This window comes from Rhodococcus sp. NPDC057014, assembly GCF_042673295.1.
Classification (GTDB): Bacteria; Actinomycetota; Actinomycetes; order Mycobacteriales; family Mycobacteriaceae; genus Rhodococcus_F.
The window spans coordinates 1-55,694 of record NZ_JBHUSF010000014.1; the positions used below are offsets into that span (position 1 = coordinate 1).

At 67.1% G+C, this 55,694-nt stretch carries 55 protein-coding genes (1 of these 55 running past the window's edge); 38 read left to right on the forward strand and 17 right to left on the reverse strand.

What is annotated here, in order from left to right:
* Window positions 1-91: 91 nt before the first annotated feature.
* The gene (locus tag ACFTZB_RS04830) at window positions 92-964 is read right to left on the reverse strand and encodes a MetQ/NlpA family ABC transporter substrate-binding protein (RefSeq protein WP_378430352.1); all 873 of its coding nucleotides are present in this window, start codon (window positions 962-964) and stop codon (window positions 92-94) included.
* 199 nt (window positions 965-1,163) lie between these two features.
* On the opposite strand from ACFTZB_RS04830, the gene ACFTZB_RS04835 reads away from it, so the two are divergent.
* From ACFTZB_RS04835 to ACFTZB_RS04845, 3 genes are read left to right on the forward strand one after another with little or no spacing between them, the layout of a single operon-like run.
* Entirely contained in the window at window positions 1,164-1,673 is a 510-nt protein-coding gene (locus ACFTZB_RS04835) for an NADPH-dependent FMN reductase (protein ID WP_378430353.1), read from the forward strand.
* Window positions 1,670-2,170 (forward strand): flavin reductase family protein, encoded by a 501-nt coding sequence (locus ACFTZB_RS04840; RefSeq protein WP_072944120.1) that lies wholly within the window; start codon window positions 1,670-1,672, stop codon window positions 2,168-2,170. The genes ACFTZB_RS04835 and ACFTZB_RS04840 overlap by 4 nt, the downstream gene beginning before the upstream one ends.
* A gap of 9 nt (window positions 2,171-2,179) precedes the next feature.
* A complete protein-coding gene (locus tag ACFTZB_RS04845) occupies window positions 2,180-2,890 on the forward strand; it encodes a GNAT family N-acetyltransferase (protein WP_378430354.1) in 711 nt (236 codons plus the stop codon).
* Between the two features lie 23 nt (window positions 2,891-2,913).
* Here ACFTZB_RS04845 and ACFTZB_RS04850 read toward each other — a convergent pair whose 3' ends face one another.
* From ACFTZB_RS04850 to ACFTZB_RS04875, 6 genes are all read right to left on the reverse strand, one after another.
* Window positions 2,914-4,197 carry an LLM class flavin-dependent oxidoreductase gene (locus ACFTZB_RS04850; protein WP_378430355.1) on the reverse strand — a complete coding sequence of 428 codons (1,284 nt, stop codon included), beginning with the start codon at window positions 4,195-4,197 and terminating at the stop codon, window positions 2,914-2,916.
* Window positions 4,197-5,123 (reverse strand): MetQ/NlpA family ABC transporter substrate-binding protein, encoded by a 927-nt coding sequence (locus ACFTZB_RS04855; protein ID WP_378430356.1) that lies wholly within the window; start codon window positions 5,121-5,123, stop codon window positions 4,197-4,199. Before ACFTZB_RS04855 ends, ACFTZB_RS04850 begins: the two co-directional genes overlap by 1 nt.
* Before the next feature lie 36 nt (window positions 5,124-5,159).
* A complete protein-coding gene (locus ACFTZB_RS04860; RefSeq protein WP_276135988.1) occupies window positions 5,160-5,849 on the reverse strand; it encodes a methionine ABC transporter permease in 690 nt (229 codons plus the stop codon).
* Complete coding sequence (locus ACFTZB_RS04865; protein WP_378430357.1) at window positions 5,846-6,862, reverse strand: methionine ABC transporter ATP-binding protein; 1,017 nt, start codon at window positions 6,860-6,862, stop codon at window positions 5,846-5,848. The genes ACFTZB_RS04860 and ACFTZB_RS04865 overlap by 4 nt, the downstream gene beginning before the upstream one ends.
* A 150-nt stretch (window positions 6,863-7,012) precedes the next feature.
* A complete protein-coding gene (locus ACFTZB_RS04870; RefSeq protein ID WP_378430358.1) occupies window positions 7,013-7,930 on the reverse strand; it encodes an LLM class flavin-dependent oxidoreductase in 918 nt (305 codons plus the stop codon).
* 58 nt (window positions 7,931-7,988) lie between these two features.
* On the reverse strand, window positions 7,989-8,381 hold the full coding sequence (locus tag ACFTZB_RS04875; protein ID WP_378430359.1) for a DUF3592 domain-containing protein: 393 nt from the start codon (window positions 8,379-8,381) through the stop codon (window positions 7,989-7,991).
* Between the two features lie 247 nt (window positions 8,382-8,628).
* On the opposite strand from ACFTZB_RS04875, the gene ACFTZB_RS04880 reads away from it, so the two are divergent.
* The 11 genes from ACFTZB_RS04880 to ACFTZB_RS04930 all read left to right on the forward strand — a co-directional run bounded on the left by ACFTZB_RS04880 (window position 8,629) and on the right by ACFTZB_RS04930 (window position 21,314).
* Window positions 8,629-9,594, forward strand: coding sequence for an ABC transporter permease (locus tag ACFTZB_RS04880; RefSeq protein ID WP_378430360.1), 966 nt, complete (start codon window positions 8,629-8,631; stop codon window positions 9,592-9,594).
* Window positions 9,591-10,460 (forward strand): ABC transporter permease, encoded by an 870-nt coding sequence (locus ACFTZB_RS04885; RefSeq protein WP_378430361.1) that lies wholly within the window; start codon window positions 9,591-9,593, stop codon window positions 10,458-10,460. The genes ACFTZB_RS04880 and ACFTZB_RS04885 overlap by 4 nt, the downstream gene beginning before the upstream one ends.
* Complete coding sequence (locus tag ACFTZB_RS04890) at window positions 10,460-12,139, forward strand: dipeptide ABC transporter ATP-binding protein (protein ID WP_378430362.1); 1,680 nt, start codon at window positions 10,460-10,462, stop codon at window positions 12,137-12,139. The genes ACFTZB_RS04885 and ACFTZB_RS04890 overlap by 1 nt, the downstream gene beginning before the upstream one ends.
* Before the next feature lie 51 nt (window positions 12,140-12,190).
* Entirely contained in the window at window positions 12,191-13,816 is a 1,626-nt protein-coding gene (locus tag ACFTZB_RS04895; protein ID WP_378430363.1) for an ABC transporter substrate-binding protein, read from the forward strand.
* A 121-nt stretch (window positions 13,817-13,937) separates the two neighbouring features.
* Complete coding sequence (locus ACFTZB_RS04900) at window positions 13,938-14,825, forward strand: LLM class flavin-dependent oxidoreductase (protein ID WP_378430364.1); 888 nt, start codon at window positions 13,938-13,940, stop codon at window positions 14,823-14,825.
* Between the two features lie 28 nt (window positions 14,826-14,853).
* A complete protein-coding gene (locus tag ACFTZB_RS04905; RefSeq protein ID WP_378430365.1) occupies window positions 14,854-16,083 on the forward strand; it encodes an acyl-CoA dehydrogenase family protein in 1,230 nt (409 codons plus the stop codon).
* A 16-nt stretch (window positions 16,084-16,099) separates the two neighbouring features.
* Window positions 16,100-17,395: an LLM class flavin-dependent oxidoreductase gene (locus ACFTZB_RS04910; protein WP_378430366.1), complete on the forward strand. Its 1,296-nt coding sequence runs from the start codon at window positions 16,100-16,102 to the stop codon at window positions 17,393-17,395.
* A gap of 26 nt (window positions 17,396-17,421) precedes the next feature.
* Entirely contained in the window at window positions 17,422-18,153 is a 732-nt protein-coding gene (locus tag ACFTZB_RS04915; protein WP_378430367.1) for an IclR family transcriptional regulator, read from the forward strand.
* A gap of 114 nt (window positions 18,154-18,267) precedes the next feature.
* A complete protein-coding gene (locus ACFTZB_RS04920) occupies window positions 18,268-19,224 on the forward strand; it encodes a TauD/TfdA dioxygenase family protein (RefSeq protein ID WP_378430368.1) in 957 nt (318 codons plus the stop codon).
* A gap of 73 nt (window positions 19,225-19,297) precedes the next feature.
* The gene (locus tag ACFTZB_RS04925; protein WP_378430369.1) at window positions 19,298-20,239 is read left to right on the forward strand and encodes a TauD/TfdA dioxygenase family protein; all 942 of its coding nucleotides are present in this window, start codon (window positions 19,298-19,300) and stop codon (window positions 20,237-20,239) included.
* A 16-nt stretch (window positions 20,240-20,255) separates the two neighbouring features.
* The gene (locus ACFTZB_RS04930) at window positions 20,256-21,314 is read left to right on the forward strand and encodes an ABC transporter substrate-binding protein (RefSeq protein ID WP_378430370.1); all 1,059 of its coding nucleotides are present in this window, start codon (window positions 20,256-20,258) and stop codon (window positions 21,312-21,314) included.
* A gap of 51 nt (window positions 21,315-21,365) precedes the next feature.
* Here the strand turns inward: ACFTZB_RS04930 and ACFTZB_RS04935 are convergent, their stop codons facing one another.
* On the reverse strand, window positions 21,366-22,193 hold the full coding sequence (locus ACFTZB_RS04935) for an alpha/beta fold hydrolase (RefSeq protein ID WP_378430371.1): 828 nt from the start codon (window positions 22,191-22,193) through the stop codon (window positions 21,366-21,368).
* 243 nt (window positions 22,194-22,436) lie between these two features.
* On the opposite strand from ACFTZB_RS04935, the gene ACFTZB_RS04940 reads away from it, so the two are divergent.
* Window positions 22,437-23,030, forward strand: coding sequence for a C40 family peptidase (locus ACFTZB_RS04940; protein WP_378430372.1), 594 nt, complete (start codon window positions 22,437-22,439; stop codon window positions 23,028-23,030).
* 70 nt (window positions 23,031-23,100) lie between these two features.
* On the opposite strand, the gene ACFTZB_RS04945 is transcribed toward ACFTZB_RS04940, so the two are convergent.
* Both ACFTZB_RS04945 and ACFTZB_RS04950 read right to left on the reverse strand, forming a co-directional pair.
* Window positions 23,101-24,690 (reverse strand): GMC family oxidoreductase, encoded by a 1,590-nt coding sequence (locus ACFTZB_RS04945; protein WP_378430373.1) that lies wholly within the window; start codon window positions 24,688-24,690, stop codon window positions 23,101-23,103.
* Window positions 24,691-24,738: 48 nt separating this feature from the next.
* A complete protein-coding gene (locus ACFTZB_RS04950) occupies window positions 24,739-26,463 on the reverse strand; it encodes an aldehyde dehydrogenase family protein (protein WP_378430374.1) in 1,725 nt (574 codons plus the stop codon).
* Window positions 26,464-26,661: 198 nt separating this feature from the next.
* Here ACFTZB_RS04950 and ACFTZB_RS04955 point away from each other — a divergent pair, with 198 nt between their 5' ends.
* Together ACFTZB_RS04955 and ACFTZB_RS04960 are read left to right on the forward strand one after the other, a co-directional pair.
* The gene (locus ACFTZB_RS04955) at window positions 26,662-27,843 is read left to right on the forward strand and encodes a PucR family transcriptional regulator (protein ID WP_378430375.1); all 1,182 of its coding nucleotides are present in this window, start codon (window positions 26,662-26,664) and stop codon (window positions 27,841-27,843) included.
* Between the two features lie 22 nt (window positions 27,844-27,865).
* The gene (locus ACFTZB_RS04960; protein WP_378430376.1) at window positions 27,866-29,167 is read left to right on the forward strand and encodes a glutamine synthetase; all 1,302 of its coding nucleotides are present in this window, start codon (window positions 27,866-27,868) and stop codon (window positions 29,165-29,167) included.
* Here the strand turns inward: ACFTZB_RS04960 and ACFTZB_RS04965 are convergent, their stop codons facing one another.
* A complete protein-coding gene (locus tag ACFTZB_RS04965) occupies window positions 29,168-30,388 on the reverse strand; it encodes a fatty acid desaturase family protein (protein WP_378430377.1) in 1,221 nt (406 codons plus the stop codon).
* A gap of 195 nt (window positions 30,389-30,583) precedes the next feature.
* On the opposite strand from ACFTZB_RS04965, the gene ACFTZB_RS04970 reads away from it, so the two are divergent.
* A complete protein-coding gene (locus ACFTZB_RS04970; protein WP_378430412.1) occupies window positions 30,584-30,988 on the forward strand; it encodes a hypothetical protein in 405 nt (134 codons plus the stop codon).
* Between the two features lie 47 nt (window positions 30,989-31,035).
* Here the strand turns inward: ACFTZB_RS04970 and ACFTZB_RS04975 are convergent, their stop codons facing one another.
* Entirely contained in the window at window positions 31,036-31,260 is a 225-nt protein-coding gene (locus ACFTZB_RS04975) for a hypothetical protein (protein ID WP_378430378.1), read from the reverse strand.
* 21 nt (window positions 31,261-31,281) lie between these two features.
* Here ACFTZB_RS04975 and ACFTZB_RS04980 point away from each other — a divergent pair, with 21 nt between their 5' ends.
* The 5 genes from ACFTZB_RS04980 (at window position 31,282) to ACFTZB_RS05000 (ending at window position 35,586) form a co-directional block, all read left to right on the forward strand.
* On the forward strand, window positions 31,282-33,336 hold the full coding sequence (locus ACFTZB_RS04980; protein ID WP_378430379.1) for a hypothetical protein: 2,055 nt from the start codon (window positions 31,282-31,284) through the stop codon (window positions 33,334-33,336).
* An 80-nt stretch (window positions 33,337-33,416) separates the two neighbouring features.
* On the forward strand, window positions 33,417-34,088 hold the full coding sequence (locus tag ACFTZB_RS04985; RefSeq protein ID WP_378430380.1) for a hypothetical protein: 672 nt from the start codon (window positions 33,417-33,419) through the stop codon (window positions 34,086-34,088).
* Between the two features lie 99 nt (window positions 34,089-34,187).
* Window positions 34,188-34,667 (forward strand): MaoC/PaaZ C-terminal domain-containing protein, encoded by a 480-nt coding sequence (locus ACFTZB_RS04990; RefSeq protein ID WP_378430381.1) that lies wholly within the window; start codon window positions 34,188-34,190, stop codon window positions 34,665-34,667.
* A 97-nt stretch (window positions 34,668-34,764) separates the two neighbouring features.
* On the forward strand, window positions 34,765-35,088 hold the full coding sequence (locus ACFTZB_RS04995; protein ID WP_378430382.1) for a hypothetical protein: 324 nt from the start codon (window positions 34,765-34,767) through the stop codon (window positions 35,086-35,088).
* A gap of 165 nt (window positions 35,089-35,253) precedes the next feature.
* Complete coding sequence (locus tag ACFTZB_RS05000) at window positions 35,254-35,586, forward strand: hypothetical protein (RefSeq protein WP_378430383.1); 333 nt, start codon at window positions 35,254-35,256, stop codon at window positions 35,584-35,586.
* A gap of 52 nt (window positions 35,587-35,638) precedes the next feature.
* Here the strand turns inward: ACFTZB_RS05000 and ACFTZB_RS05005 are convergent, their stop codons facing one another.
* The gene (locus ACFTZB_RS05005; RefSeq protein WP_378430384.1) at window positions 35,639-36,001 is read right to left on the reverse strand and encodes a VOC family protein; all 363 of its coding nucleotides are present in this window, start codon (window positions 35,999-36,001) and stop codon (window positions 35,639-35,641) included.
* 120 nt (window positions 36,002-36,121) lie between these two features.
* Here ACFTZB_RS05005 and ACFTZB_RS05010 point away from each other — a divergent pair, with 120 nt between their 5' ends.
* The 3 genes from ACFTZB_RS05010 to ACFTZB_RS05020 all read left to right on the forward strand — a co-directional run bounded on the left by ACFTZB_RS05010 (window position 36,122) and on the right by ACFTZB_RS05020 (window position 38,655).
* Window positions 36,122-37,078 carry an ADP-ribosylglycohydrolase family protein gene (locus ACFTZB_RS05010; RefSeq protein ID WP_378430385.1) on the forward strand — a complete coding sequence of 319 codons (957 nt, stop codon included), beginning with the start codon at window positions 36,122-36,124 and terminating at the stop codon, window positions 37,076-37,078.
* Window positions 37,079-37,434: 356 nt separating this feature from the next.
* Window positions 37,435-38,136 (forward strand): alpha/beta fold hydrolase, encoded by a 702-nt coding sequence (locus tag ACFTZB_RS05015; RefSeq protein ID WP_378430386.1) that lies wholly within the window; start codon window positions 37,435-37,437, stop codon window positions 38,134-38,136.
* A 78-nt stretch (window positions 38,137-38,214) separates the two neighbouring features.
* Window positions 38,215-38,655, forward strand: coding sequence for an SRPBCC family protein (locus ACFTZB_RS05020; protein WP_072944185.1), 441 nt, complete (start codon window positions 38,215-38,217; stop codon window positions 38,653-38,655).
* 44 nt (window positions 38,656-38,699) lie between these two features.
* On the opposite strand, the gene ACFTZB_RS05025 is transcribed toward ACFTZB_RS05020, so the two are convergent.
* Window positions 38,700-40,124, reverse strand: a complete 1,425-nt coding sequence (locus tag ACFTZB_RS05025; RefSeq protein WP_378430387.1) for a plasmid pRiA4b ORF-3 family protein — start codon at window positions 40,122-40,124, stop codon at window positions 38,700-38,702.
* A 437-nt stretch (window positions 40,125-40,561) separates the two neighbouring features.
* Here ACFTZB_RS05025 and nhaA point away from each other — a divergent pair, with 437 nt between their 5' ends.
* On the forward strand, window positions 40,562-42,430 hold the full coding sequence (gene nhaA, locus ACFTZB_RS05030; RefSeq protein ID WP_378430388.1) for a Na+/H+ antiporter NhaA: 1,869 nt from the start codon (window positions 40,562-40,564) through the stop codon (window positions 42,428-42,430).
* Here the strand turns inward: nhaA and ACFTZB_RS05035 are convergent, their stop codons facing one another.
* Window positions 42,431-42,778 carry a GNAT family N-acetyltransferase gene (locus tag ACFTZB_RS05035; protein WP_378430389.1) on the reverse strand — a complete coding sequence of 116 codons (348 nt, stop codon included), beginning with the start codon at window positions 42,776-42,778 and terminating at the stop codon, window positions 42,431-42,433.
* Between the two features lie 96 nt (window positions 42,779-42,874).
* Here ACFTZB_RS05035 and ACFTZB_RS05040 point away from each other — a divergent pair, with 96 nt between their 5' ends.
* Window positions 42,875-43,771 carry an LLM class flavin-dependent oxidoreductase gene (locus tag ACFTZB_RS05040; protein ID WP_378430390.1) on the forward strand — a complete coding sequence of 299 codons (897 nt, stop codon included), beginning with the start codon at window positions 42,875-42,877 and terminating at the stop codon, window positions 43,769-43,771.
* Between the two features lie 33 nt (window positions 43,772-43,804).
* Here ACFTZB_RS05040 and ACFTZB_RS05045 read toward each other — a convergent pair whose 3' ends face one another.
* Complete coding sequence (locus ACFTZB_RS05045; protein ID WP_378430391.1) at window positions 43,805-44,971, reverse strand: serine/threonine-protein kinase; 1,167 nt, start codon at window positions 44,969-44,971, stop codon at window positions 43,805-43,807.
* Window positions 44,972-45,032: 61 nt separating this feature from the next.
* Here ACFTZB_RS05045 and ACFTZB_RS05050 point away from each other — a divergent pair, with 61 nt between their 5' ends.
* The 4 genes from ACFTZB_RS05050 to ACFTZB_RS05065 all read left to right on the forward strand — a co-directional run bounded on the left by ACFTZB_RS05050 (window position 45,033) and on the right by ACFTZB_RS05065 (window position 48,433).
* Complete coding sequence (locus ACFTZB_RS05050) at window positions 45,033-46,430, forward strand: plasmid pRiA4b ORF-3 family protein (protein ID WP_378430392.1); 1,398 nt, start codon at window positions 45,033-45,035, stop codon at window positions 46,428-46,430.
* 211 nt (window positions 46,431-46,641) lie between these two features.
* Window positions 46,642-47,094, forward strand: coding sequence for a hypothetical protein (locus tag ACFTZB_RS05055; RefSeq protein ID WP_378430393.1), 453 nt, complete (start codon window positions 46,642-46,644; stop codon window positions 47,092-47,094).
* Window positions 47,095-47,131: 37 nt separating this feature from the next.
* Window positions 47,132-47,320 carry a hypothetical protein gene (locus ACFTZB_RS05060; protein ID WP_219459044.1) on the forward strand — a complete coding sequence of 63 codons (189 nt, stop codon included), beginning with the start codon at window positions 47,132-47,134 and terminating at the stop codon, window positions 47,318-47,320.
* A gap of 69 nt (window positions 47,321-47,389) precedes the next feature.
* A complete protein-coding gene (locus ACFTZB_RS05065; protein WP_378430394.1) occupies window positions 47,390-48,433 on the forward strand; it encodes a DNA polymerase IV in 1,044 nt (347 codons plus the stop codon).
* A gap of 647 nt (window positions 48,434-49,080) precedes the next feature.
* Here ACFTZB_RS05065 and ACFTZB_RS05070 read toward each other — a convergent pair.
* A complete protein-coding gene (locus tag ACFTZB_RS05070; RefSeq protein WP_378430395.1) occupies window positions 49,081-50,319 on the reverse strand; it encodes a cytochrome P450 in 1,239 nt (412 codons plus the stop codon).
* 554 nt (window positions 50,320-50,873) lie between these two features.
* On the opposite strand from ACFTZB_RS05070, the gene ACFTZB_RS05075 reads away from it, so the two are divergent.
* The 6 genes from ACFTZB_RS05075 to ACFTZB_RS05100 form a co-directional block, all read left to right on the forward strand.
* Complete coding sequence (locus ACFTZB_RS05075) at window positions 50,874-51,350, forward strand: cupin domain-containing protein (protein ID WP_378430396.1); 477 nt, start codon at window positions 50,874-50,876, stop codon at window positions 51,348-51,350.
* Window positions 51,351-52,556 carry an LLM class flavin-dependent oxidoreductase gene (locus ACFTZB_RS05080; protein WP_378430397.1) on the forward strand — a complete coding sequence of 402 codons (1,206 nt, stop codon included), beginning with the start codon at window positions 51,351-51,353 and terminating at the stop codon, window positions 52,554-52,556.
* 52 nt (window positions 52,557-52,608) lie between these two features.
* Window positions 52,609-53,421, forward strand: a complete 813-nt coding sequence (locus ACFTZB_RS05085; RefSeq protein WP_378430398.1) for a mycofactocin-coupled SDR family oxidoreductase — start codon at window positions 52,609-52,611, stop codon at window positions 53,419-53,421.
* Between the two features lie 74 nt (window positions 53,422-53,495).
* On the forward strand, window positions 53,496-53,978 hold the full coding sequence (locus ACFTZB_RS05090) for a Zn-ribbon domain-containing OB-fold protein (protein ID WP_378430399.1): 483 nt from the start codon (window positions 53,496-53,498) through the stop codon (window positions 53,976-53,978).
* Window positions 53,975-55,150, forward strand: coding sequence for a transporter (locus ACFTZB_RS05095; RefSeq protein WP_378430400.1), 1,176 nt, complete (start codon window positions 53,975-53,977; stop codon window positions 55,148-55,150). Before ACFTZB_RS05090 ends, ACFTZB_RS05095 begins: the two co-directional genes overlap by 4 nt.
* A gap of 56 nt (window positions 55,151-55,206) precedes the next feature.
* Window positions 55,207-55,694, forward strand: partial view of a lipocalin-like domain-containing protein gene (locus ACFTZB_RS05100; RefSeq protein ID WP_378430401.1) — the 5' portion only. Its footprint extends 31 nt past the window's final position; the window shows 488 of its 519 coding nt (coding positions 1-488); it begins with the start codon at window positions 55,207-55,209; its stop codon lies beyond the right edge, outside the window.

Here is a 55,694-nt window from a genome sequence, read left to right on the forward strand (position 1 = left end):
TGGCGAGATCGACGGCGTCGACGGCGGTGAGTGTCTTCTTTCCGGTTTGGAAGGTTTTGGTGACGGATTCGAATCGGACGATCGGTGTCATCTACTTGGCCGAACGAATTCCCTCTTCGACCCGCGACAGGATCTGCTGGAGCTGGGCACCATCCCGTTCGACCTCGACGGACGTTCCCTTCGACTCCTCGCGCACGGCGGCCTGGATTTCGGGGTCGTGCCAGATCTTCACGAGTTCGAGGTACGTCGCGTTGTCCTTGTCCTCGGCGCGGGTGACGAACGTGTTGATGTACGGCTCGGCGGCGGGGCTCGACGGGTCGTCCTTGTAGAGGGCCGATGCGGGGTCGATGCCCGAACGCTCGAGGAACGTGTTGTTGACGATCGCACCGTCCACGGAGGCGAGGGACAGCGCGGTCTGCGCGGCGTCGACCGGCGTCACCTTCACCTTGGACGCCCCCGCGTCGATGTCGGCGGGCGTGGGGGACGGGTTGTCGCCGGTCAGGGTGAGCAGGCCGGCGCCCTTCAGCACGAACAGGGCACGGGCCTGGTTGCTGGGATCGTTGGGGATCGCGATCTCCCCGCCCTGCGGAATGTCGGCGACACTCTGGTGCTTCTGCGAGTACAGGCCGAGCGGCACGATCTGGGTGGCGCCGATCGGGGTGAGGTCGTCGTCGGCGCCGGTGTTGTACTCGCCGAGGAACTGCAGGTGCTGGAAGAGGTTGGCGTCGATCTGCCCCTGCGACAGGGCGATGTTCGGCTGGGAGTAGTCGGAGAAATTCACGACGTCGAGCGTGATGCCCGCATCCTTCGCCTTCTCTTCGAAGATCTCCCACGAGCGGTCACTGGCCTCGGTGGTTCCGATCCGCACCGTGTCGCCGTCGGCGCTGCCGGATCCACCGGAGCACGCTGTCAGTACCGCCAGCAGTGGAACGGCGGCAATGGCGAGAGAACGGCTGAACTTCACGGAAAATCCCCACGATCGATCGGCTGACCACGGAGTGTGGCCGCTGACAAATTAGCCCGTCCGAGCGCGGTGCGGAATGGTTTCGATCGACGTGATTCGAAAGGAGCCGGCTCGACTTCCGTTCCTGCCCAGCACTATTCGACCGGACCGGCCGCGTGCTCTAGGGTGGCAGCGTAGACATGTGGAAGGTGATGAAGCAATGAAGGTAACGGTAGTGGCCGGCAATCCCAAGCCCGGTTCACGGACGCTGGACGCGGCCGGTCTGGTCGCGGCCGCGATCACGGGGGCGGCCGCCAGTTCCACGGTCGACGTGATCGAGCTCGGCCCGGGACTGCTCGGTTGGGGCGACGAGAAGGTCGCGGCGGCGGTGGACACGGTCGCGTCGTCGGATCTGGTGGTGTTCGCCAGCCCCACGTTCAAGGCGTCGTACACGGGTGTGCTGAAACTGTTCCTCGACCAGTTCGCGACCGGCGACGGCCTGAAGGACGTCGTGGTGGTGCCGCTGATGCTCGGAGCCGGCCCGGCACACGCCATGGCGCCGGACCTGCTGCTCAAACCGGTGCTCGTCGAACTGGGCGCCACCGCCCCCGCGCCGGGCCTCTACCTCATCGACACCACCTACACCACCGACACACGCATCGCCGACTACACCGAGCGGTGGGGTTCGATCCTCACCGCGGCGGCCCGGACCCGGACGGAACTCTCATGACACAGGCAGACGGCACACTGGACAAGACGTCGCTCCGGGAGGCGTTCGGACATTTCCCGAGCGGTGTCGTCGCCGTCTGCGCCGAAGTCGACGGTGAACGGGTCGGGATGGCGGCGAGCACGTTCGTGCCCGTGTCGCTGGAGCCGCCGCTCGTCGCGTTCTGCGTGCAGAACACGTCCACGACGTGGCCGAAGCTCGCGGACCTCGAGCACGTCGGGATCAGCGTGCTCGGCGAGGCGCACGACGCGGCCGCCCGGGTCCTCGCCGCGAAGACGGGTGACCGGTTCGCGGGCCTCGACACCGAGACCACCGACGGCGGTGCGTTGTTCATCGACGGCGCGTCGGTGTGGCTCGACACCACCGTCACCCAGCAGGTGCCCGCGGGCGATCACGCGATCGTGGTCCTGCGGATCAACGAGCTGCGGGTGCAGTCGGAGATCGAGCCGATCGTGTTCCACCGCAGCCGGTTCCGCTGGCTCCGCACCGTCGCGTCGTAACCGAGCGCGATGACCACGGAACTGACGGCCCCGGCCGAGACGGACGTCCATCCTCTGGACGATGCGATTCGCGAATCCCTGCGCGGCGAGCACGCGCATTTCGCCCGGTGGTCGGGCAGGGTGGCGCGGTATCACCCGGATGTCGCGCCGCACGTCGGCCACCCGGACACCCTGGTGGACGAGGACTGGGCGGATCTGGCAGCATTGCTCGGCCCGTCCGCGACGGCTGCGCTCCGCGGATTCGGGCACACGCCGCCGCCGGGCTGGGAGGTTCTGAACTCCTTCGGCCTGGTCCAGATGGACGGCACCGCGCTGGACGTCGCACCGGACCCGGACGCCGAGGTCCTCGGCGCGGACGATGTTCCGGAAATCCTGGACCTGATCGGCCGCACCCGGCCCGGGCCGTACCTTCCGCGGACCATCGAGATGGGGACCTACCTCGGGTTTCGGGTCGACGGCGAGCTCGTCGCCATGGCGGGAGAGCGGCTGCACCCGCCCGGCTGGACCGAGATCAGCGCGGTCTGCACCGACGAGCGTTTCCGGGGCCGCGGATTCGGTGCCCGTCTCGTCCGCGCCGTCGGAGCCGGTATCCGCGCTCGCGGGGAGACGCCGTTCCTGCACGCGGCGCAATCGAACACGACGGCGATCCGGCTGTACGAGAGCCTGGGTTTCACCCTCCGCAGGCAGTCTGCCCTCACCGTCGTCCGGACACCCGCGTAGGCGGCTCCGCCGCCCGTGCGTGGTTAACGAGTCCCTGCACTCGTCAACCACTCACGGGGAGCGAAGCGCCCTCGCAGCGTGGACTCCGCGTACTCGTGCCGGAAGATCCCCTTCTCGCGCAGGAGCGGTACGACGTGATCGACGAAATCGGTGAGGCCTGAGGGGAATCCGTCCGGCATCAGGTTGAAACCGTCCGCCGCCCCTGCCACGAACCATTCCTCGATGGTGTCGGCGATCTGTTCGGGGGAGCCCACGACGAGCCGGTGCCCGAAACCGCCTGCCTTGCGCAGAAGTTCGGACACCGAGTACCGGCTCTCCAATGCCAGCCGCACGACTGCTTCCCGGAACCCGAGGGAACCGGAGAACGACGGGTCGACCGGCGCCAGCAGCAGGTCCTCCGGGATCGGCCGGTCCGGGTCGAGTGAGCTGAGGTCGACGCCGAGCATCCCGCCGAGCCGCTCGGCGGAGAAGCCGTCGGCGGCCTTGGACTCCCAGTCCTCGTACCGGGCGATCGCCTCGGCCTCCGTGCTGCCGACCACCGTGACGAGGCCGGGCAGGATCTTCACCGACCCGGGGTCGCGACCGGCCGCGCGCGCGACGTCCTTGACCTCCCGGTAGTGCTGCCGGCCGGCGTCGAGTGTGAGCTCGGCCGAGAACACCGCGTCGGCGCTGCGTCCGGCCAGCGCGCGGCCCTGCGGCGAACCGCCGGCCTGCACGAGCAGGGGATGCCCCTGCGGCGACGGCGGCACGGGCAGCACGCCGTGCACGTGGAAGAATTCCCCGTCCTGGTGGACCGGTACCCGGGTGGCCGCCGATTCCCACAGCGCCGTGACGACGTCCACGAACTCCGAGGCGCGGCGGTACCGCGCCTCGCGGTCGGGGATCCGGGAGAGACCGAAGTTGTGGGCCGTCCCGGCGTGGAACGTGGTCACCACATTCCACGCCACTCGCCCGCCGGACACGACGTCGAGGGATAGGAACCGGTCCGCCAGGTCGAACGGGTCGTTGAACGTCGTCGACGCCGTGCCGATCAGCCCGAGGTGCTCCGTCGCGCTCGCCACCACCCCGAGAACGGTGGTGGGTTCGAGCGCCCGGGTCGGTTTGACGGCGGGATCCTCGCGGAGCGCGGGACCGTCCGCGAGGAACAGTGCGTCCAGCGTGCCTCGCTCCGCGATTCTCGCGACTTCGGCGTAGTAGTCGGGGTCGATGAACGACGTCGGGTGCAGATCGGGGGCCCGCCACGCGGACGGGTGGAAACCCACGTCCAGCACGTTGACGTTGAGGATGACCTCTCGTTGCGCGGGCATCAGCCGGCGGGCTTCGCGGCGGCGCCGTCGACGTTGGTCTGGCTGCGGTCGGTGGCCCGCGCCGATTCGATGCTCTGCGCCACCCGGGAGAAGAACGGGTCGCTGTCGATCAGCTGCCCGATCCGCGGGTCGTGGTAGGTGTCGAGCAGCGGCGCGAAGTCGGGGTTGTCCTTGTTCTTCTCGTTGATGACGACCTCGATCCAATACAGCTCGTAGGCGGGGGCGTTGAAGACGATCTTGTCGTCGGACACGTCGGCGAGATCGAAGTTGGAACGCCAGCCCAGCGCCAGATCGACGTCGGGGAGCGTGCGCGGCAACTGCGCCAGCGCGGCCTCGGTGAACTCGAACGACTTCGGGTTGTCCTTCACGTCGCGGATGGTCACGCGGGACGGGTCGACTCCGTCCTTCAGCGTCAGCTGGCCGAGGTCCTGCAGGGTCTGCAGGGCCTGCGCCTGGTTCGACGGGTCGTCGGGAATGGCGACCTTCGCGCCCTTGGGGAGATCCTCGAGCTTGTCGAACTTCTCGGAATAGCCCGAGAATTTCAGGACGTACCAGTCGCCGGCCGCATACAGTCCGAGGTTGCCGTCCTCGTTCTGCACGCGCATCCACTCCTGATGCTGGCTGTGGTTGGCGTCGATGTCGCCCTGGGAGACCGCCAGATTCTTCAGCTTCGAATCCTCGATCTGCACCGGTTCGACGGTGATGCCGTGGTCGGGGGCGAGTTTCGCGACCTCCTTGGCGAGCTTCTCGTCGAGGATCGATCCGGCGGTGTACCCGATCTTGAACGTGGTCTGCGGGCCGTCGCCCTCGGTGCGGTCGTTGCCCCCGCCTGCGCCGCACGCGGTCAGGAGGAGCAGCAGTGTGGCCGTCAGTCCGCCTGCCGCGACAGCGCGGGCGCGCGTCACCGAGCGGGGTCGAGTCGTCATGGGTGTAGTCCTCTGATCTGAGTGGGAGTGAAAGGCTCAGCGCCGGTTGGTGAGGCGGGCGGCCAGATCGCCGACGAGTTGGATGACCTGGACCAGCACCACGAGCGCGATGACCGTCGTGATCATCACGGTGTTGTCGAATCGGTTGTAGCCGTACGCGATGGCGAGGTTGCCGATGCCGCCGGCTCCCACGGCGCCTGCGATCGCCGACATGTCGAGGATGCCGATCAACGCGATCGTCAGGGCGCCGATGATGGTCGGGACCGCTTCGTGGAGTTGCACTTTTCGGATGATCTGAAAGTTCGAGCCGGCCGACGCGCGGCCCACTTCCACGACCTCGGGGGGAACGTCCCGCAGCGAATTCTCGATCAGGCGCGCGACGTACGGGGTTGCGGCCAGCGTCATCGGAACGGCTGCCGCCTGCACCCCGAGCGACGTGCCGACGACGAAGCGGGTGAACGGGATGATGGCGGCCATCAGCACCAGGAACGGCAGCGATCGGCCGAGATTGACGACCCACCCGGCGACCGCGTTGACCGCGGGGTTGGGAAACAGTCCGCGGGGAGCGGTGTTGTGCAGCACGACCGCCAGCGGAGTGCCCAGCAGGATCGCCAGGATCACCGTGATCCCGACCATCTGCACGGTCTGTTGCAGGGCGGGCAGGAACAATTCGGGAAGTTCCTCGACGGGCGTCGAGATGGCCAGGACGACGCTGTCGGCGCTCATGCCGCCTCCTCCTCGGTGGCGGGGGCGGGCGCGTTGTCGTCGACCCGTGTCCCGTGCAGACCCCACGAGGACAGAAGCTCCCCGACCGACGGATGGTCACCGGCAACCGAGATGGTGACCCGGCCTGCGGGGCGTCCGCCGACCGACTCCACGGTCCCGGACAGCACCCCGATCGATCGGCCGGTGGCAGTGCCGAGACGCTCGATCCAGTTGGTGGGGACGGTGTCGGAGCCGTAGGTGACGTGCCACAGCACATCCCGGTCGTCCGCGGTGATGTGGGAACGGTCGGGGAGCAGCCCGACGCCGAGTTCGGAGCGCGGGTCGCGCAGGAGGTCGATCACCGGGCCCGATTCCACGACCCGTCCCGCGTCGAGGACGGTGACCACGTCGGCGACCTGGCGGACGACGTCCATCTCGTGGGTGATCAGCACGATCGTGAGCCCGAGGTCGTCGCGCAGTTCGCGGAGCAACGCGAGGATGGATCGGGTGGTGGCGGGGTCCAGTCCGGACGTCGCCTCGTCGGACACCAAGACCTTGGGGGCCAGTGCCAGCGAGCGGGCGATCCCCACACGTTGCCGCTGCCCGCCCGACAGTTGCCGGGGGTAGAGGTCGGCCTTGTCGGACAGTCCCACCCGCTCGAGCAGTTCCGCCACCCGCGCCCGTCGCTCGGCGCGGCCGACGCCGGCGAATTCCAGCGGCAGAGCCACGTTCTCGGCGGCGGTCCGCCGGGCGAGGAGGCTCGACGCCTGGAAGATCGTCCCGATCGCGCGGCGTTGTTCCCGCAGTCGCCGCTCGGACAGCCCGGAGACGTCCGTTCCGTCGAGGAGGATGCGGCCCTCGGACGGACGCTCGAGCAGGCTGATGATGCGCGACAGTGTGGTCTTGCCTGCTCCGCTCTGGCCGATCACCGCGGCGATCTGGCCGGTGCCGACGGTGAAGTCGATGTCGTGGAGCACCTCGACGGAGCGGGCTCTCTTCCCGAATCGTTTCGTGACGGACCGAACTTCGATCATGCTGCACCACCTGTATCGGATGACGGCACCGCGGGTCGGCCGCCGGGAGGGAGTCCTGGCCTGTGGGTGGGCCAGTGGGCTCCCGAAACGATAGGCGCGGGTAAACGGAAAGTCATGTGTAAGAATCGACTTGATCAGAAGGTGCGCTCGCTACCCGGGATACACCGGGCGGCGGCCGGTCGGGGCAGGCGCCGGATCGGGTAGCCGCAGCGTCGCCCGGAGCGACCGCTGCCGGTACCCGCGGGGCCGAGGCGGCTTCGCCCACGCGGAGAAGCCGGCGTCGAGGTCGGTGACGGTCGCGATGTGACCGTCCACGCCGGTGGCGTCGGGATCGTCGACGACGAACAGCAGGGCGCGCTCACGCACGGTCGGGCCGTGCCGGTCGACGTCGCCGCCGGCCAGCACGACGATGTCGGAAACCTCTGCTGCGGAGACGATGTCGTCGCCCTCCTGCGCCCACCACGCCACGGGGATCTTCTGCTGCGGCGGTGCCGGTACGTTGAGGGGGCCGGCGATGTCGAAGATCCCCTGGTGGTCGGCATAGACGATGCGGCCGGAATCGGCGAAGCGCACGTCGTCCGGGCGTCCACGGATCGTGTCGGCCGGCCAGCTCTCCCACAGGGTGCGGGAGGCGTGGATCGCGTCCGTCGTCACCGCGGGACTCGGCCCGGCCTCGATCCACACCCCCGCCGAGGCCAGGTTGCCCGGCGCCGACCGGTCCTCCACGCCGGTGAGCCAGCCGACGCGGCCGCGGCTGGTGTGATCGAGTGAGGCCAGCCGGCGAGCCAGGTTGTACGGGTGGTCGAGGTGGGGGACGGCGGTGACGAACACACCGACGTCGGCGGTGGCGGCGATCAGCGCCGCGGCGGACACGCTGGGCGACAGGGCCGCGGTGGGCCGCGGAGCGGTCCGTGACACCCGTTCGACGCCGACGAGGACGAAGTCCGCCCCGGTTCGGTCGACGAACGCGGCGAGTTCGTCGACCCGGCCGCGGCGGATGGCGTCGACGAGCACGTGCTCACCGAGCGCGAGTCCGTAGAAGGTCCTGCTCCGCTGGATCACACTCATCCGAGGTCTCCCGGTGTCGGTTCGAGGGTCTGCTGTCGTGATGTCATCGCTAGTGGTGTCAAGGGGCATCTCCTGAGAAGAGGGCGACGATCGCGAGGGTGAAGGATGTGAGTCCCAGCGCGACCAGGAGCATCGATACGGACGCACTGCGCCGAAGGACGCTGGCCCGCGGATCCTGCGGGTCGTACCACAGCCAGAGGACCTGTCCGGAAACGAATTCGTTCCTGCCGGCGTCGGACACGGCGGCGCCGAGTCCCGGACCGGGATCGAATGTCTTTCGCCGGCCGGTGAACTCGTCGCCCCCGACCCGGTAGGCGTAGGTGACCGGGGGTCGTACATCGACGACCGCGCATTCGGACCCGGTCCACGACCGCGACCGCCACAGCGCGAGGACGCCCGGAACCCCACGGAACAGGAGGAACGCACCCGCGACGATCCAGACGGTGACCACACGGGCGACGTTACGGCGGCGACGGTGGGGTCGTACAGCCTTCCCCGCAGCGTGAGCGGAACACCGTTTCCGCACGTGCACGCGCCGGCGGTCGCATGAATGGTGTTGGACACCAGACATTTAGGCCGTGTGTTGAAATCAGGACGAGTGGAAGACTCGGATAATCGGTGGCCCTGAGCCTACGGTGGCCGTGCGAGAAACTTCGCAGAATTCCCACATCCGGCAGCATGTCCCGAAGGTGCGCGCAATGAGACCGAACTACTGGTACTTGGCGCGAAGGGTGGGGCAGGCGTTCGTCGTGATCGCCCTGTCTTACACCCTCGTGTTCTTCGTACTCAACGTTCTTCCCGGTAACCCGATCGAATCGCAGATCAACAGTCCCGAGAACCCGATTTCGGCGGAGGACGCCGAAGTGCTGATCGCCTATTACAACCTCGACAAGTCGGCGTTCGAGCAGTTCGCGCTCTCCGTGCAACGACTGGTCGTGCACGGCGACCTCGGCTATTCGCTGACGTCGGGCAAGTCTGTCGAACACCTGCTGTTCTCGGCGCTTCCCTCGACGCTGAAGCTGGCGTCCACGGCGTTGCTGCTCGCCATCGTGTTCGCCTTCGTCATCGCGCTGACAGCGGTGTTCGCGAAGGCCGCACGCGTCCGGGAGGCCGCGCGGGCCGTACCGGCGGCGTTTCTGTCGACGCCCTCGTTCATCGTCGGCCTGTTGCTGCTGCAGTTCTTCGCGTTCGAACTCGGGCTGGTCTCCGCCATCCGGGACGAGGGGGTGCGCTCGGTGATTCTGCCGGCCATCGCGCTGGCCATCCCCGTGTCCGCGCCCATCGCGCAGGTGCTCATCCAGGGGCTGCACAACGCGTCGGGTCAACCGTATGTCGACGTACTGCGGTCGAAGGGGCTGACGGAGAACCGGATCATCTTCCGGCACGTGCTCAAGAACGGGTCGATCCCGACGATCACGATCGTCGCCATCACGGTGGGGGAGCTGCTCGCGGGATCCGTCATCACCGAAACGGTGTTCTCCCGCACCGGAATCGGATATCTCACCGAACAAGCAGTCCGCAATCAGGACACCCCTGTCATCCAGGCGGTGGTGATTCTGGTGTCGGTCATCTTCGTGGTCGCGAACCTGCTCGCAGATCTCGCGTATCCGCTGATCGACACGAGGATCTCCTTCGCGCCGGACAAGAAAGTGGTCACAGCATGAGTGTCGACGCGCCTGTGCGGCGCGCACCGGTCGGCCCCGCCGCGACGCCGCGCGTGCCATGGGCACGCAGGCACGGGCTGAGCGCCGGCGACGTCCTGTCCGTGGTGTTCCTGCTCCTGGTGCTGCTGTGCATTCTGCTGCCGGGGGTGCTGGCGCCGTTCGATCCGCTCGCCGAGTCGCCGGAGCATCCGCTGGAGGGGCCGAGCCTCGGCCACCCGTTCGGTACCGACTACATCGGCCGCGACGTGCTCAGCCGCGTCATCCACGGTGCGGCGACCACCATCAGCGGTTCGGTCATCGCGGTGATCCTCGGACTGGTCGTCGGCAGTGTGCTCGGTCTGACGTCGGCGTACTTCGGCCGGGCCTACGACACCGCCGTCAGCCGCGTCGTCGACGTCCTGCTGTCCATTCCGGCACTGCTGCTGGCGATCACCATCATCGTCGCGCTGGGCTTCGGAACCGTCAACGCCGCAATCGCTGTCGGGGTCTCCTCCGTCGCGGTCTTCTGCCGGTTGATGCGTTCGGAGGTCCTCACGATCAAACACCAGCCGTTCGTCGAGGCCAGTGAGCATCTCGGCGCCGGTAAGATCTGGCTGCTGGGACGCCACATCCTCCCCAACGCGTACTCCTCGGTGCTGTCCCTGGCGGCGCTGCAGTTCGGCTCCGCGATCCTCTCCATCGCGGCACTGAGTTTCCTCGGGTACGGCGCCCAGCCGCCGAATCCGGAATGGGGCCTCCTCATCGCGGAGGGCCGCAACTACATCGCCACCGCGCCGTGGCTGGTGGCGTTCCCGAGCGTGGTCATCATCCTGACCGTGCTCAGCGTCGGCAAGTTGAGTCAGATCGTCCGGAAGCAGGTGGGTTGATGACAACGGTCGCGGAAGCACCGGTCACGAGTTCTGCCGGGCAGCGGGACGGCGGTCCGTTGATCGTCGCCCGGTCCCTGCACATCGAGTACGCGCCCGACTCCCCGCACCTGCCTGCCGCACAGGTGGTGAACGACGTGAGCTTTCACCTCGAGCGGGGGCAGACGCTCGCCGTGGTCGGGCAGTCGGGGTCGGGGAAGACGACCATCGCGCGGGCCGCCATCGGACTCCTGCCGGGCAACGGCCGGATCTCGTCCGGGAGTGTGCACATCCTGGGCCGGGACGTGACCGGGTACGGGCAGAAGCAGTGGCGCGACCTGCGGGGCGGCACCATCGGGTTCGTGCCGCAGGATCCGCTCGGTTCCCTCGACCCCCTGCAACGCGTTGGCGACCAGGTGGCGGAGACCCTCCTCGTGCACGGGCGGGCCACCCGCCGGGACGTCCGGTCGAAGGTGACGCGCCTGCTCGACCGCGTGGGGATCCGCAATCCCGCCGAGCGCGCACGCGCGTACCCGCACCAGCTGTCCGGCGGCCAGCTGCAGCGGGTGCTCATCGCCATCGCGATCGCGGTCGAGCCTGCGGTGCTCGTCGCGGACGAGCCGACGTCGGCGCTCGACGTCACCGTGCAGAAGCGCATTCTCGACCTCCTCGCCGACCTGCAGGACGAACTCGGACTCGGCATCCTGTTCATCACCCACGACCTGGCACTGGTACGCGACCACAGCGATTCGGTTCTGGTCCTCAACGAGGGCCGCGTCCGCGAGGCCGGACCCGCCGGCGACGTCCTGGATCACCCGAAGGACCCGTACACCGTGCAGCTCATGAGCGACGCGCCCGCACTCTCGCCCGGCAAGTACGCCGGCCGGAACACCGGGGCGGGCGTGGCGACACCACTGCTCGAGGTCCGGAACCTGACGAAGACGTTCGCGACCGGCAGGCGCGGCAAGGGCGGGCAGGCGACGGTGGCCGCACTCGACTCGGTGTCGTTCTCCGTCGCCCGTGGCAGTACCCACGCACTGGTCGGCGAATCGGGCTCCGGCAAGACCACCACCGCGCGAATCGTCGCCGGACTCAGCACGTTCGACTCCGGTGAGGTGTTGGTCGACGGCCGGCCACTGAAGACCGATCCGCGGTCGTACCGCCAGAATTCCCGGGTGCTGCAGACGGTGCAGCAGAATCCGCTGGCCGCGATGGACCCGCGCTACACCATCGCCGACGTGATCGAGGAGCCGCTGCGCATCGCCGGATCGGGTGACCGGGCGAGCAGGCACTCCGCGGTGCGTGACGTGCTGGACAAGGTCGCGCTGCCGGCCGAGGTGCTCGGGCGCAGGCCCCTGGAGATCTCCGGCGGTCAACGTCAGCGAGTGGTGCTGGCACGGGCGCTCGTCCTCGCCCCGAAGATCCTGGTGCTCGACGAGCCGACGTCGGCGCTGGACGTCACCGTGCAGGCGCAGATCGTCGACCTTCTCGTGGATCTGCAGGCCCAACTCGGTTTGACGTACCTGTTCATCTCCCACGACCTGAGCCTGGTCCGTCAGATCTCGGACACGGTGACCGTGCTCGAACACGGACGCCTCGTCGAGTCCGGTTCGGTCGCCGAGGTTTTCGGCAACCCGGCCGACCCGTACACGGCGCGCCTGATCGATGCGGTCCCCGGCCGGATTCCGCTCGCCGTCTGAATGCTTTCCAGTTTTCGACGCCACTTCACACAACCCGGAGGTTCACGGTTCATGGCACGCAGGTTCGGACGCTTCCGCCTGGCGGCGTGCATCGCGGCGACGGCGGTGGTGGTGGCGTCGTGCACTCAGGCGCACGGTGCCACCGAGACGGCTTCGCAGGTCAAGCCGGGGGGAGACCTCGTGTACCTCGACGCCGAGGTGACGGCGTCGATGCAGATCCAGGTGTCGTACTGGCAGAACAGTCTCGTCAAGGATCAGCTTCTCGACCGACTGGTGTACCAGGATCCGGAGACGTTCGAATTCGAGCCGTGGATCGCGCAGAGCTGGACGGTCGACGACCCGGGAACCACCTACCAGTTCGTCATCCGCGACGGCGTCACCTACAGTGACGGCACCCCGTTGGACGTCGCCAGCGTGAAACGCAACATCGAATGGCTGGCCGAGGGTGACAAGCCGAAGGGGATTCCCCGCAACGCGTGGTTCCCAAAGGTGACGGCGGTCGACACGGACGCGGCCGCCCGCACGGTCACCGTGCACCTGGCGGAACCGAACGCCCCCTTCCTGGCGGCGTTGTCGATGAACACGGCCGGGCTCGTCGCGGACGCGACCATCGACGCGAGCAAGGAAGACCAGTCGGTGGTGACCAATCTGATCGGCAGCGGACCGTTCGTCGCGGAGTCGGAGATCCCGAACAAGGAGATCCGACTCGTCAAGCGTCGCGGGTACGACTGGGCGCCCGCCACCGCGAAGCATCAGGGCGAGGCGTACCTGGACTCGGTGACGGTGGTGCCGATCGAGGAGGACAGCATCCGCGTGGGTGCGTTGCGTTCCGGGGAGGGCGACGCCCTGCGGTACACCCAGCCGCCGGACGAGGCCCTGCTGCGGAAGGAGGGATTCACCGTTCTGGGACTGCGCACCCCGGGTCTGGCCAACGTCCTGGACGTGCGGCAGACCGCCGATTTCGTCGACGACGTCAACGTGCGCAAGGCGCTGATGTACGGAATCGATCGCGACCAGATCGTGTCCACCCTGTACTCGGACAACTGGAAACCCGCGAACAGCATCATCACCGAGGGTGCGCTGGGGTGGAAGGACCGCTCCGACGAGGTGCGGTTCGACCCGGACGAAGCGAACCGCCGGCTCGACGCGTCGGGCTGGACCGCGCGGGATGCCGACGGGATCCGGCAGAAGGACGGCAGGCCACTCGAGCTCAGCCTGTACATCGACGTCTACGACCACACGTCGAAACCGTTGTACGAACTCGTCCAGCGACAGCTCCGTGCGGTGGGAATCTCGCTGCAGCTGAGGCAGACCGACTTCGCGAACTACCCGAAGGCGACCGCCGATCCGAAACTGAGCCTGCGCCGCAACGGGTGGCCCACGGCCGACACCTTCCGGCTGACCCAGAACTACGACAGCGACCAGGGGGATCTGTTCCAGCTCGAAGGCAACGACCCGTATCTCGACGGCCTGCTGCGGTCGCAGGTCACCGAGACGGACCGGAACAAGCGGATCGCGCTGATCGAACAGATCCAGGATCACGTGATCGACAACGCCTACACGATCCCGCTTCTGCTCGACACCCAGATCTTCGCCGTGGCCCCGCACATCCACGATTTCCGCAATGCAGCCAACTCCGTGCCCTGGTTCTACGACACGTGGACCGAGCGTAAGTGAGTACCGCTGTGGAACACAATGTTTCATCCGGCGCCGCGTCCACAATCACACTGAGCGCAATGCTCGTCCGGGGCGTGACGCTCTGGGAAGGTGAGAGGCAATCGCGGAGAGGGGAACCGTCATGAGCCGCCATACCGTCGTCGGACTGCAGCTCGACGCCGCCGTCGTCACCCACGTGCTCGACCCGAGGCAGCAGGCGCGGCGAGAGGAATTCGGGCGCAGCATCGACGAGTCGGGAATCGACTTCCTCGTTCTCGGTGGTGACCACACGAACGAGGTGGAGCCGAGGATCGATGCGACGGTGGCCGCCACCGTCCTGGCCCGGCACACGAGTTCGGTGGGAGTGGTGGTGACCGGCGCCGTGGTTCGCGATCACCCGTTCAATCTCGCGCGCCGGCTCGGCTCGCTCGACCACGGATCCCGCGGCAGGGCCGGCTGGCTGATCGGGTCGGGCCCGGTGGACGCGGCCGTCGATGCCGTGTCGGTCGTCCGGAAGTTGTGGGAGAGCTGGCCCGGCGACAGCATCGTCGACGACGCCGAGCGCGGCATCTTCGCGGACTCCGAACGGATCGTCCACATCGATCACACGGGCATCTTCGCCGTGTCGGGCCCGCTCAATGTTCCCGAACCGCCGCAACGCAAGCCGCCCGTCTTCTGGCGCCCCGCGACCGACGCCGAACAGATCGCCGCGCGGCGCACCGCCGACGCGGTGATCCTTCCGGACGAGGACTCGGTGCGCCGATACCGCGCGCACTTCGACCCGGACGCCGCCCGGGACCAGGTGCTGCTCATCGACCGGCAATGGACACCAGGCAGCACCCCGCCTGCGACGGAAGCCGACGGCGTGATCGTCGGAGGGTTCACCGCCGCCGATCTGCCCGCCCTGCTCGCCGCGGTTCGGCGGGCGCCGATTCCCCAGGACCCGCGGCGCACCCTGCGTGACCGTCTGGGTCTGCAGACGGCGGAGACCGTGCTGTCCGGCGGCCGCAGCGCGTTCCCGGCCAGCTGACCATTTCACCGAAGACAGGAGATTCACCATGACAGCGGTATCCGAGGCCCCCGCACCGGAGGCAGGGCGTCCGCCCGCACGCGGCTCCGCCGAACTGGCCGCCGTGATCGCCGAGATCGCCGACGACGCCGCGCGACGGCGTGCCGGTGGCGGGACCGAAGGGCCGCACCGGGCCGTCGAGCTGATCCGCGAGCACCGCCTCGGGGCCGTGCGCGTGCCCCGCGAGCAGGGCGGCGGCGGGTACACCCTGCAGGATCTGTTCGACCTGGTGATCGACCTCGCCGAGGCCGATCCCGACGTTCCGCACATCATCCGGGTCCACTACGCGTTCGTCGAGGAACTGCTGCGGGTCCCGCGCACCGAGCGCAAGGAGGCATGGTTGCCGGACGTCGTGTCGGGCAAGCTGTTCGGCGGCGCGTCCTCGGAGCTGAGCACCCGCGCCGTCGGCTCGTACAGTTTCGAATCTACGCTGACACCGGTCGACGGCGGGTACCGCCTCGACGGGGTCAAGTTCTACAGCACGGGCTCGCTGTACTCCGATTTCATCCGGGTCTCCGCCAACGTCCCGGACGGAAAGGCACTGAGCGCCATTGTGCCCGCCGACCGCGCGGGGATCGTCCACGAGGACGACTGGGACGGAATCGGCCAGCGGCACACCGGCAGCGGGACGACCGTGTTCGAGAACGTCGCAGTGGCCGAGTCCGAGACCCTTCCGTTCCGGGGCGGCGACGAGGAGACCCGGCCGCGTCAGGCGCTTCCTCAGCTGTACCTGCACGCGATCGCGGCGGGCATCCTCCGCACCGTCACGGCCGAGTCCGCCGCGCTGATCCGTGGCCGCAAGCGCAGTTTCGTGTTCGCTGCCGCCGAGGAACCGCGGCACGACCCGCAATTGCTCGAGGTCGTCGGAACACTGTCGGCGGCGGCCTTCGCGGCGGAGTCGGTGGTCCGCGTGGCCGCCGCAGCCCAGGATGTGGCCGCGGACGCCGCCCGCACGTCCGGCGTCGACGCCCGGCTCGAGCAGGACGCCGCGGTCCTGGCCGCGAAGGTGAAGGTGTCCATCGAGGACGTCGCGCTCCGGGCCGCGACCCGGTTGTTCGAGGTGGGCGGCGCCTCGGCCACCCGGGAGTCCGCGCACCTGGACCGGCACTGGCGGAACCTGCGAACCCTGTTCTCCCACAACCCGACGGTGTACAAGGCGCGGGTGATCGGCGACCTCGTGGTCAACGAGACACCGCTCCCCGACACCGGATTCTTCTGATTCGGAAGGCAAAGCAGTGAGTAGCTCCCGACGCCAACTGGTGCTCAACGTGAACGTGCTCGACGTGGGTATCGCCCCCGGGGCGTGGACGCTCGACGACGTGCACGCCCACTCGTTCGTCGATCTCGACCACGTCACCAGGGTCGCGCAGATCGCCGAGCGCGGCACGCTCGACGCGTTCTTCCTCGCCGACGGTCCCGGCTTCTGGGAGAACCCCCGGGTCAAGCCGACCCGGGCGCTGGAACCGTCGGTGATCCTGGCGGCCGTCGCGACAGCCACCGAGAATCTGGGTCTGATCGGGACCGCCTCCACCACGTTCAACGACCCGCGCGATCTCGCCGCACGCTTCCTCTCCCTCGACTACCTCAGCGGGGGCCGGGTGGGGTGGAACGTGGTCACCACGTATTCGCCGACGGCGGCAGCCAATTTCGGCTTCGACCAGATCCCGGACCGTGACTACCGCTACCGCCGCGCCGAAGCATTCGTCGGCGTCGTCACCGCACTGTGGGAGAGCGCCCGCAGCGGTGTCCCGGTGTCGCACCACAGCGAGTTCTTCGACGTCGACGGCGTGCTGCGGGCGCCGGCGTCGGAGCAGGGGCAGCCGCCGCTCGTGCAGGCGGGCGGATCACCCGCCGGGCGTGAGCTCGCCGGACGCACCGCTCACGGCGTGTTCTCCGCAGAGCTGACACTCGACTCCGCGCGCAGGCACTACAAGCACGTCAAGGACGTGGCGCGGGCGGCAGGCCGCAACCCGGACGACGTGAAGATCCTGCCTGGGCTCATCACCGTCATCGGCTCGACGGAAGCGGAGGCCGTCGCTCGACACGAGCAGCTCCGCGAGCACATCCCCGCCCGGTTCGGCTGGGACCGGCTGAGTCTGACGCTCGGCGTGCCGCTCGCGGAACTCGACCTCGACCAGCCGATCCCGCCGCCGCTGCTGGACGGGCCGCCCGACCCCGCGACGTTCTCGGGTTCCCTCGGATTCCGCGAATCGGTGGTCGGGCTGGCGCGGGAGCGGAACCTGACCGTCGCCCAGCTGCTGCGCGAGTTGAACGGCGGCGGCGGGCACCGCGCCGTCATCGGCACCCCGGAACAGGTGGCCGACACCATCGAGGCGTGGTTCCGCGCCGAGGCGGCCGACGGATTCAACCTCATGCCCGACGCGTTCCCGTCCGGTCTCGATGCCTTCGTCGACGAAGTGGTGCCCCTGCTGCGCAAGCGGAGACTGTTCCGCCACGAATACGCGGAGAAGACCCTGCGCGACCGCTTCGCGGTTCCGCTTCCCGAGTATCGCGCCGCGCGGTCGGCCTGACTGCGTCCGGACAGTAAGGAGGCCTTGTGAATTCACCGCGGTCGGGGTCGCAGGCGGTGGAACGGGCAATCGCGGTCCTCGCCTGCTTCGAGAGCGGCGCCACCGACCTGACGGTCAGCGCGCTCGCCGCCCGCACCGGATTGGCGGTCAGCACCGCGTATCGCATCGTGCAGGCCCTCGTCCGCGGCGGATTGCTCGAACGCGACGAGCACACCGACTGCTACCGGGTGGGGCCGCATCTGATCTCCCTCGCCGTGCCGTCGCTGGGGCGGCACGACGCCGAAGCGTTCGCCCCGCACCTGTATTCGCTCGCCGCGCGGGTGAAACTGACCGCCAGCCTCGGCGTCGCCAAGGACGATGTCGCGGTCACCGTCTTCTCCGCACGCCCACCCGAGCGGTTCTGCACGCATCAGCTGCCCGGTGCGCGTCAGCCACTGCAGACCAGCGCGATGGGCATGGCGATCCTGGCGTTCGGCACGGCGTCCGCCCGGCGAGGCAGTTCGGTGCAGGCGTCCCCGGACCTCGAGCGGGTCCGGCGGCGGGGGTACGCTGCAGCCTTCTCCTCCGAGAACCGGGACGTGCTCGCCGTCGCGGTTCCCGTTCTCGACGCCGACGGACGGTCCCGCGGCGCGCTCGGGGTCCAGGCGCTCCGCCGGCGACTCACCGACGATCTGGTGCGGGAGATCGTGCCGCCGATGCGGGGCGTCGCGGCGCGGATCGGTGCGGGCGCCGGAACCGCATTTCCCGCGTTCCGGTAGGGAAAAACTCAGGGTGAACCTTTTTCGCATTGTGAAAATACTATTGTAGCAACGTGGTTCGGGATTCGATGATGATCGCGACGTATCGATTCAGCCCGAAACTCAGGAGTATCCATGACCCTCACCACCGCCGCGCCCACCGACTCCGATCGGTCCGCCGACACCGCGATCGAGGTCCGTCCCGTCGCCGGGCACATCGGCGCCGAGATCTCCGGGCTCGACCTTCGGAAAGAACTGGCCGACACCGAGGTAGCGCAGGTCCGCGACGCCCTGCATCGCTACAAGGTGCTGTTCTTCCGCGACCAGGAGATCGGGCACGCCGAACAGATCGCGTTCTCCCGCAAGTTCGGTGACGTGACGCCGTCGCACCCGTACGACGACGAAGCACCCGAGGGCTTCCCGCAGATCCTCGCCGTCGACAGCCGCAAGTACGAGAAGCGGTTCGGGCGCAAGAAGTACAGCTACGACAACAAGTGGCACACCGACGTCACCGCGCTGATCAACCCGCCTGCCGGCACGATCCTGCGCGCGCACCTCGTCCCCGAGCAGGGTGGCGACACCCAGTGGACCAACCTCGTCGCCGCCTACGAGGGTCTGCCGGCCTCGCTGAAGGGACTCGTCGACGGCCTCCGCGCCGAGCACCGATTCGGCGGACGGCACCCGCAGTGGGCCGAGGACAGCAGCTACGCCCAGAAGACGCGGGAGAACCCGCTGGTCACCGAACACCCGGTGGTCCGGGTACACCCGGAGACGGGGGAGCGGGCCCTGTTCGTGACGCCCGGGTTCACCGCCCGGATCGTCGGGGTGTCGCCGTCGCAGAGCGACCGCCTGCTGGACCTCCTGTTCGCCGAGGTGACGAACCCCGCCTACACGGTGCGCTTCCGCTGGGCGCCGGGCAGTCTCGCGTTCTGGGACAACCGTGCCACCGCCCACCTCGCGCCCACCGACCTCGACCACCTCGACGTCACCCGGGTCCTGTACCGCACCACCCTCGAGGGTGACGTTCCCGTCGGTCCCGACGGCAAGGAATCCACGTCCATCGCCGGTGCGGCGTTCCGCGGCGAGAAGTAGGCGGCTTCGCCGCCCGTGCGTGGTTAGCGAGTCTCTGGACTCGTCAGCCGCGCACAGAACCAAGGAGACGACAATGACAGTTATCGACGACCGTCCCGGTGTCGCCACCGAACTCCGGATCGCACCCATCGCCGGCTATATCGGCGCCGAGGTCGGCGGTGTGGATCTCGCGGGTGACCTGGACGAGGCCACCGCCGCACGACTGCGGCAGGCGTTGCTCGACCACAAGGTGCTGTTCTTCCGCGACCAGCCCCTCGACCACGCGGCGCAGATCCGGTTCTCCCGGCACTTCGGGAAGGTGACACCCGCCCATCCCTACGACTACAACGCCCCCGAGGGCTACCCGGAGATCCTGGAGGTGGACAGCCGCAAGTACGCGGCCCGCGGCGGTGCCCGCAAGTACAGCTACGCGAACTTCTGGCACACCGACGTCTCGGCGCTGGTGAACCCGCCGGCGATCACGTTCCTGCGATCGGAACTGGTCCCCGACGTCGGGGGCGACACCACCTGGACCAATCTCGCGGCGGCGTACGCGAATCTGCCGGAATCGTTGAAGTCGTTCGTGGACGGCCTGCGCGCCGAACACCGGTTCGGGGGACGGCAGAAGCGCTGGGAGGCGGGCAGTGACGCCGAGCAGAACGTCACGACCAAGCCGATCGTGACGGAGCATCCGGTGGTCCGCCTGCATCCGGAGACCGGTGAGCGGGGGCTGTTCGTCACTCCCGGCTTCACGAGCCGCATCCTCGGGGTCTCCCCGGCGCAGAGCGACCGGATCCTCGACCTGCTGTTCGAGGAGGTCACGAACCCGGCGTACACGGTTCGAGTTCGCTGGCAGAACAACAGCATCGGGGTGTGGGACAACCGCATCACCGCGCACCTCGCGCCGGCCGACCTCGATCATCTCGACGTCGTGCGGGTGCTGTACCGCACCACCGTCGAAGGTGATGTTCCGGTCGGCGTCGACGGTCAGCCGTCGCGGTCGGTGGCCGGCACCGCGTTCCACGGCTCCGACTGAGCCAGAGGACGTCGACATGAGGGCTGAGTCGCCGATCGGGTTGCGCCGTAACAGATCGTTCGCCGCCGCGGTGCTGGTCACGGCCGTGGCGCTGGTGGTCGCGGCATGTGGTGGGTCGTCCTCGGGCGGCGGGACGACGGCGGACGGCAAGACGGTGCTGCGGTACGAGGGCAGCCCGGCCAGTGTCACCTTCCCCGAGCTCGCGGAGGATCTCGGGTTCTTCGAGAAGGTGCACCTGGAGTGGTTGGGGGACACGACGAGTGGGCCGCAGAGCATCCAGTCCGCGGCCACCGGGGAGACCGACTTCGGGGCGGCCTTCAACGGTGCCATCGCCAAACTCGTCGACGCCGGGGCACCGCTGACCGGAGTCGTGTCGGTATACGGTTCGGACGGCGACACCGAGGCCGACAGCTTCAACGGCTATTACGTCCTCGACGGCAGCCCCCTCCGGACGGCCCGCGATCTGATCGGGAAGAAGGTGGGCATCAACACCCTCGGCGCCTACCACGAGTACGTCATCAAGGAATGGCTGTTCCGCGCCGGCCTGACCAACGACGAGATCAACCAGGTGGAGCTGACCGTGGTGCCGCCGAACAACACGGAACAGGCACTGCGGTCGGGGCAGATCGACGTGGGGAATCTCGGGGGGATCGTCAAGGATGCCGCGCTCGGCCGGGGCGGGCTGACGCCGCTGTTCACGGATGTCGATCTCACCGGCCCGCTGGGGATCGGGTCGGTGGTGTTCCGGAACGACTTCATCTCGAAGAACGAGGACGCCGTCCGCGACTTCGTGCAGGGCGTCGCGCGCGCCGTGCGGTGGACGCAGACGGTGCCGAAGGAGGAGGTGGTCGATCGTTTCGTGAAGATTGTCGAAGGTCGTGGGCGGAACGAGTCGACGGAGTTCGTCCGGCAGTGGAAGAGTGCCGGCGTGCCTGCGGCCGGGGGAGTGATCGATCCCGGGGAGTTCCAGATCTGGATCGACCAGGGCGTGCGGTTGGGGGTGCTGAAACCGGGCGGAACGACGGCGGAGGGCCTGTTCACCAACGACTACAACCCGTACGCGAACGGCAAGTAGGCAGCTCCGCTGCCCGTGCGTGGTTTGCGAGTCCCTACACTCGCAGGCCACTCACGGGCTGTGGAGTGCCCGGCGGACGGCGTCGGCGAAAGAGGTGGGGTCGTGGATCAGCCAGCCGTGGTTGCCTGTCACGGTAATGACGCGTGGATTGCGTAGCGCGTTCCTCATGGACTCGAAGCTGGCGAGGGGAATTGTCCGGTCCCCGCGACCCCACAGGAGGGACACCGGTAGGCCCCGCTCGGCGAGGACGCCGAGTTCGTGGCGCAGATCCGCCCGTCTGGCCAGGTGTGCCGTTCGCCAGACCGCACCCGGATCCCGTAGCGCGTTGGGCAGAAAACCGTTGACGAGCGACGCCGTCGTGTGCGCGATGGTCCGGATCGACAGCGCCTCACCCAGGGCCGAGGCGCCCCAGTCCCACAGTGGTCGCTCGTCGATGGGCCGGGTGTGCCAGCCGTCGGACGACCAGGCGCCGCCGCCGACGGAATTGACCAGTACCAGGCGCGTGACCCGCTCCGGAAGGTCGTGGGCGGCCTGGATGGCGACGCCGCCGCCGAACGAGTGGCCGACCAGGGTGACCGGTTCACTGATTCCCGCGTCGTCGAGAAACCGTCCGAGCCAGGCCGCGTAACCGGCGAAGGTGCGGTCCTCGGGCGCGTGATCGGGAGTGCCGCCGAAGCCGGGGAGTGTCGGCGTGACGACGCGATGCCCCTGCTGAGCGAGCATCGCGAGGCTGCGGTCGTACACCCGCGGGGTGAGTCCCCATCCGTGCAGGAAGACGACGGGCGCGCCTGCACCCACGACCGTGAGGGTCGTGGCGTCCGCACCTGCGGGTTCCCCGAAGATCTCGGGTTCTGAGTTCTGGGTCAGTGACACGCACACAGCGTGGACGACGGGGATGCCGTCGGTAACGGGCCGATTTACCCGAAGGCATACCTGTTTCCGGTGTTTCGTGCCGGACCGGTCGGTTCGATATCGAATCGTTATCTACCTGTATTGCAAAAACAGGTATGTGTATGGGCCGTTCGGCCGTTGTCCGCTGAGTTCGTGACCGGGATGTTATCTAACGTCTCGTCCGAACGGCACGGATGCCGCCGGACCCACAAGATTGAAGGACTCAGCTCAATGGCCAAGCATAGATTGCGTCGGGGCAATCGTCTGCAGTTTTCGACCGGCGGTCTTCTGATCGCCGCCGGTGTGGGAGTGGGAGCGTTCCTGCTTCCCGTCGCTCCCGCTGCAGCGGAGCCGATCACCATCCCAGGAATCGGGACATTCGAGGTACCGGGTGTACCGCCAGTGCCCCCGGTTCCATCCGCTCCGGCTCCGAACCCCGGGCCACTGCCGGGACCGATCCCGGCCCCGCCGGCGATGCCGGCCACCCACGGCGCCCAGGCCCTCGCCGCCGCCGAGTCGAAGATCGGCTCGCCGTACGTCTGGGGCGCCACCGGGCCGAACTCCTTCGACTGCTCGGGCCTCGTGCAGTGGGCGTACAAGCAGGTGGGCATCTCGGTGCCCCGTACCACCTACGACCAGTTGAACGGGGGATCGCCCGTCGACAAGGGCAGCCTGCAACCGGGTGACCTGGTCCTGTTCAACGGGGCGCAGCACGTCGGGCTCTACGCCGGGAACGGCACGGTCGTCCACGCGCCCACCGCCGGGCAGCCCGTCAAGCAGTCGCCGCTCGATTCGATGCCGTTCTACGCGGCGCGTCGCTACTAGGCGGCTCCGCCGCCCGTGCGTGGTTAACGAGTCTCTGCACTCGCTAACCACGCACGGGGCGCGAAGCGCCCTACGAGTTCCGGATCAGATCCGACGCCCGCTCACCGATGAGGACCGACGGTGCGTGGGTGTGCCCGCGGATGATGGCGGGCATGATCGACGCGTCCGCGACCCGCAGTTTGTCGACTCCACGAACCCGCAGGTCGGGTGTGACGACACTCGCGTCGTCGTTGCCCATGCGGCACGTCCCGACCGGGTGGTAGAGCGTGTGCGCGTTCTCCTGCAGTGCCCGCTCGAGGATCTCGTCGATCGGCGTGCTCGGCTCCACGGCCGGGCGGATCAGATTGCCGAGCCGCGACTTCAGCGCGGGCGCGGACGCGAGGGCGTCACACAGGCGCAGTCCCTCGAGCATCGCCCGCCGGTCGACTCCGCCGCTGTCGCTGAGATAGCGGGGATCGATGATCGGCTTGGAGAGCGGATCCGCCGACCGCAGCGAGATCTCGCCGCGGCTCTCGGGTTTGACGAGGATGGTGCCGATCACCGCGGCGTGCCCGGTCGCCGGGATGAGGCCCTCGTCGAAGAACGGTGCCGGCCCGAAGATCATCTCGAGATCGGGCAGCGCCAGATCGTCCCGACTGCGCGTGAAGCCGTACGCCTCGCCCACATTCGACGTCAGCATGCCGCGGCGACGGGTCAGGTAGTTGAGCAGTTCCGGGATCTTCTCCGCGGCGAACAGCGAGTCCGAATCGACGCGGTAGCCGAGGAACGACACCAGGTGGTCGAGCAGATTCTTCCCGACCTCCGGCAGGTGCTGCTGCACCGCGATGCCGTGCGCCCGCAACTGGGTCTCGTCGCCGATGCCCGACAGCATGAGGAGTTGCGGGGAGTTGATCGCCCCGCCGGCGAGGACCACTTCCTTCGCGGCGCGGACGGTGCGTCGCACCCCGTCCTTCTCGTACTCGACGCCGACGGCGGCGGAGCCCTCGAACAGCACCCGCGTGGCCTGGGCGCCGGTGTGGACGGTCAGGTTCTTCCGCTTCAGTGCCGGCCGCAGGTAGGCGTCGGCCGTGCTCCACCGTGCGCCCCGTTTCTGCGTGACCATGGTCTGCGAGAAACCCTCGGGCCGAGTGGTGTTCGCCCGTTCGACGGGGTACCCGGTCTCCTCGGCGGCCGCGAGGAACGATGAGGTGAGGGCGCGGGGGCTCCGCTGGTGCGAGACGACGATCGGTCCGCCCGTGCCGGTGTCGGCGTCCGACGCGTCCTGCACGTTCTCGATGCGGCGGAAGTATTTGACCACTTCCCGGAACGACCACGTGTCGTCGGAGAGTGCGGCCCACTCGTCGTAGTCGGCGGCGAATCCGCGCACCCACATCATCGCGTTCATCGACGACGAGCCACCGAGCATCTTGCCGCGCGGCCAGTAGATCGTGCGCCCGCCGAGCCCGGTTTGCGGCTCCGTCAGGTAGTCCCAATCCAGCTCACTGCGAAACAGTTTCGAGAAGGCGGCGGGGATGTGCGCGAACTTGTCCTTGTCCTCACCGCCGGCCTCGAGGACCACGACCTCGGTGCCGGAGTCGGCGCTGAGCCGGTCGGCGAGGACCGCACCTGCCGAACCCGACCCCACTATCACGTAGTCGGCCACAGACAGTTCCTGATTCATCGTTCATCTCCACTTCGACGGGGGTGACGGGACGAGGACTCGCAGCCCTCACCCGCGCAGCGCGGACGCGAAGATCGCCGGCAGCCGGGTCCATGAGGGTGCACCGGCAAATCCTGTCAGCAATCGGCCCGTCGTGGCGGCGGTTCGGTTGGTGACGAACCACGGGGGTTTGGGCGAGATGGACATCTCGCGGTTCAGGATCGACCGCGGCGACGGACCGAACGGGCCGCGGACGACGGTGCGTTCGGGCCGGTCGATGAGGAGCGCGTTGTGCACCACGCCGATGCCGCTCTGCACGTCGTTCAGGGTGTGGCCGGGGAACGCTCCCCAGGTGGCGGTGGCGGTCAGGTAGCCGACGCCGGTCCACGCGTTGACGGCGATGGTCCCGTAGCGGAGGCTCTCGAGCAGCGAGTCGAACTCCGCACCCATCTCGCGGATGGTCTGCGGCGCCGCGACGATGTTGATCCCGAGTGTGCCGACGAAGTCCGCGTTGACGAGGTCGGCGGCGTGGGCCGCGAACTCGGCGCCGCCGTGGGGAAGGTCGATCACGCCGAGCACCGGTGCGAAGTACTCGGTCTGCAGCAGTGGGGCGTAGGCGCCGGGCTCGAGATCGGTGACCAGGACGCGTCCACCGTTCTCGCCCAGGCGGGCCGCGGTGGGGAACGACGCGACGGCGCCGGCGATCCGGGCGTCGCTGCCGGGGTAGTACGCGGTGCGTTCCGGTGCCTTGTCGAGCGCCTCCTTCAGGGCGGCCACGAACTCGTCGCGCTGCTTCCACTCGGACGACACGACCACGGCCTGCGCCGCGACGCAGTTGTAGCCGCCGTTGTGCAGTCGTTGCGTCGCAATGTGTTCGGCCTGGAACTCGATGTCGGCGCGGCTCCACTCGCCGGGCAGCACGATGGTGGGGGACACGCCGCCGAGTTCGCTGGAGATGGCCTTGCCGAGGAGGGGTTCGTTCGCCGCCTTGCGCCGCGCGCCCTCCTCGCCGGTGCCGAACACGATCGCGTCGTGGGTGAGCGCGCTGCCCGTCATGTGCACGTGGTCGACCCGGTCGTGGTGCACCAGATACGTCCCGACCTCCGCGCCGCCGGTCAGCAACCGGACCGCGCCGATCGAGATGAGCGGTTCGAGGACCCGCGTCAGCACGGGCAGCAGGCGGTCGGTGACCGGGTTGAGCTTGAGGGCGACGACGCGGTTGTGCGCGATCAGTTCGTACAGGGTGTCGAGCGGGGCGATCGAGGTGATGTTGCCGGCGCCCAGGACCACGCCGACGCCCTGCGTCCGCGACGGGTCCCGCTGGGCGAGTCCGGCGTCGCGCTGTGCCGTCGCACGATCAATTCCCGGCTGCAGCCACACGTCCGCGCTGAATCCGCTGAGCAGCAGCCTGTCGAAGATGTTCAGCGGCAACGCCTTGACGGTGGTGCGGCCGCCCGGCGCGGTGCCGAACGTGGCGCCGTCCAGTGGGCTGGTGCCGGCGTCGAGCTTCGCCAGGCTCGCGGACAGTGCCGCGGTGCCGGTGGCCAGCGGGTACGGTCCGGACATCCATTCCTCGCCGACCAGCGGCGACTTCGGGTCCAGGCCCTTGATCGCGACCGCGGCGTCCACCCAGTCGGCGGCGTGCTGCACGGTGAGGTCGTGCACCTTGTCGAGGAGTGTTCGGCGGTCGGTGAGGGTGAGGTCGGCCCAGGTCTTCTCGCCCTCGGCGAGGTCGGCGAGGGCCGCATCGACCTCCGGGTGGGGGGAGGTGGCCTCGGGTTCTGAAGTGCTCACGGTGGACAGCTCCGCTCGGGTCGAGTACATGGTGGACCGCGCCACGGATGGGAAGATTTCTGTGGCGTAGAACACCGATTCTCGTCCCCGTTGCGGGCGCTGCGCCATAGGCCGCGGCTGTCAATGTGACCACCGGGGCTATGCCGTCGCACAAAAAGGGGGATGGCGTGGACTTCGTCGGGTCGATAGTCTTGCCGGATGACTGTCAGCCCGGATGTCGCGCCGTCGCCCACCGAGCTTCTGGGCTCGATGCTGGAGTCGGTCGACCAGTTGTCCGAGGAACTCGTCTCGCGCATCCTGTCGGCCGAGCACGGCTACGTGGAGGCGACCCTCCTCACCCCGGAGCAGTTGTACGCGGCGTGCGTCGACAACTTGACGGCGATGCTGGGCAACCTCGCGGGCAGTGCGCCGATCCGGCTGGAGGCGGCGCGTGCGGCCGGGCAGCTGAAGGCGGAACAGGGGGTGCCGCTCGCGGCGCTGCTCCACGCGTTCCGGCTCGGTGGCCGCCTGATCTGGGACGAACTGATGAACCGCTCGGAGGGACGCGCCACCAATGCGCTGCTCGACATGGCCGCTCAGGTGTGGGCGCTGGTGGACGTCTACTCGGACAGCGCCGCGGAGGCCTACCGGGAGACCGCCGACCTGCGGGCCCGCGAGGACGCCGAGTCGCGGGGCCGGCTGATCCGCACCCTGTTCGGCGACCATGCCGCCAACCCGGCCGGCGCCGCCGACGCCCTCCGCACGTTCCGGATTCCGGAGAACAGCACATTCCTCGTCGTGTCCGTCGAGGCGGCGGCGTCCCCGTCCGCAGCGGACGTCGTCCAGTCGGACCTTCGCGGTGCAGGGGTCGACTCGGTGTGGGACACGGAGGTCGACGGCCGGGTCGGGCTGCTGTGGGCCGCCACCGCCGAGGTCCTCGATTCGGCACTGGACGTCCTGGGCCGCACCGGTCACGGACGGATCGGGGTCAGCTCGGCGTTCGGACGTCCGGGCGGGACGAGCCGGGCAGTCGAGCAGGCGCGGATCGCCCGCCGCTGCGCGGGGCACAGCGGAGGTACCGTCACCCGTTACGAGTCGGTGCCGGTGTCGCTGCTCCTGGTCAGTGTTCCCGACGCCGGGAAGCTCGCGTCGAACCAGATCCTCGGACCGGTGCTGGCGCTGCCCCCGGAGGAACAGGAAAGCCTGCTCGCCACCCTCGACGCCTGGTTCTCCTGCCGCGGCTCCACGACCGCGGCGGCCACCCAGCTGCATTACCACCGCAACACCGTCCTCTACCGGCTGCGCCGAATCCACACGCTGACGGGACGCGATTTCGCCGACCCCATCGACGCCGCCGAACTGTACGTCGGTCTGCGAGCGCACCAGCTGCTCGGTGCATGACCGGGGTGGTGGCGAGGCACTGATGCGCGGCGCACAGAACGGCTTCGGCCCCACCGACCGCATCGTCGGCTCGATCGTCGACATGGCCGGGGTCTCCCGGGCGAAGGTGCTGCCCGCGTCGAGACTGTCCGCGTTCGTCGGCGCCGGTGCGGGCGCCTCGCCGAGCTGGAGTGTGTTCTGCATCGACGACCACCTCGCGTTCACGCCGTCCTTCTCCGTGGTGGGCGACCTTCGGCTGCGGATCGACGCCGACGACGTGAGAAACCTGGGCGGCGGCACGTACTGGGCGCCGGCGTGCCTCACCGAGCAGGACGGAACGCCGTCGCTCGCCTGCACCCGGGATGCGCTGCGGCGGGTGACGGCGCGGCTCGCGGAATCCGGGCTGAGCGCGCGCATCGGCCACGAGATCGAGTTCACGCTGTTCGCCGCGGCGACGGCCGAAGAATGGTCCGCGTACGGACTGAACGCCGTTCTCGCACACGACGAATTCTTCGCACGACTGCTCGCCGCGGCAGCGGCGGCCGAACTGCCGATCGAACAGGTCCACGCCGAGGCCGGGCTCAACCAGTTCGAGGTGTCGCTCACCCCCGCCGATCCCGTCACGGCGGCCGACGACGTGGTGCTGGCCCGCGCATTGATCAGCCGGACCGCGCGCGCCCAGGGTATGCGGGCGTCGTTCTCGCCCATGCCCGTCGCGGGCGGTGCGGGAAACGGCGCCCACCAGCACGTGTCGTTCGCCGAGGACGATCGGCCGATCCTGTCCGGAGGTCCGGGCCCACACGGGCTGACGGCCGCCGGTGGCGCCGCGATCGCCGGGATCCTGCGGGCGCTACCCGAGTTCACGGCGGTTCTCGCCGGATCGGCGCTGTCGCATCTGCGGTTGCGTCCGGGGATGTGGTCGGGGGTGTCGCGCTGTTGGGGGCTGGAGAACCGCGAGGCAGCGGTCCGCCTGTGCACGGACACCGCCGGGAACCCGCACGGTGCGAACCTCGAGATCAAACCCGTCGACCCTTCCGCCAACCCGTACCTGAGCGGCGCCGCCGTTCTCGGCGCCGCCCACGACGGGATCGCCGGTGCGTTTCCATTACCGGACGAGGTGTCGGTCGACCCGGCGAACCTGGCAGGCGCGCACGCCGTCGACCACCTCCCGACCCTGCCGTCCGACGTGCTCGGGGCATTCGAATCCTCGGCACTCGCGCGGGACCTGTTCGGTCCGCTGATCGTCGAAGCGCTGGCGGCGGTCAAGCGCTACGAGCACGCCGAGTACCGGGACAAACCGGTCGACGAGGTCGCGCAACGCTTCCGGTACGCGTGGACGTCCTAGTCAGTTACGGATCATCGCCAGCGCCGTGCGCAGCCCGCGCCGTGTACCGGTCGCTGGGTCGACCCCGAACACTTCCTTCATTCCACCCCGGATGCGGAAGCGCAGTTCCGACGCCGTCTCCGGTGCGTCGTCCGCGGACGCCGACAGAAAGCGGTTGGGCAGGGCGAGTTTGAAGATGGTGCGCAGGGTGAGCCCGTACTGGTGGGGGAGCGAACCCGTCGTGTACGGGAGGTCGTACTTGTCGCACAACGCCCGCATCTCCACGCCGATCTCCGCGTAGCGGTTGCTGGGCAGATCCGGGAACGCGTGGTGCTCGATCTGGTAGCAGAGGTTGCCGCTCATGAACGCGAGCACCGGGCCCGCGTGGAAGTTCGCCGAGCCCAGCATCTGACGCAGATACCACTCGGCCTTGGTCTCCTGGTCGAATTCCTCCTCGGTGAATTTCTCGGCACCGTCGGGGAAGTGGCCGCAGAAGATGACACCGTAGGCCCACAGATTCCGGATCACGTTGGCCGTGACGTTCGCCGTGAGAGTGCTCTTCCACGCCGGTCCGGTCAGCGCCGGGAACACCACGTAGTCCTTGCCGACCTGCCGCGCGATCTTCCGGCCCACCTCCTTCGCGTTGCGGAGGGTTTCGGCGCGGTCGTAGTCGCCGCGCCGGATGCTCTCCACGTCCAGGTGGTGCAGCGCGACACCCCACTCGAACAGCAACGCCAGCAGCACGTTGTAGAACGGCTGCGCCAGGTAGACGGGCGACCACTTCTGATCGCGGGTCATCCGCAGAATCCCGTAACCGACGTCGCTGTCGAGTCCCACGATGTTGGTGAACTTGTGGTGCACGTAGTTGTGCGAGTGCTTCCACCCCGAGGAGGGGCACGTGTTGTCCCACTCCCAGTTCGACGAGTGGATTTCGGGATCGTTCATCCAATCCCATTGGCCGTGAATGACATTGTGGCCGAGTTCCATGTTCTCGATGATCTTCGCCGCACCCAGCAACGCGGTACCCAGGAGCCACGCCGGTCTTTTCCGGCTGCCGAACAGGACGACCCGGCCCGCAATCGCCAGCGACCGCTGCAGCTTGATCGTCCGGTCGATGTACCGCGCGTCGCGGGCGCCGCGGGACTCCTCGATGTCGGCCCGGATCGCATCGAGTTCCGCGCCCAGCGCCTCCACGTCCGCCTCGGTGAGGTGGCTGTACTCCTTGATATCGGTGATGGCCATCTCGTCTCGATACCCGGTTCGTGCCATTCCCAATCTGTGTACCCGCCGAACCGGTGCACAACCGTGTTGTGGTCATGCGTCCGTGTGGGCGGGGTCCGCTATTCTCTCCACGGTCGCCGAGCGTCTCGGTGGCCGGGGTCCAGGGGTGGACCTCGATGCAGACAACAGGGGGAAAAGTCGATGTCAGAGGGCGATATGACGTGGCCGGACAGTGTCATCGGCTCACTGGACGGCCCAGGTGCGACGCAGCCTCCGCTGGCCAGCATCCCAGGGTTGCCGCCAGTGCTCGGCGGACCGGACGTCACGGTCGTCAAGGTCGACCCCGACATGCTCCGTGCGATGTCCGATTCGCTCGGCGCCATCGCCCGTGAGGTCGAGGCGCTCGGCGGCCGGCGGAGCTTCGACAGCGCGGGCCGGGCCGTCGAGGGGTCCGACACTTCCGCCGCGTGCCGGGACGCCGGCGACATTCTCGCGTCCGCGCTCGGAGTCGCAGCCAGCCGCATCGACGAGATGGCGTTCATCGCGGGTGACGGGGCCGAGAACTACGACGTCACCGACACGACGTTCGCTTCGCAGCTGTCGGCGATGGGAGAGCTGTGATTCCGCGTAGGTCGCAACTGCACGTCTGGAACCCGCAGGACCTGAGGTCAGCGGGCGAGGAAATCGGTCGGACCGCCGAAGACACGCGAAGCCGGGCCGAGGACGTCTATCGGGTCGTCGCGGATCTGGGCCTCCACGACGACTGGCGCGGTCCGTCGCAGGCGGCTGCCGAGCAGCGGGCGAACACCGAGCGGGCGGAAATCCGTCGGCTCGCCGACGATCTGGAGGATCTGTCGACCGCCCTGGTGGGCGGGGCCGATCGCCTCGGTCACGCGCGAGACTATGTCGCCACCGTGGTCGACAAGGCGGCGACCGACGGATTCACCGTCTCCGACGATTGGCAGATCGTCAGTCAGCCGAAGACGATGAGTGAGGCTGAAGCCGCCGAGTACGCCGACCTGATGGAGTACTGGCGCAGCCGGCTCGATGGGGCCCTGACGGAACTCGACAACGCCGATCGGGACATGGCGACGGCGATCCGGGAGGCCCTCGGGGCCGTCGCCGCGAGCGCCCCCGCGTCGTCGGGCCTGTCGGGTCACGAGGGCACCGAGTTGGGCGAGCAGGTCGCGCGGGGCGGTTCCGACATTCCGCAGGACGTCCGTGACCGCGTTACCCGGGAGATCGCCGCCGCCGGGCTCACCCCCGCGCAAGTGAAGACGCTGGCCGACGGCGGCAAGGTCGCCGACGTTCCGCAGGGAACGATGGATTTCCTCCAGCAGTTCTACGCTGCGGCCGGCAAGGACGGCTTCCTCGCACTGTCCGAGCAGTACACCGAGAACGGTCGCACGGAGGCCGCGAGCGCGCTGTCCAACGGCCTCGCCGTCGTGTCGAACTACAACGTCGGCAGTGCGGCCGGTGACGTCGGCGGACGGAGTCATATCCCGGAAAGCCTTCGTGGGCTGTTCGAGGGGCCGGTGACGTCGACCGGCAACCTCACGAAGGGTGCGAACGACGCCCCGCAGCCGTCGACGGTCGTCAACAACGGCCACGACCTGGCGCGATTCACCAAGGCGTTCGGACTCGCAGACCCTGCCGTTCAGCAGGGCAGCGAGCTGAGCGAGAATCTTCTCTCCCGTGCCGGCGAGATCGCGTCGGCCACGAACGACAAGAGTCTGCTGATCGGAGACTCCTTCGACCACAACGTTCTGCGCCGCGACGGCGTCGACACACTCCTGCAGGACATGGTCGGGGTCGGTGGCCGCGACCATGCCGCCGTCCACAACATCCTGTCCGGTGAAGGCATGCCGACCGGTTACAACCGCGACGACGTCATCATGCCGCTGCTCCAACGCGATTGGGCCGAGGGCGGCGAACAGAACGTCGCCGGGATGTTCGACTGGATCGCCGACGACGCCAGGCCCTCCGACCCGTCGGACCCCGGAGAGATGTTCCGATCGCGACAAGCCGGTGAATCGGCCTTCGGGCTGGCACAGATCCTCGCCGCCAAAGACGCCGAACTGCTCGACATCCCCGGGATGAAAGGCCAGGCCATCGGCGAGGTGAACCCCGAAATTACGCAGGCCTTGGGTAAGGTAGTGGCTCCCTACGTTGCTGAAATGGTGGGTGCTCCACAAGAATTCACCGGAAACAATGGATTCGCGGGGCCGCCCGGCAGCCACGGATTCGGCATCGACAATGCCTCTCGATTGTTCTCGGTGATCGATTCGAATGCTGATGCCGCGGCATATCTCAATGCGCAGGCATTCGGGATGTCCGCACAACTCGAGCAGGCGTGGGCGGTCGGTGACCATGATCCGCACAACTGGGTTCAGGAATACGGTAGCTGGGCGGGGCGCTTGCAGGGAGTGGTCGACAAGGGTCTTGATCTCGAGTTCAACGACCGGCTGGGCGACGCCACCTCGGAAAACTCGGCAGGATTCGAAAGTAAGGGCGTTGCGTACGACACCATTCGTACCGCGATTGGTAAGGGCGTCGAGTTCATCCCTGCGGTCGGTCCCTTTCTTTCCACTGGCATGGACCTAGCCGACCCAACCTTCAAGAGCGCTGTGCTGGGCTCGGTTCCAGAGGCTATTGTCAAGGCAAACGGCGAGGTCACATACGAAACGAGCCTTGCTCAGCATTACTACCAAATCGCGCTCGGGCTTCAGCAACAGAACGGGGGAGTTCTCGACCCGTTCCCGCGACTCGATTCCTTCACTGAAGGCCCGGGCGGTCCGCTGAAGAGCTTCGATGAGATTGCGTCAGTTGAGCCGGAACGCTCTCTGCCGGTTCTACAAGCAGTACTCAACGGTTACATCGTCAATGCCGGCCTGGTGGACATCGACTCGTTCACGATTGCCGTGAATGGTGGTCGTGATGAAGTTCTGACTCCGGCGCCCGGTCGATGAGGGCGCGTCTTGTGACGATGGTGTTGGTCGTCGCGACCCTGACTGGGTGTGAGGCAGGTAGTGAGGCTCGTGATCAGCCAATGCCCGCAGAACTGTCGGCCGCGTACGTGGTGCCGGACAACATCGGTTTCAATTTCCGATGGACTGCGGAACCGGGGATCGATCTCGCAAGCCGCGAATCAACTGTTGTCAGGGCATATTTGGAGTCCTACTACATCGCACTTGGCACTCACAGCGTGGAGAAAGGTTACCCGGGATTCCTCGACGCGACGGCCGCTCAGGTAGGACGCTGGAACTACGGCGGCAGAAGCAGCCAGCCTGTCGCCCGGTACACAGGGACCCAGTTCGAACACCTTCTATGGCTGTCGCCAACTCCGAGGGGATGGTTTGCGACCGTGTGCACGGGAGACTACGCGGTCACGAGATTGGGCGACGACGGCAAGTATTACAACATCGGGTCCACGTCCGTCGGAACCGAGGAGATCGAGTTAGTTGCACCAACCACGTCTGTCGTGGACAGTGTTGCCCTTGATTCAGTTGGACCCGAGCGGGCACCTGCGCAGGACATGTTCGCTGGATGGACGATCCGTCACCACCAACCTGCGACCGCCAGCATCGAAGCTGATCGTGAGTGCGACTCGCGGATGCCCGATGCCAGGGATGTGCGTCCGCAGAAGGTGAACCTCCCGCACGACGCCCCGTACCCGACGCTTGCTCCGTTTCCGGGGTGGCCGCGGTACGACGAGAACTGACGACCGCCCTTCCTGAGGCCGGAAGCAGGGCGCTGTCGCCGCATCCGTTGTGCGGTCATATCCTCGACGGAGTCTCCGTGTTCGTGGAGGCACGAGCGAATGATCGGACGGTTTGTGGTGGACAGCAAGTGTGACGTCGTCTATGCGGACGACCTCGGGGTCGGCGAGCAGTTCGAGCTGGGCTCGTACACGGTGACCGAGGACGAGGTGCTCGAGTTCGCGGGGCAGTGGGATCCGCAGTCGTTCCACATCGACCGCGAATCCGCAGATGAGGGCTATTTCGGTGGTCTCATCGCGAGTGGTGTGCACACGATCGCAGTGTGCCAGCGGCTGTCGGCGACCACTCTCTACGCCCGCTGGAGTGTCATCGCGGGGAGCCGGATGCGTGACGTCAACTTTCTCCGGCCGGTGCGGCCGGGGGACGTGCTGACCGGAAACCTGCTGATCGAGGACGTGCAGCGCGACGGTCGTGGACGGGCGTTGGTGACCGTCGCGACGGAGATTCTCAATGGATCGGGCAAGCAGGTGCTGACGTCGGTGACCGAGATGTACGTGCGCTGCCGCCCCGAAACCGACTGATCGTCGAATTTTCTGGACGAAACACCCTCGTCGAGGATTGTTTTCCGGGTTTCTGGGTACCGCACCGGGGGAGGCCATGAAACCAACGGAGGCAATCATGAGAATGGGTAGGAGGGTGGCCGCGGTGGCAGTGTTCGCGGCTTCGATCGGTTTGGGAGCATCCGGTGTCGCCTGGGGCGGCAGTCTCGACTCGGCGGTGCCGGTGCGTCGGCCGGATGTCATTCAGCCGATGCCACCCGGATTCCCGCAGAACGGTCCGATCGGATGCGACGACTGGGCGGAACCGTACGAGAACAACGTCCCGGCGTGGGGCAGCGATCCCTACAACCAGTTCGACAACTGGTGCGACGGTCCCGAGGACGGGCTTTCCGCGCAGCAGCCGCCGGTCAACGACGACCAGGGCCGGACGGTCAATCCCTGATTCGACGGAATCGTTCACACGAGGCCCGTGCCGTCGTGTGGCTGGGTCGTGAACCGAAACCGACCGTCGGTCGAATTTCATCCACGAAATTCGCGCTTCGAGGATTGTTTACGTTGTCTTTGGGTACAGCCCTTAGGCAGCGTTATTCACCTATGGGAGGCAACGATGAAGGTCGGCATGAGATTGGCTGCGGTCGCTGTGTTCGCGGCCTCGATCGGTTTGGGAACATCCGGTGTCGCCTGGGGTGACGCGCTCGACTCAGTAGCCGTACCCGTGCGGGCGCCCAATAATGTTGCGCCTCTGCCTCCCGGCGTTCCGCCGTACGGCCCGGCGGGTTGTGACGACTGGGCGGAACCGTACGAGAACAACGTCCCGGCGTGGGGTGCCGAACCGTACAACCAGTACGACAATTGGTGCGACGGCCCCGAGGACGGACTGCCGCAACCGGCTACGTACAGCGGTGACGAGGGCGGGGGCGACTCGCCGAACGAGCCGTAACCGATCGATCCGAATCAGCGCGCCTGGGAATCTCCGTTCCTGGCGCGCTGATTCAGCTGCCGGAGGGTGGTTGGTGCAGACCGAATGCGGACCCCTGGTCGTCGTGGCACAGCTTGAATCGTCCGAATTTCGCCGCCGACTCCGGATCCTCGCCGAGATCCACCGCATCGATCGTGCCGCCGAGTGCCAGCACGTGCTCGACCGCGGCGTCCAGGTCCGGCACCTGGAAGAAGACGTAGGGGCCGGCGCCCTCGTCGCCGCCGTGGATCCCGCCCGGGACGTTCGGGGTGGTGATCGAATAACCCGATCCGCCGGGTCCGGATTCGAATTCCCAGCCGAACAACGCCGAGTAGAACTTTCGGCCCTGCTCCGTGTTGGCCACACCCAGTTCGAAGAACGACAGTTCGCCCGACATGAGCACTCCTCCGTCGACAATGTTTACGTGACGCTACGCCGACCTGCCGACACGTAGAAGCCTTGCAAGTTGGAGCGGTAATGATCTAACCTTGGAGCAAATTCGATTCAAGGGGGATTTGTGGAGCTGACCGAACGTCAGACCGACCGGGCCGCAGGCGTATTGATCGCCACCGCTGCGGGCGACGCACTCGGGGCGGGATACGAGTTCACCATCCCGGCGGCCGATGCGGTGATCGACATGGTCGGCGGCGGCATGTTCGACTGGGCGCCGGGGGAGTGGACCGACGACACGTCGATGGCCGTCGCCGTCGCGGAGGTGGCAGCGTCGGGAGTGGACATCGGCCGGGGTGATGGGCTGGATGCCGTTGCTGCGCAGTTCGTTCGGTGGATCGATTCGAATCCGCCCGACGTCGGCAATCAGACGCGCGCCGTGCTGTCGGCCCGCGACCGCTCGGCCGCGGCCATGCAGGAGCGGGCGCGCAGCATCACGGGGAGGAAGGGCGGTAACGGTTCGCTGATGCGGACGGCGCCGGTCGCGCTGGCGTATCTCGACGACGCCGAGGCGTGCGCCGAGGCCGCGTTCCAGATCGGCGCCCTCACTCACGACGATCAGCGCGCCGGAGAGGCGTGCCGGCTGTGGTCCCACGCGATCCGGCACGCGGTGCTGTTCGGGACGTTCGACGGGGTCCGGGGATACCTGCAGGTGGCGCCGGCCGAGGTCGGAGAGTACTGGGGACCGCTGCTCGACCGGGCGGAACGCGGCACACCCGCCGACTTCCCGAAGAACGGCTGGGTGGTCCACGCCCTGCAGACGGCGTGGTGGGCGATCAGCGGCGCCGACGATTCGGGGCCGCATCACCTTCGGCTGGCCCTCGAGCGGGCCGTCCGGGCGGGCAACGACACCGACACCACCGCGGCGATCGCGGGTGGGTTGCTCGGTGCCCGGTGGGGTGCGTCGGCGGTCCCTGACCGGTGGCGCCGGATCCTGCACGGCTGGCCGGGATACTCCGCGGACGATCTCGAGCGGCTGGCGATGGCTGCCGTGCGGAGGGGCGAACCGGCCGACCGGCGCTGAGCATGAACGCGATTCGTACGTGAGCGGCACGGTGTGCCGGGGAGCGCGGCGCCACTCACGTACGGGGGAATTGCGTCAGGCCGCCAACTCGTCGGCGATCTCGATGTCGATTTCCTGTTCGGTCATTCCGCCGAAGAGATGGTTGGTGAACATGTCAGCTCGGTTCTCGTCGTGTGTGGTCGTTCCCGGCACGATCGGATCGACTCGTCCGATCTATGGTGTGTATCGCCCCGGGCGGCGCTGCCGTTTCACTCCCACAGGTGAGCGGCAAAGTGTCCTCGGACGCGCATTCCCGCTCACGTAGCGCTTAGGCTCGACTCGACCCGTTCGTGTCCCGGAACAGGAGATGAGTCGAGATGCCCGCAACCTTCGTTCTGCTGCCCGGCGCCGGCTCCGACTCGTGGTACTGGCACCGCGTCGCGCCGATCCTGGAGGGGAGCGGGCACTCGGTGATCGCCGTCGACCTGCCGTACGGGGACGACGACGCGGGCCAGTACGAGTTCGCCGACGTCGTCGTCGATGCGGTCGAGGACGTCGAGGGGGCAATCGTGCTGGTCGCGCAGTCCATGTCCGCGTTCACCGCGGCGATCGTCTGTCAGCGCGGCGAGGTCGACGTCGACCTGCTCGTGCTGGTGGCGCCGATGCTGCCCGCGCCGGGGGAGGCGCCGGGGAGGTGGTGGGAGACCACCGGTCAGCCGGAGGCGAAGCGGGCGTTCGACCTCCTGGAGGGCCGCGACCCGGACGCGCCCGACGACCTGCGGGCGCTGTTCTTCCACGACGTGCCCGACGACGTCACGGAGGAGGCGTTCAGCCACGAAGAGCCGGTCATGTCCGATACTCCGTTCGGGACGGTGTGGCAGGCGGAGGCGTGGCCGTTCGTGAAGACGCGGGTCGTGGCAGGCAGCCGTGATCGGCTGTTCCCGCTCGACTTCATGCAGCGGATCGTCCGGGAGCGGCTGGGCATCGCACCGGAGGTCATCGACTCGGGACATCTCGCGGCACTCGCGCGCCCCGGGGAACTTGCTGCCATGCTGGAGCGCTACGCGTCCGAACTGTAGGTCAGGTGAGTGGCAAAGCGTGCTGGAGGACGCAATGCCACTCACGTAGGCGCACCCGGAAACGAGGAGACTAACTAGATGGCGTTGTCGGTATCAGGCGAGTTCGAGATCGAGGCGAGCCCCGAACAGGTCATGGCCGCGCTGGTGGATGTCGAACGCATCCCCGAGTGGTCGGCGGTGCACAAGAAGGTGGTCGTCGAGTCCCGGTTCGACGACGGACGCCCCCGCACCGTGCGTATGACGCTCGCCGTTCTCGGTGTCTCGGACACTCAGCTCGCCGAGCACAAGTGGATCGGCGACGAGCACATGTCGTGGACGCTTCTCGAGAGCGAGAAGCAGAAGTGCCAGGAAGGGGAGTACCGACTGGTCCCCACACCACGCGGGACGTCGGTTCAACTCACGATGGCGGTGGAACCGAAGGTGTGGGTGCCGAAGTCCGTGCTGCGCCAGGGGCAGAAGCAGGCCGTGCGCCTGATCCGCAAGGGATTTACACAGTTCGTTCTCGAGAACTACGTCTGACTCGGTGTCCGCCCGTGGTGCGGACACCGACGCGGGTGCTCCCTTTACGCGAACAACGTCTCCAAGGCTCTGTTCACCCGGTCTCGATCGAACGATGTCGGATCGAGTTGCTGACCTGGGCGAAGGCCGAGCCACTCCCGGATCTCCGAGTGTTCCTCGTGACGCGGGTCAGCGCTGGCTTCGATCTTGTGAGCCCAGCCCCACGGCCCGCCGGAATCTTCGTAGGGCGCCATGTTGTGTCCATCGAGGCAGAGCGCGGCAGGGGAGTCAGGTGCAGGGTTGTCGACCGACTCGACCTCGATGTGGTGGATCCAGTCGTCACCGAAGTCGTACAGGTAGGTGAGACAGTCGCCGACCGAGCTGAGCAACAAACCGACCGCGACCTCCTCCTCCGGGACGGCAGTACCCAAGACATCACGGTGCGCGATGTCGGCGGCGGGAATGAACACTTTGCCGCCCGAGTACGCCGGTCCGGCGGAGAACTCGTGGAGATGAGAGTTTTCCCACCCGAACGCCGACTGGACGATGTCATGGAGAGCGGCGAGCGGAAGTGTGGCGTCGAGTCGAATGCGACGCCAGATTGGAATGTGTGTGCCTTCCAATGAGATCCGCACGGTAACTTGTGAATCCACGACTTCGGAAGATGCAAACTCGGTTTCTGAACTCGCGAGTTGGACGGCATGAAGGACGGCAGGCCGCAGCGCGGCCGGAACTCGGTATGCGCCATCCTTGGTGAGCAACTTCTGTTCCACCAGCGTGTCCAAACGGTCGTAGACGAAGTCATCCATCAGCGATTGCTCGTCGTCGAACGGAACGTCTTCCGGGCTGGCAGTCGGCTCTGCTGTCATCGCCGCCAAGATCACTTGAATCACCACGATATCGGTGAGATGAGTGGGGTCGAGTGGATGACGTTGACCCGTGACGAGTTGCCTGCGGACGTATTCGGTGACAGCCGCCCGAACCAGCGGCAGCGCGCGGGTTGAGCGTTCGGTGATCAGCTCCGCGTTCGGTCCGGGGACCGCCCGCGTGGAGTTGACGGTGATCAGGCCGATCTCTTCCGCGGTTTCCCAATACTCCAGCATTTCGGGTACGTCGCGCATCGAACGGATTTTCCGCGCACGCGGAAACCCGTCGGAGTCGACGGCGAGATCGATACCCAATGCGTGAGCGAGATCCGGAAGTGAGACGGGTTTGGGCACCTTGGTGGAGGTGACGGGCGCGCCCGTGCCGACCCACCCGACCAGTGCGGCAAGGGTCGTGATCACCGGAAGCGAGGCGAGTGCGCGAAGCTCGTCATCTTCGTCCACGGCGGGAAGCGCGATGTCTTCGGGAAGGAGGATGGGTGGTTGCGGCTCGAGGAATTCGACGAGGTCCTCGATGCAATGGATGAGATTGTCCTCGGTGCCGGTCCACAGCTGGTTTTCGTCGAGATAGTTGAGGAAGGTCAGGGCCGAGGCGACGATCGCCATGGCGACGTCCTCGACGTCGTCAGTGGCTTCTGCCGCTACTTGATCGGCGACATCGAGCAGGGTGTGCGCGTCCGCGGGGAGCCAGCCGGTGGCGCGGAATCCGCGGCGGCCGCGTGCGAGGTTGGTGAGTGTCGACTCCACGAGGTGCCCGAAGAGATCCGTATCCACCGGAAGATCGCCCGTGTGCAGCCACTGGACGAAGTTGTCGATGAGCGCCGGGTCGACGGCGGGAGTGGGAAACATCGGCACAGGTGTCGAGCGGTTCCTCCGCTGGCGTGCCTGCTGTTTTGCCGCGCGCTTCTGGCCTGGATTCCTACCCCGCTTCGATCCCATGGCGGGATGATATCGCGGCCGGATCGGGGTTCTCCGGACAGCTGGGCGCCTCGAGCGTCACGGCATTAGGCTGGCCAGCGGTCGAGAAGGTGAGGGAGGACCAGATGACGGTCGAGCAGAGCAGCCCCACCACACTTCGCCGACTGTCGGCGCGGTTGGCCCTGATCCGCGACGACACCGACGACGACAAGTTGTCGGCCGGCTTCCTCCTCGTCGCCACGATCCTCGCGTTGGTGTGGGCCAACATCGGTGATTCGTACGAGTCGTTCTGGCACACCCCGGTGACCATCCAGATCGGCGACTACAGCATCGGTCTCGACCTGAAGCACTGGGTCAACGACGGGTTGATGACGCTGTTCTTCTTCGTCGTCGGGCTGGAGGTGAAACGCGAGCTGACGATCGGCGAGCTCACCGACCGCGCCCGCGCCGCCGTGCCGCTGCTCGCCGCGATCGCGGGGCTCGCGTTGCCCGCCGTCCTGTTCCTGCTCCTCAACCCCACCGGGGCCGAGGCCAGTGCGTGGGGCGTCGTCGTCTCCACCGACACGGCGTTCGTGCTCGGCGCACTCGCCCTCGTCGGACCCCGATGCCCCGCCCGGCTGCGCGTGTTCATCCTGACGCTGGCGGTGGCCGACGACATCGGCGCCCTGGCCATCATCGCCTTCTTCTACACCGACAACCTGCGGCTCGGACCGCTGCTCCTCGGGTGCGTCGGGCTGCTGCTGATCCTCAAGCTGCGCAAGCTCGAGGTGTGGCGGGGCGTGGTCTACTTCGTCGTCGCGGCCGGCACGTGGGTCGCGTTCTACGAGTCGGGCGTCCACCCCACCCTTGCCGGTGTGCTGATCGCGCTGATCCTGCCCGTGTATCCGCCGCGGCGCAGCGAGGTGGAGCGGGCCGGTGAGCTCACAAGGGCGTTCCGGCAGTCACCGAACTCCGACTACGCCCGCGCCGCACAGCTCGGGGTGCTGCGGGCGGTGTCCGTCAACGAACGGCTGCTGCGCTTCTACCAGCCCTACACCGCGTTCCTCGTCGTCCCGATCTTCGCGCTCGCCAATGCCGGCGTGGTCATCACCGGGCAGACATTGACGGACGCGGCCCGGTCTCCGCTGGCGTGGGGCATCGTGCTCGGCCTGGTGGTCGGCAAGCTCGTCGGCATCACCGCGGCCACCGCGTTGTTCTCGAAGCTGCGGCCCGGCAGTCTGCCGCCCGGGCTGAGTCTGTCGCAGATCGCCGGCGGCAGCGCGCTGGCCGGCATCGGTTTCACGATCTCGCTGTTCATCGTCGACCTGGCCATCGACTCGCCCGAACTGGCCAACGACGCCCGGGTAGGCGTCCTGACGGCGGCCGTCATCGCCACCGTCCTCGGGTGGGCGCGGTTCCGGATCTCGGATTGGGTGCACCCGCCGACGGAGGCGGCCGGACTCACCCTGCTCCGGTCCGTCGCCACCGGCCGCGATCACGTGCGCGGGCCGGTGGATGCGCCGCTCACCCTCGTCGAGTACGGCGATTTCGAATGCCCGTTCTGCAGCAAGGCCACCGGCAGCATCCGGGACGTGCGGGCCCATTTCGGGGACGAACTCCGCTACGTCTTCCGGCATCTCCCGCTCGACGCCGTCCATCCGCACGCCCGGTTCGCCGCCCAGGCAAGTGAGGCGGCGGCCGCCCAGGGCCGGTTCTGGGAGATGCACGACCACCTGTTCGCGAACAGCGACGCCCTCGCCGAGGACGAGATCTTCGGTTACGCGGCCGAGTTGGGGCTCGACATGGACCGGTTCGAGGACGACATCCGCAAAGGCACGTACGGTCACCGCGTCGACGACGACGAACTCGACGCCGAGTCGAGCGATTTCCGGGGGACCCCCACGTTCTACCTCGGTTCGACGGGCGCCGACCTCACCCGGCACAGCGGGCCGTACGACGCCGCGACCCTCATCCGGCAGCTCGAGGAGGCGCGCGGCGCCGACGGCGCACCCTGATCAGCGCTGCCGGTGCCGCACCGCCTCGATCGCGTCCGGGGTGACCGGGTCGACGTCGTCGGCGAAGTCGTCGTGCTTCTCGAGGTAGCGGGCGACGAACGGGCAGATCGGCACGATCCGCTTGCCGCCCCCGACGGTCTCCGTCAGCGCGCTGCGGATCAGGATGCTGGCCAGGCCACGGCCCGCGAACTGATCGCCGATCTCGGTGTGAAAGAAGATCCGCTGATTCTCGTGGTCCAGGTATTCGGTGAACCCGGCCAGCTCGTCAGCGACACGGATGTCGAAGCGGTGGTGTTCGGGCGCGTCCCGGACGTCGGGTGCGGGAGCGTCTTTCGTGTCGTCTGTCATGAACCCACTATGCCGGGCCGCAGACCGGGTGTTCCCGGCGGCCACGGTGTTGGATGATCGAAGGGGGAGTCCAGCGATCCGAGAAGGGACGCCACCATGACCGACTACGGCAGGACCCCGCAGTTCGGGGTGTTCGTCACCCCGACGGTGGAGTTGCTGGCCAACACGTTCGAACTCGCCGCGCTCGCCGACGACACCGGACTCGACCTGATCGGCGTTCAAGATCACCCGTACCAGGCGAAATTCCTCGACTGCTGGTCGCTGATGGGCATGCTGCTGGCGCGGACCGAGCGGGTGCGGGTGTTTCCCGACGTCGCATGCCTGCCCCTCCGACCCCCGTCGGTGATGGCGAAGGCCGCGGCCAGCCTGGATGTCATGTCGGGAGGCCGGTTCGAACTGGCGTTGGGTGCGGGCGCGTTCTGGGAGGCGATCGGGGCGATGGGTGGTGACGTCCGCACGCCAGTGCAGGCCGCGACCGCACTGCGGGAGGCCGTGCAGGTCATCCGCCTGATGTGGTCGGGTGAGCGGGCCGTCCGATCGGAGGGCACGCACTACCGCCTCGACGGCGTGCATCCCGGGCCCGCCCCGGCACACCCGATGGGCATCTGGCTCGGCGTCGGCGGACCACGGTTGCTGCATGCGCTGGGGCGCTCCGCCGACGGGTGGGTGCCGTCGAGTTCCTATTTCCCGCCGGAGGTTCTGCCGGGCATGCACGCGAAGATCGACGCGGGTGCTGCGGACGCAGGCCGCGATCCCGCGTCGATCGTGCGCGTCTACAACGTGTTCGGGCGGGTGAGCGACACACGGTCGGACACGTTGTTCCACGGCAACGCCGAGCAATGGGTGAGCCAACTGACGGACCTCGTGGTGGAGACGGGAATGGACACGTTCGTCTTCGGCACCGACGGCGACGACCTCGACCAGATCAGGAAGTTCGCGACCGATGTCGCGCCCGCCGTCCGGGCCGCGGTGGACGCGCGTCGCGGCTCCTGATGGGCGCACGCCCCAACCGCGGGACCGATCAGGTCAGTTGCCGTCCTTGTCTTTGTCCTTGTCCTTGGTCTTGCCGTTCCCGTTGTTGCCGTTGCTGTTTCCCGGACCGGTCTTCGGGGCGTCGGCCGGCGGCGCCGGTGCGACGGGTTCGACGTCGACGGTGCCGCTCGGCGGAGACACGGGCGCCGGGGGCGGGGCGACGGCGGTGGTGCTCGGGCCCGGAACGACGGTGCCGTTCTGATTCTGCGACGCGATGGCCAGTGCCGCCACGGCGGCAGCCACCAGTAGAGCGGCGACGGCGGCGATGATCACGCCGGTTCTCCCGGGTCGCCGACGCTCGGGTGCCGGCGGGTGAACGGATGTGCTGGGCGTGAATGCCCTCGTCGGGGGACCGGGCGTTCCGAGGACCGCGGCCCGCATCGACTGGGCGTCGGCGTGCCGCTGCCGCGGATCGCGGGACATCGCGCGTTCGATCGTGTGCACGAGGTTCGGGTCGGCGTCCGGACGCACCACGTGGAGGGGTCGGGCCGCGCCGTCGGTGATGGCCCGGGCGAGCGACAGGATGTTGTCGCCGGCGAACGGCCGGTGCCCGGCGAGGGCTTCGTAGCCGACGACGCCGACCGCGTACAGATCGTCGGCGGTGGTGGCGGGTGTGCCGAGGATGCGATCCGGGCTGAGATAGGCCACGGTGCCCAGCACCTGTCCCGTCGCCGTGTGGTCGGACGCCGCGCTCTTCGCGATGCCGAAGTCGGCGACCTTCACCGTGCCCGACGCGGTGAACAGCACGTTTCCCGGTTTGATGTCGCGGTGCAGGATCCCGGCACCGTGCGCGGCGCCGACGGCGGCGAGCACGTCGGCGAGGATCGACCGCACCCGCGCGTCGGGTAGGGGTCCGGTGGCGATCTCGTCGGCGAGGGTTCGCCCGGGCAGGCGTTCCATCACGATGTAGGCCACTCCCGCGTCTTCGCCGCAGTCGTGCACCGCGACCACGTTCGGGTGGTTCAACGTCGCGGCCAGCCGGGCCTCGGCCTCGAACCGCCGGCGGGTGTCGGGGACGGACGCGAGTTCGGGGCGCAGCACCTTGATCGCGACCGGGCGCTCGAGGCGCAGGTCCCACCCGTCGTGGACGTCGGCCATCCCGCCCCGGCCCAGCACTCCCCGCAGTTGGTACCGACCTGCGAGAAGTGCGGACACAGACATGCCTTCACGCTATCGTCACCACTTGTGCCGGACACTTCTGCCTCCCGCCTACCATGACGCCATGACCGCTTCGGGTAAACGCCGACACCTGTCCGTCGTCCCTGACGTGCCGGTGATCGTCCGGCCGTCCGAACGGCGGGGCCGACGCAGCGTCGCGGGCTACCATCTGCGTATCGAACTCGACGAGGTGTCGCCGCCGATCTGGCGCCAATTCGTGGTGCCGTCGAATCTGCGGCTGCACGAATTGCATCCGATCGTGCAGACGATCATGGGCTGGCAGGACAGCCATCTTCATTCGTGGGTCGGCGGTGAGCCGCCCGCGTCGGAGCGCTACGACATGCGCGAGAGCATCGACGAGGGTTTCGCCGACGAGGACGACCAGTTGTGCGAGGACGCGGTGCGGCTCGATCAGGTTCTGGCCGAACCGGGGGAGCAGCTGTCCTATCTGTACGACTTCGGTGACGGCTGGGAGCACACGATCGTGCTCGAACGGATCGACGCCGACGACTCGGAGCCGACCGTCACCTGCCTCGCAGGCGCCCGCGCGTGCCCGCCGGAGGATTGCGGCGGACCGGGCGGCTACGACGACCTGCTGAAGGTCCTGGCGACGCCGTCGCACCCCGGTCATCACGACGCCGGGGCGTGGGTGGGGCCGGGCTTCGCCCCCGAATCGTTCGGCGTCGACACCGTGAACCGTGGCCTGCGACTCGAAGCCGTCATTCGTGACCACCCACCGGTGTCGGATTCGAAGTTCGCCGCACTGCTGCAACGGATCCCCCATCAGGCTGCCCCGCACGTCTTTTCGCTTCTCGAGCGCGCCCACCTCACCGACCGGCTGGGCGACATCCACGAAACGATCGAAGCGGCGACATTCCACCTGCGGTGGTTCCTGAACCGCATCGGTCCCGACGGCATCACGCTGACCCAGGCGGGCTACCTGCCACCGGCCGTGGTGGCGGAGATGCGGCAGGAACTACCGGGCTTCGACGACTGGCCCGCCACCAGCAACCGCGAGTCGGATCAGCGGCCGGTCCATCTGCTCCGTGAATACGCCAAGGCCCTCGGACTGGCGCGAAAGTACAAGGGCAAACTGATTCGGACCAAACTCGGCTCCGCGACGGCGAGCGATGCGGGCCGGCTGTGGGCACACCTTCTCGACCGGCTGCCCCTGGCGGACGAGCCCATCGAGCGGGAGGCCGGATACCTCGTGCTCCTCACCCTCGCCGCCGGCACCACGTCGGTCGAACGCCGCGACGTGATCGCCGAAGGACTCGCCGCCCTCGGCTGGCAGACGAGCGACGGCACGGTCGTCGGCCGGGAAGAAGTGTTCTGGCTCGCCCGCCCCACGATCTCGTTCCTCGAACTCACCGGCGCAATGGTCAAGGGCTGGGTCCAGCGCGACCAGCCGATGGACCCCGTCTGGGGCCGCCTCTTCGCACAGATGGTGCTGTCGATGTAGGTGGGCGATGGGCGCCCACAGGTCGAACATGCGGCGGGGCAGTCGCATTCGACCCATGTTTCTTGCGGTGAGTCGGTTGCGTGAGCGACACCCGCCGAAGCGGAGCGCGTTCAGGCCACACGTGTCGTGACCTTCTGCTTTGATACGACGCAAGGGAGGCTTCCGAAGAGCCCCTGTCGTGGTTGGTCGCGAGCAAGGGAAGGTGATGGGGATGGTCGATTCCACCGAGTTGCCCGAGGTTTCGTGGGCGGGGATGGTCGAGTGGTTGACGGGTTCGCTGGTCGATCAACCCGTCGCGCTCATCGTCGAGATCGGCCCGAACAGTTACGTCAGTGAGGACGACGACCAGGAAGTCGTCTGCGCGCAGATTCAGGTTCTGGCCGGCGGTGTGTTGATGCTCCGTCGATCACGCGTCGAACTCGGACACCTGCTGCTCGCCGACTATTCCACAGAGAACCTGCCACTCGATATCTGGCAGTTCGACGGCCATTTCGAGGACTGTACCGACGGCTATCTCTTCAGCCGCGACGTCAACCTGATCGCGAACACCTGCGTGGCCTGGTTCAGGGACAATTGGGGCACCCGCTCCACCAGTGAACTCGGCTGCTCGTATCGGTTCCCCGACGAATTGCTACCGCCTGCCGACGGCACCGATGTATTCTGAAACCTTCGCTTCGCGCGGAGTCACCATCGGAGGCGGCATGCCTACCCACCACCCCTCACGTACCTACCGCGGTTGCGCGCTCTGCTCTCCGCGCAAGCGTCGCGGCATCGGTGTCGCAGCCCGCGAGACCATCCCGACGCTCCGCAAGCTCGGCAAGTCACGCAGGCTCAACCGCCGCGACCTCGGTGATTACGCCGACGACCTGCGGGAACGCGACGAGCAGTGACCGTGGCACCGTCTGGGAACTCCACAGATTCCGGGGTTCTCGGACGGATGATTCGGGCACACTGGTCCCATGAGCACTCTGCCGCGTCGCCGGTGGGTGCTGCATGTCGATCTCGACCAGTTCATCGCCGCAGTCGAGGTGCTGCGGCACCCCGAGCTGCGGGGACGTCCCGTCGTCGTGGGAGGTCGTGGGGATCCCACCGAACGCGCCGTGGTGTCGACGGCATCGTACGAGGCACGGGAATTCGGTGTCGGTTCCGGGATGCCGATGCGGATCGCGGCACGGAAGATTCCCGACGCCGTGTTCCTGCCCGTCGACGCCGAGGCGTACATGGAGGTATCGGGCGTCGTGATGGACACCCTGCGGAAGCTGGGCGTCGTCGTCGAGGTGATGGGCTGGGACGAAGCGTTTCTCGGTGTCGAGACCGATGATCCGGAGGCGTTCGCCCGAACCATCCACGACGCCGTTCTCGAAGCAACAGGGCTGCACTGTTCAGTCGGTATCGGCGACAACAAGTTACGGGCCAAGATCGCGACGGACTTCGGCAAACCGCAGGGCATCTACCGGCTCACCGAGGAGAACTGGTTCGCCGTCATGGGGGAGCGCCCCACCGATGCACTCTGGGGGATCGGCAAAAAGACGGCGAAGAAGCTTGCCGCGCTGGGCATCAGCACCGTGCAGGAACTCGCCGACGCCTCGGATCTGGAGTTGGCTGCGACGCTCGGTCCGACTATGGGTCCGTGGTACGCCAGGATCGGTCGCGGAATCGATCTCTCCCCGGTGTCCGCGGAACCGTGGGTGGCGCGGTCGCACAGCCGGGAGAAGACGTTTCAGCAGAACCTCGCCGGCCGGGAGGCCGTCACCGAGGAGATCCGTCGCCTCGCCGCCCGCGTCCGGGAGGACATCCTCGCGGAGAACCGCAAGGCGGTGCGAGTGGCGTTGAAGGTGCGCTACGCCCCGTTCGACACCCACACGACGAGCAAGCCGCTACCCGAGCCGACGTTCGATCCGGACGTGATCGCCGACGCGGCAGCAGCATTGGTCGACCGGCTCGACCACGAGCGCGAAGTCCGACTCCTCGGGGTGCGGTTGGAGATGACCCCACCCACGTGAGCGGCAAAGTGTGCCCGAGGACGCTTCGGCACTCACCCAGTACTGGAAGCCGACGCCGACATTGTGTTATGTCATATCGCTGGCTACACCGCGGGCGACCGAACGTCAGAGTCCGAATCGGGCGTTGCGTTTAGAATCTACTACAATTAGATTATCTCCAACTGCAGTGGGTGTTATCAAGTTCGCGATTGTGGTCGGTTGCGCCGCAGCGCGGAAGCGATGAACGAGGAGACCGGCATGAATCTGGCGGACTGGGCCCGCTACAGTGGCGCCACCCGACACCACGAGACAGGCGGGGACCCCGCCCGGGCCCGGGTCGACGCATCGCCGCTGGCCTCGACCCCTCGGTGTCTGAGCCTGGCACCGACGTCAGCGCCCTGAAGAGGGCATCTCGGTCGAGCCGTTAACGGGCACCCCGATCTTCAATGCCTTCCCTTACGCCGTCGGGCGTGCCGAGCGTAAGCAGCCATGATCGACGATTCGGTGCTGTCGTCGGCTTCTTCGGCGCAGTGACACTGGCCGGAAGGTCCCCGGAGTCACCACCGGGGACCTTCTGCAGTTCGGGCCGTCTCGCCACGACCGGGCAGTGCCGTGGCCGGAGCGGAGCCGGCTGTTTCAAGGCGGCGGATCTTTCTACGGAGCGTAGGTTATCGCCTAGGTGGCGTGAAGGTGATCGGCAGCTTCGCACATCCCCGGACCTGGGAGGAATGGAATACCGGAGGGTTGTCCTCGACGAGGGCGTAGTCGGGAATCCTGTTGTGAATTTCCTCCAGGGCGAGTCTCAGCTCGAGCCGCGCGAGATGCGAGCCGAGGCAGCGATGCGGTCCTGCCCCGAACCCGATATGGCGGTTGGGATGCCGTTCGATCTGCAGTCTATCTGCGTCGTCGAACTCGTCCTCGTCGCGATTGGCAGCGGTCATCACTACCAGCAGTTGGTCCCCGGCCTTGATTGTGACATCACCGATCTCAATGTCGCGGGTCGCGCGGCGGCCGCTGCTCGTTGCGGTCTCGATCCGCAAAATCTCTTCCACCGCCGAGGGGATGAGTGTTGGATCATCGATGATCGCCTCGCGTTGCTCGAGATTGCGCGACAAGTGGAGCAGTCCCCATGCAAGCGCGCCTTGGACGGTGTGCAGTCCAGCGACGAGAAGCAGGAAGAACATCCGGCACAATTCCTCGTCGGTGAGTTGTCGAGGTTTGCCTTCGACCGCGAGTGGGGTGTTGATGATCTGCGCTGTAAGGCCTTCGGCGTTGTCTTCGCCGGATCGGACCCGCGCGATCACCCGGCCGAAGTATTCGTAGATCTCGGCGGCGGCCTTCGCGCGGGCCTCGGCCGATACTTCCTCGCTCGCTCCGGGGATGCCCTGAAGCGTGATGTCGGTCCACTCAGTGAACTTCGGTGCGTCGCTCAGGGGCCATCCCATGAGCGCAAGGAAGATTCGGGTTGGTAGCTCGTGTGCGAACTCGGAAATGAACTCGCATTCGCCCACGTTCGCGAATTGGTCGATCAGCTCGGTGATGATTCCCCGGATCTCGGGTTCGAGTGCCTTCATCTGTTTGGGACTGAACAGCGGTTGTAATGCCTGCCGGTAGTAGCTGTGCTCGGGTGGGTCGAGCTCGAGCGGAAGAAATCTGCCCTGCGCTGCATTCAACAGATTGTTCGGGAAGCTGGAGAACGTCTCCGGATCCTGGAGTACCTGGAGGGCTTCCTTGTACCGCGTGACGACCCAGTGCCCGCCGTGGTGCGGGGAGTAGAGGATCGGTCCTTGTTTGCGCAATGCGGCGACACGTTCCTGGAACACGTCGGTCGGCGCAGCCAGGGACGGGTCGTAAACATCGAAGTCGGTGATCAGGTGTGCGGGAATATCGATCTTTGTCGTGATCATCGGGATCCTTCGCGAGGGGACTGGTCCGGAACGTGCCCCGGTGACGTGGGAGCTCTTCCGGAATGTCAGGTGGGCTCGCACTGTCATGCAAGTGCGACGGCTGACGTGAGAAAGGCAAATGCCCTTCGACGAAGGTAGATCAGCGGATCCCGCGCGGTCAAGACTTCGTCGTATACCCCTGTTGCGCAGGGAAGTCAGGTGGCACCGGGCCCACCTCTTGACCAATTAACCGATGGCATTTAGATTAATCGATGTGATCCACGGCACTTGGGTGGATGGGAGGGTTGTGCGCCGCAACTGCGGTGCACGGGGTTCTCTCGTTTTGCGCCATCGCATTGAAATCTCTGTGGGACAGATCATTGCGACTACCTGCTCGGCCAGGGTCGGGCGAAGCTCGCACTGCACAGGAGGACCACTGCCTTGAGTTCACCGGTCAGGATTGCGGAGATCATCGACAGAGTTCAGATCTCGAGCTTTCAGTGGCGAGCAATCGGCATGTGCTTGGCAACTTCAATTCCCTATCCCTCCCGCTGCTATCTCCCGAAGGGGCATGCATGAGCTTTCGCCGCGTGATCGCCGCCGAACGGAACGGTTCGGCTGTGCTCGTCGCCGACGAGAAGGTCGAGAGGCTGGACGCCGCCGGGATCGACCCGATCTGGCGCTCAGCCTCCGTTCCCGAGGTGCCCAATCTCGGCGACGTTTCGGACACCGTCGGGTTTCCCGATCCAGGTGGGGTATGGGTGATCGGCTGGGTTCTCGAGCCCGGCGGGATCGGCGACAAGGACAACGGAATCGTCGTCATGGACGGGGATTCGCCGGGGTTCCACCGCACCGATTCCGTGGACGTGCATGTGCTTCTCGAGGGCTCGCTCGTACTCGAGCTCGACGATGGGGTGGAGATCGAACTGAATGCAGGCGACACCGTGGTGGTAAACGGCAACAAGCATCGATGGCACAACCGAGGAATGCAGGCGGCACGGGCCATCGTCACCATTTGCGGTGCATCGCGAACCGACCGACAGGAGACTTGAATGGAACTGACAGATGTGAACACCGCGCCGGCCGTGCGGACTGCGCCGCTCGAGTGCGGAGTGTTCCTTCCGCCATACCACAACCCTCGACGTAACCCGACGATGGCAATTGAACAGGACCTTCGCCACGTCGAGGATCTCGATCGGCTCGGATTCCATCAGGTGTGGTTCGGGGAACATCACAGCGGTGGGTACGAGGTCGGGCCGTCGCCGGAACTGATGATCGCAGCGGCCGCTCAGCGTACTTCACGCATCGAGCTGTGTAGCGGCGTCATCTCGCTTCCTTACCACCATCCATTGATGGTTGCCGATCGAATCACGTTCTTGGACCACATGACTCGAGGCCGGATCCGCGTGGGGGTGGGACCGGGTGCGCTTGTGGCCGACTCGCAGATGATGGGCATGGACTACAACCTTCTGCGGCCTCGGATGGAGGAATCCCTCGACGCAATTCTGGAACTGCTCAATACTTCGGGACCCGTCGACCGGAAGACGGAATGGTTTGCACTCGAGGATGCTCGAGTGCAGCTGGGCCCGTACTCGTACCCCGGGGTGCCCATAACCGTCGCGGCCGCAATGTCGCCGTCGGGCCCGAAGCTCGCCGGAAAATATGGGCTTGGGCTGCTGTCCATCGGCGGTACCAGCGCGAAGTCGGTCGAATTACTGGCGCAGACTTGGGATATCACCACCCGCGAGGCGAATGAGCACGGGCAGACCGTCGATCGGAAAGACTGGGCGATCGTCGGCAACATCCACATCGCCGACACCTTCGAGCAGGCCGTCGAGGAGACCAGATACGGGCTGCGCGACTTCATGGACTATCGCCACGTCGTCACCCCGATGAAGATGATCGAGCCCGGTGAGGAAGTCGCTCACGAAGAACTGGTCCGGCGGGTCAACGAGTCGGGATACGGCTGCATCGGTGATGCGAACGATGCCATCAACTACATCCAGAAGATCATCGACGACACCGGTGGTTTCGGGACTTTTCTCGCGACGGCCCACGACTGGGCTGACACCGAGGCCACGTCGCGCATGTACCGCATTCTCATGCGTGACGTCATGCCTCGATTCACCGGTACGTGCGAACCGCTGCTGAAGTCCTATCACTGGACGCAGGCCCGCAAGGAAGGGTTCAGCGAGCGGTTCGCGACCGGTATCAGTCAGGCGACGCAGGACTACGAGCGCGCGAAAGGGGCGCGGTAGTCGGTCCGGCAATTCCCACCTCGACACCCATACCTCGAAAACAGGAGCATCGATGACGTCACTCGACGGAAAAGTAGCAGTGATCACCGGCGGAGCACGAGGACAGGGCCGCGCACACGCGCTCACTCTCGCCGCCGCCGGCGCCAAGATCGTCGTCTGCGACGTCGCCGCACCGATCAAGGAGGTGCAGTACGCACTCGCGACACCGGAGGATCTCGAGGAGACGATCCAGCTGGTCAAGGAAGCCGGCGGCGAAATTGCCGGTCTGCAGGCGGACGTCCGCAGCAGTGCAGACATGAAGGCTGTCGCGGACCTGGCGGTCTCGCAGTTCGGACGGATCGACATCCTGCTGGCGAACGCCGGCGTCCACGATCATGCCGAGTCGACGATCGAAATCGAGGACGACGCGTGGCAGACGATGCTCGACGTCAATCTCTCGGGAGCGTGGAAGGCATGCAAGGCCATCGTGCCCGTAATGATCCACGGCGGCCGAGGCGGGTCGATCGTGATCACCTCGTCCGTCGACGGACTGGGCGCTGCTCCTTCGTGGGGACACTACGGGGCAGCGAAGAGCGGACTCCAGGGACTGAAGGACACACTCGCATTCGAGCTCGGCCAACACAACATTCGGGTCAATACGGTGAACCCGACCGGGGTCAATTCGCCCATGGCGGCCGGCCTGTCGCAGGTGCTGCCGCACGTGGTACGGAAGTGGAAGGACAACGACCGGACGAATCTGCTGGACGTGACGATGCTCGAACCGCAGGACATCTCCGACGCCGTGTTGTGGCTCGTCTCCGACGCTGCGAAGTATGTAACCGGGATCGACCTGCCGATCGACGCCGGTTACCTGACCAAGCACTAACCGATCAGGCCGGGGGCAACACCCGTCCCGTCGGCGAGGAGCGATATGTCCGTTCACGAGAGTAGAGCGATTCGATGACACCGAGTGCGGGAGTGGCCCGCGAATTCCCGGCTACGGCCCTCGCCGGTCCGTACACGGACGGTCTGGACCTGCCGTTTTGGGAGGGGCTGCGCGCGGGTGAGCTGCGGCTGCAGAAGTGCGGCGAGTGTGGTTTGTGGATCTGGGGGCCACGCTGGATGTGCGGTCAATGCCAGACGTTCGACCCGGAATGGGTCGCCGTGGAGCAGGTCGGACGGGTCTTCTCGTGGTCGCGGACCTGGCACCCCTTCATCCCGGATCTGGCCGAAGAACTGCCGTTCATCACGGTTCTTGTTGAACTGCAGCATGCCGGGGGTCGCCGGGTGCTCGGCCTGCTGGCGGAGAACGGCGACGCCGACATCACCATCGGTGATGCAGTCACAGGAATTATCCAACAGCCTGCCGATTCACCTTGGCCGCTGCTCCGCTGGCAACGCGCGAGCACGTTGACCGAGACCGAGTGGGGAGGACGCCGATGACCGATACATTTCTCCGCGGGGCGGCGGCCGTGGTGGGAGTCAGCGAGTTCCATTACAAGCGGGGAGAATCGCCCGACGGCGAGCTCCGGATGACGTTGCGTGCGATCGTCGAGGCAGCTGCCGATGCGGGTGTGTCGCCACGCGATATCGACGGCTTCGTCTCGTACGGCGGCGGTGAGAACGACGGAACGGTCGTCGGTGCGTCGCTCATGTCGCATCGGATTCGATGGTCCAACATGATCTGGGGTGGAGGCGGCGGTGGCGCCGCGGCGGCGATCATTAATGCGGCGGTAGCCATCGCGGCGGGGCAGGCGCAGTGTGTGGTCGTGTATCGTGCTATGGCGCAGCAGTATTCCGGACGACTCGGATATGCGAAGCATCACTTCGACGGTCACATGCTTCCGCACGGTGTCGGATCGCCTGCGCAGGCGTGTGCGCTGCGCACTCGGCGGATGCTCGAGCACGACGGTGTCCCCGAATCTGCAATGAGGTCCCTGGTTCTCGCGGACTATTTCCATGCCCAGCAGAATCCGGATGCCGCGGCCTTCGGCCGTCCACTCGACGAGGCGACATACGAATTGTCCCGGATGATCGTCGAGCCGTATCGGCTCTACGACTGCTCCCGTGAGAACGACGGAGCGGTTGCGTTGATCCTGGTAGCCGCCGATCGCGCCGAGAAACTCCGTTCGAATCCGGCGTATGTGCTGGCCGGCAGTCAGGGCGCGGTAGGTGGATACGCCGTCGACACGGAGAACGATCTCGACTACACCTCTGCCGGTTTCTCCGGTGCCGCCGGTGTCGCGGAGACCCTGTGGGCGGATGCCGACCTCGGTCCCGACCAGGTCGATGTCGTCCAGGTTTACGAGAACTTCAGTGGTTCGGGAGTAGCCGCGCTGATCGATCACTCGCTGTGTCCACGCGGTGCCGAAGCCGGCAAGGTCATGACCGTCGAGAATCTGACCGCTCCACACGGGCTGCTCCCGGTCAACACGAGCGGCGGAAACCTCGCAGATTCGTTCGTCAACGGAATGGGATTGGCAGTCGAGGCGGTGCGCCAGGTGCGTGGAAACTCGACCAACCAGGTTCCCGATGCCAAGGTGTCCCTGTTCATCGGGGGGCCTATGGCCGCACTCTCGAGTTCAGTCCTTCTCAGCACCCGCGAAGTGCTGTGACCAGGAAGTAAACGGCAGCAGCTGTTGCTGTCGGAGTAGCCGAAAGGAAGCAGGACATGGCAGTGGTTGACGACGAACGGCAGGACATGGGCAGCCGATCCGATAACGATGGCGTCTCGATCGCCGATCGAATCGTCGGGTCCTGGGAACTCGTCGACTACTCGACGACGTCCGACACGGGCAAGGTCGGCTACCCGCTGGGGCCCAAGGCCAGCGGACTGATCATCTACTCGGCAGACGGGTTCATGTCGGCGCAGATCATGCGTCCCGACCGAACCCTGTACCGATCTCCCAATGTGCACAGTGGTGAGATGAGCGAACGCAGCAACGCTGCCGGCGGATACCTCGCGTATTCGGGTCCGTACCACGTCGACGAGGGGAACTCCGTCGTCTGGCACGAGATGGCGGTATCGCTGTATCCGAACTGGATTGGTGACATCCAGAAGCGATTTGTGCGTTTCGCGGGTGACCACATGACCCTGTCGTCGGATCCCCTCGTGTTCCGCACCACCACGTTGTCCCCGGCGCTGGTCTGGCGACGGAC

Bases quoted from the DNA above. Each gene is read 5' to 3' on its own strand.
- ACFTZB_RS04840 (WP_072944120.1), top strand. From the start codon at position 1,670: ATGACACAGGCAGACGGCACACTGGACAAGACGTCGCTCCGGGAGGCG.
- ACFTZB_RS05020 (WP_072944185.1), top strand. From the start codon at position 38,215: ATGGCGTTGTCGGTATCAGGCGAGTTCGAGATCGAGGCGAGCCCCGAA.
- ACFTZB_RS05065 (WP_378430394.1), top strand. From the start codon at position 47,390: ATGAGCACTCTGCCGCGTCGCCGGTGGGTGCTGCATGTCGATCTCGAC.
- ACFTZB_RS04990 (WP_378430381.1), top strand. From the start codon at position 34,188: ATGATCGGACGGTTTGTGGTGGACAGCAAGTGTGACGTCGTCTATGCG.
- ACFTZB_RS04900 (WP_378430364.1), top strand. From the start codon at position 13,938: ATGAGCCGCCATACCGTCGTCGGACTGCAGCTCGACGCCGCCGTCGTC.
- ACFTZB_RS04945 (WP_378430373.1), bottom strand. From the start codon at position 24,690: ATGAATCAGGAACTGTCTGTGGCCGACTACGTGATAGTGGGGTCGGGT.
- ACFTZB_RS05025 (WP_378430387.1), bottom strand. From the start codon at position 40,124: ATGGCGATCGTCGCCTCGGCCCTGACCTTCCTCAACTATCTCGACGAA.
- ACFTZB_RS05015 (WP_378430386.1), top strand. From the start codon at position 37,435: ATGCCCGCAACCTTCGTTCTGCTGCCCGGCGCCGGCTCCGACTCGTGG.
- ACFTZB_RS04890 (WP_378430362.1), top strand. From the start codon at position 10,460: ATGACAACGGTCGCGGAAGCACCGGTCACGAGTTCTGCCGGGCAGCGG.
- ACFTZB_RS05035 (WP_378430389.1), bottom strand. From the start codon at position 42,778: ATGACAGACGACACGAAAGACGCTCCCGCACCCGACGTCCGGGACGCG.
- ACFTZB_RS05090 (WP_378430399.1), top strand. From the start codon at position 53,496: ATGACACCGAGTGCGGGAGTGGCCCGCGAATTCCCGGCTACGGCCCTC.
- ACFTZB_RS05050 (WP_378430392.1), top strand. From the start codon at position 45,033: ATGACCGCTTCGGGTAAACGCCGACACCTGTCCGTCGTCCCTGACGTG.
- ACFTZB_RS04860 (WP_276135988.1), bottom strand. From the start codon at position 5,849: ATGAGCGCCGACAGCGTCGTCCTGGCCATCTCGACGCCCGTCGAGGAA.
- ACFTZB_RS04985 (WP_378430380.1), top strand. From the start codon at position 33,417: ATGCCCGCAGAACTGTCGGCCGCGTACGTGGTGCCGGACAACATCGGT.
- nhaA (WP_378430388.1), top strand. From the start codon at position 40,562: ATGACGGTCGAGCAGAGCAGCCCCACCACACTTCGCCGACTGTCGGCG.
- ACFTZB_RS04965 (WP_378430377.1), bottom strand. From the start codon at position 30,388: ATGGCCATCACCGATATCAAGGAGTACAGCCACCTCACCGAGGCGGAC.
- ACFTZB_RS04865 (WP_378430357.1), bottom strand. From the start codon at position 6,862: ATGATCGAAGTTCGGTCCGTCACGAAACGATTCGGGAAGAGAGCCCGC.
- ACFTZB_RS05040 (WP_378430390.1), top strand. From the start codon at position 42,875: ATGACCGACTACGGCAGGACCCCGCAGTTCGGGGTGTTCGTCACCCCG.
- ACFTZB_RS04970 (WP_378430412.1), top strand. From the start codon at position 30,584: ATGACGTGGCCGGACAGTGTCATCGGCTCACTGGACGGCCCAGGTGCG.
- ACFTZB_RS05070 (WP_378430395.1), bottom strand. From the start codon at position 50,319: ATGATCACGACAAAGATCGATATTCCCGCACACCTGATCACCGACTTC.
- ACFTZB_RS05080 (WP_378430397.1), top strand. From the start codon at position 51,351: ATGGAACTGACAGATGTGAACACCGCGCCGGCCGTGCGGACTGCGCCG.
- ACFTZB_RS05095 (WP_378430400.1), top strand. From the start codon at position 53,975: ATGACCGATACATTTCTCCGCGGGGCGGCGGCCGTGGTGGGAGTCAGC.
- ACFTZB_RS04925 (WP_378430369.1), top strand. From the start codon at position 19,298: ATGACAGTTATCGACGACCGTCCCGGTGTCGCCACCGAACTCCGGATC.
- ACFTZB_RS04835 (WP_378430353.1), top strand. From the start codon at position 1,164: ATGAAGGTAACGGTAGTGGCCGGCAATCCCAAGCCCGGTTCACGGACG.
- ACFTZB_RS05085 (WP_378430398.1), top strand. From the start codon at position 52,609: ATGACGTCACTCGACGGAAAAGTAGCAGTGATCACCGGCGGAGCACGA.
- ACFTZB_RS04880 (WP_378430360.1), top strand. From the start codon at position 8,629: ATGAGACCGAACTACTGGTACTTGGCGCGAAGGGTGGGGCAGGCGTTC.
- ACFTZB_RS05000 (WP_378430383.1), top strand. From the start codon at position 35,254: ATGAAGGTCGGCATGAGATTGGCTGCGGTCGCTGTGTTCGCGGCCTCG.
- ACFTZB_RS04955 (WP_378430375.1), top strand. From the start codon at position 26,662: ATGACTGTCAGCCCGGATGTCGCGCCGTCGCCCACCGAGCTTCTGGGC.
- ACFTZB_RS04940 (WP_378430372.1), top strand. From the start codon at position 22,437: ATGGCCAAGCATAGATTGCGTCGGGGCAATCGTCTGCAGTTTTCGACC.
- ACFTZB_RS05060 (WP_219459044.1), top strand. From the start codon at position 47,132: ATGCCTACCCACCACCCCTCACGTACCTACCGCGGTTGCGCGCTCTGC.
- ACFTZB_RS05055 (WP_378430393.1), top strand. From the start codon at position 46,642: ATGGTCGATTCCACCGAGTTGCCCGAGGTTTCGTGGGCGGGGATGGTC.
- ACFTZB_RS04885 (WP_378430361.1), top strand. From the start codon at position 9,591: ATGAGTGTCGACGCGCCTGTGCGGCGCGCACCGGTCGGCCCCGCCGCG.
- ACFTZB_RS04870 (WP_378430358.1), bottom strand. From the start codon at position 7,930: ATGAGTGTGATCCAGCGGAGCAGGACCTTCTACGGACTCGCGCTCGGT.
- ACFTZB_RS04995 (WP_378430382.1), top strand. From the start codon at position 34,765: ATGAGAATGGGTAGGAGGGTGGCCGCGGTGGCAGTGTTCGCGGCTTCG.
- ACFTZB_RS04920 (WP_378430368.1), top strand. From the start codon at position 18,268: ATGACCCTCACCACCGCCGCGCCCACCGACTCCGATCGGTCCGCCGAC.
- ACFTZB_RS04895 (WP_378430363.1), top strand. From the start codon at position 12,191: ATGGCACGCAGGTTCGGACGCTTCCGCCTGGCGGCGTGCATCGCGGCG.
- ACFTZB_RS04850 (WP_378430355.1), bottom strand. From the start codon at position 4,197: ATGCCCGCGCAACGAGAGGTCATCCTCAACGTCAACGTGCTGGACGTG.
- ACFTZB_RS04930 (WP_378430370.1), top strand. From the start codon at position 20,256: ATGAGGGCTGAGTCGCCGATCGGGTTGCGCCGTAACAGATCGTTCGCC.
- ACFTZB_RS04855 (WP_378430356.1), bottom strand. From the start codon at position 5,123: ATGACGACTCGACCCCGCTCGGTGACGCGCGCCCGCGCTGTCGCGGCA.
- ACFTZB_RS04905 (WP_378430365.1), top strand. From the start codon at position 14,854: ATGACAGCGGTATCCGAGGCCCCCGCACCGGAGGCAGGGCGTCCGCCC.
- ACFTZB_RS04845 (WP_378430354.1), top strand. From the start codon at position 2,180: ATGACCACGGAACTGACGGCCCCGGCCGAGACGGACGTCCATCCTCTG.
- ACFTZB_RS05075 (WP_378430396.1), top strand. From the start codon at position 50,874: ATGAGCTTTCGCCGCGTGATCGCCGCCGAACGGAACGGTTCGGCTGTG.
- ACFTZB_RS05005 (WP_378430384.1), bottom strand. From the start codon at position 36,001: ATGTCGGGCGAACTGTCGTTCTTCGAACTGGGTGTGGCCAACACGGAG.
- ACFTZB_RS05045 (WP_378430391.1), bottom strand. From the start codon at position 44,971: ATGTCTGTGTCCGCACTTCTCGCAGGTCGGTACCAACTGCGGGGAGTG.
- ACFTZB_RS04960 (WP_378430376.1), top strand. From the start codon at position 27,866: ATGCGCGGCGCACAGAACGGCTTCGGCCCCACCGACCGCATCGTCGGC.